This is a genomic window from Nocardioides pakistanensis, assembly GCF_054781215.1.
In genome coordinates, this window is the sequence record NZ_BAAGUV010000024.1 from 1 (window position 1) to 56,670 (window position 56,670).

51 protein-coding genes (1 of these 51 only partly in view) are annotated in these 56,670 nt (G+C 71.8%); 19 read left to right on the forward strand and 32 right to left on the reverse strand.

Annotation, left to right across the window (positions count from 1 at the left end; translation table 11 throughout):
* Positions 1-27: 27 nt before the first annotated feature.
* From ACYVIH_RS10875 to ACYVIH_RS10890, 4 genes are all read right to left on the reverse strand, one after another.
* Positions 28-729 (reverse strand): hypothetical protein, encoded by a 702-nt coding sequence (locus tag ACYVIH_RS10875; protein WP_460869171.1) that lies wholly within the window; start codon positions 727-729, stop codon positions 28-30.
* Positions 730-941: 212 nt separating this feature from the next.
* A complete protein-coding gene (locus ACYVIH_RS10880) occupies positions 942-1,361 on the reverse strand; it encodes a DUF3151 domain-containing protein (RefSeq protein WP_460869173.1) in 420 nt (139 codons plus the stop codon).
* A gap of 138 nt (positions 1,362-1,499) precedes the next feature.
* Positions 1,500-2,534 carry a class II fructose-bisphosphate aldolase gene (gene fbaA / locus ACYVIH_RS10885; RefSeq protein WP_460869175.1) on the reverse strand — a complete coding sequence of 345 codons (1,035 nt, stop codon included), beginning with the start codon at positions 2,532-2,534 and terminating at the stop codon, positions 1,500-1,502.
* Between the two features lie 127 nt (positions 2,535-2,661).
* A complete protein-coding gene (locus tag ACYVIH_RS10890; RefSeq protein ID WP_460869177.1) occupies positions 2,662-3,960 on the reverse strand; it encodes a PTS transporter subunit EIIC in 1,299 nt (432 codons plus the stop codon).
* Between the two features lie 120 nt (positions 3,961-4,080).
* Between ACYVIH_RS10890 and ACYVIH_RS10895 the strand changes: the two genes are divergently transcribed.
* Together ACYVIH_RS10895 and ACYVIH_RS10900 are read left to right on the forward strand one after the other, a co-directional pair.
* Positions 4,081-4,311 (forward strand): glucose PTS transporter subunit EIIB, encoded by a 231-nt coding sequence (locus tag ACYVIH_RS10895; RefSeq protein ID WP_460869179.1) that lies wholly within the window; start codon positions 4,081-4,083, stop codon positions 4,309-4,311.
* On the forward strand, positions 4,308-4,778 hold the full coding sequence (locus ACYVIH_RS10900) for a PTS sugar transporter subunit IIA (protein WP_460869182.1): 471 nt from the start codon (positions 4,308-4,310) through the stop codon (positions 4,776-4,778). The genes ACYVIH_RS10895 and ACYVIH_RS10900 overlap by 4 nt, the downstream gene beginning before the upstream one ends.
* A gap of 84 nt (positions 4,779-4,862) precedes the next feature.
* Here the strand turns inward: ACYVIH_RS10900 and ACYVIH_RS10905 are convergent, their stop codons facing one another.
* Genes ACYVIH_RS10905 through ACYVIH_RS10925 form a run of 5 tightly spaced genes read right to left on the reverse strand, consistent with a single transcriptional unit; the run spans position 4,863 to position 8,495 of the window.
* Positions 4,863-5,501, reverse strand: coding sequence for a TrmH family RNA methyltransferase (locus ACYVIH_RS10905; protein ID WP_460869336.1), 639 nt, complete (start codon positions 5,499-5,501; stop codon positions 4,863-4,865).
* Between the two features lie 46 nt (positions 5,502-5,547).
* Positions 5,548-6,558, reverse strand: coding sequence for a DUF368 domain-containing protein (locus ACYVIH_RS10910; protein ID WP_460869185.1), 1,011 nt, complete (start codon positions 6,556-6,558; stop codon positions 5,548-5,550).
* Complete coding sequence (locus tag ACYVIH_RS10915; protein WP_460869187.1) at positions 6,555-7,190, reverse strand: DedA family protein; 636 nt, start codon at positions 7,188-7,190, stop codon at positions 6,555-6,557. The genes ACYVIH_RS10910 and ACYVIH_RS10915 overlap by 4 nt, the downstream gene beginning before the upstream one ends.
* On the reverse strand, positions 7,187-7,729 hold the full coding sequence (gene pyrE / locus ACYVIH_RS10920; protein ID WP_460869189.1) for an orotate phosphoribosyltransferase: 543 nt from the start codon (positions 7,727-7,729) through the stop codon (positions 7,187-7,189). Before pyrE ends, ACYVIH_RS10915 begins: the two co-directional genes overlap by 4 nt.
* A gap of 10 nt (positions 7,730-7,739) precedes the next feature.
* The gene (locus tag ACYVIH_RS10925) at positions 7,740-8,495 is read right to left on the reverse strand and encodes a class E sortase (RefSeq protein WP_460869191.1); all 756 of its coding nucleotides are present in this window, start codon (positions 8,493-8,495) and stop codon (positions 7,740-7,742) included.
* A 41-nt stretch (positions 8,496-8,536) separates the two neighbouring features.
* Between ACYVIH_RS10925 and ACYVIH_RS10930 the strand changes: the two genes are divergently transcribed.
* The 3 genes from ACYVIH_RS10930 (at position 8,537) to ACYVIH_RS10940 (ending at position 10,073) form a co-directional block, all read left to right on the forward strand.
* Entirely contained in the window at positions 8,537-8,914 is a 378-nt protein-coding gene (locus ACYVIH_RS10930; protein WP_460869193.1) for an aminotransferase class I/II-fold pyridoxal phosphate-dependent enzyme, read from the forward strand.
* Positions 8,915-8,916: 2 nt separating this feature from the next.
* A complete protein-coding gene (locus ACYVIH_RS10935) occupies positions 8,917-9,735 on the forward strand; it encodes an aminotransferase class I/II-fold pyridoxal phosphate-dependent enzyme (protein WP_460869195.1) in 819 nt (272 codons plus the stop codon).
* Positions 9,736-9,833: 98 nt separating this feature from the next.
* Complete coding sequence (locus tag ACYVIH_RS10940; RefSeq protein ID WP_460869197.1) at positions 9,834-10,073, forward strand: hexameric tyrosine-coordinated heme protein; 240 nt, start codon at positions 9,834-9,836, stop codon at positions 10,071-10,073.
* A 48-nt stretch (positions 10,074-10,121) separates the two neighbouring features.
* Here the strand turns inward: ACYVIH_RS10940 and fdxA are convergent, their stop codons facing one another.
* Positions 10,122-10,466: a ferredoxin gene (fdxA, locus tag ACYVIH_RS10945; protein WP_460869199.1), complete on the reverse strand. Its 345-nt coding sequence runs from the start codon at positions 10,464-10,466 to the stop codon at positions 10,122-10,124.
* A gap of 90 nt (positions 10,467-10,556) precedes the next feature.
* Between fdxA and ACYVIH_RS10950 the strand changes: the two genes are divergently transcribed.
* The 3 genes from ACYVIH_RS10950 to ACYVIH_RS10960 are packed head-to-tail and all read left to right on the forward strand — an operon-like array spanning position 10,557 to position 12,194.
* On the forward strand, positions 10,557-10,787 hold the full coding sequence (locus tag ACYVIH_RS10950; protein WP_460869201.1) for a DUF2249 domain-containing protein: 231 nt from the start codon (positions 10,557-10,559) through the stop codon (positions 10,785-10,787).
* Positions 10,784-11,479, forward strand: coding sequence for a DsbA family oxidoreductase (locus ACYVIH_RS10955; protein WP_460869203.1), 696 nt, complete (start codon positions 10,784-10,786; stop codon positions 11,477-11,479). Before ACYVIH_RS10950 ends, ACYVIH_RS10955 begins: the two co-directional genes overlap by 4 nt.
* A gap of 37 nt (positions 11,480-11,516) precedes the next feature.
* A complete protein-coding gene (locus ACYVIH_RS10960; protein ID WP_460869205.1) occupies positions 11,517-12,194 on the forward strand; it encodes a helix-turn-helix transcriptional regulator in 678 nt (225 codons plus the stop codon).
* Positions 12,195-12,210: 16 nt separating this feature from the next.
* On the opposite strand, the gene ACYVIH_RS10965 is transcribed toward ACYVIH_RS10960, so the two are convergent.
* From ACYVIH_RS10965 to ACYVIH_RS11010, 10 genes are all read right to left on the reverse strand, one after another.
* Positions 12,211-13,809, reverse strand: a complete 1,599-nt coding sequence (locus ACYVIH_RS10965; RefSeq protein ID WP_460869207.1) for a hypothetical protein — start codon at positions 13,807-13,809, stop codon at positions 12,211-12,213.
* A complete protein-coding gene (clpB, locus tag ACYVIH_RS10970; RefSeq protein ID WP_460869209.1) occupies positions 13,806-16,418 on the reverse strand; it encodes an ATP-dependent chaperone ClpB in 2,613 nt (870 codons plus the stop codon). The genes ACYVIH_RS10965 and clpB overlap by 4 nt, the downstream gene beginning before the upstream one ends.
* 44 nt (positions 16,419-16,462) lie before the next feature.
* Positions 16,463-16,927 (reverse strand): heat shock protein transcriptional repressor HspR, encoded by a 465-nt coding sequence (locus tag ACYVIH_RS10975; protein WP_460869211.1) that lies wholly within the window; start codon positions 16,925-16,927, stop codon positions 16,463-16,465.
* Positions 16,924-18,090, reverse strand: coding sequence for a molecular chaperone DnaJ (dnaJ, locus tag ACYVIH_RS10980; RefSeq protein WP_460869213.1), 1,167 nt, complete (start codon positions 18,088-18,090; stop codon positions 16,924-16,926). Before dnaJ ends, ACYVIH_RS10975 begins: the two co-directional genes overlap by 4 nt.
* Before the next feature lie 33 nt (positions 18,091-18,123).
* A complete protein-coding gene (grpE, locus tag ACYVIH_RS10985; RefSeq protein WP_460869215.1) occupies positions 18,124-18,759 on the reverse strand; it encodes a nucleotide exchange factor GrpE in 636 nt (211 codons plus the stop codon).
* Positions 18,756-20,603: a molecular chaperone DnaK gene (gene dnaK, locus ACYVIH_RS10990; RefSeq protein WP_460869217.1), complete on the reverse strand. Its 1,848-nt coding sequence runs from the start codon at positions 20,601-20,603 to the stop codon at positions 18,756-18,758. The genes grpE and dnaK overlap by 4 nt, the downstream gene beginning before the upstream one ends.
* 219 nt (positions 20,604-20,822) lie before the next feature.
* Positions 20,823-21,467 carry a YczE/YyaS/YitT family protein gene (locus ACYVIH_RS10995; RefSeq protein WP_460869219.1) on the reverse strand — a complete coding sequence of 215 codons (645 nt, stop codon included), beginning with the start codon at positions 21,465-21,467 and terminating at the stop codon, positions 20,823-20,825.
* Positions 21,468-21,486: 19 nt separating this feature from the next.
* Positions 21,487-21,831 carry a DUF3817 domain-containing protein gene (locus ACYVIH_RS11000; protein WP_460869221.1) on the reverse strand — a complete coding sequence of 115 codons (345 nt, stop codon included), beginning with the start codon at positions 21,829-21,831 and terminating at the stop codon, positions 21,487-21,489.
* 19 nt (positions 21,832-21,850) lie between these two features.
* On the reverse strand, positions 21,851-22,456 hold the full coding sequence (locus ACYVIH_RS11005; RefSeq protein WP_460869223.1) for a hypothetical protein: 606 nt from the start codon (positions 22,454-22,456) through the stop codon (positions 21,851-21,853).
* Positions 22,457-22,510: 54 nt separating this feature from the next.
* Positions 22,511-22,942 (reverse strand): nuclear transport factor 2 family protein, encoded by a 432-nt coding sequence (locus ACYVIH_RS11010; RefSeq protein WP_460869226.1) that lies wholly within the window; start codon positions 22,940-22,942, stop codon positions 22,511-22,513.
* Positions 22,943-23,018: 76 nt separating this feature from the next.
* Between ACYVIH_RS11010 and ACYVIH_RS11015 the strand changes: the two genes are divergently transcribed.
* The 5 genes from ACYVIH_RS11015 to ACYVIH_RS11035 all read left to right on the forward strand — a co-directional run bounded on the left by ACYVIH_RS11015 (position 23,019) and on the right by ACYVIH_RS11035 (position 28,200).
* Positions 23,019-23,897, forward strand: coding sequence for a TIGR03619 family F420-dependent LLM class oxidoreductase (locus tag ACYVIH_RS11015; protein ID WP_460869228.1), 879 nt, complete (start codon positions 23,019-23,021; stop codon positions 23,895-23,897).
* Entirely contained in the window at positions 23,894-25,111 is a 1,218-nt protein-coding gene (locus tag ACYVIH_RS11020) for a hypothetical protein (protein ID WP_460869230.1), read from the forward strand. Before ACYVIH_RS11015 ends, ACYVIH_RS11020 begins: the two co-directional genes overlap by 4 nt.
* Positions 25,111-25,890, forward strand: a complete 780-nt coding sequence (locus ACYVIH_RS11025) for an SDR family oxidoreductase (protein ID WP_460869232.1) — start codon at positions 25,111-25,113, stop codon at positions 25,888-25,890. The genes ACYVIH_RS11020 and ACYVIH_RS11025 overlap by 1 nt, the downstream gene beginning before the upstream one ends.
* Before the next feature lie 8 nt (positions 25,891-25,898).
* Positions 25,899-27,029 carry a sulfotransferase family protein gene (locus ACYVIH_RS11030; RefSeq protein ID WP_460869234.1) on the forward strand — a complete coding sequence of 377 codons (1,131 nt, stop codon included), beginning with the start codon at positions 25,899-25,901 and terminating at the stop codon, positions 27,027-27,029.
* 202 nt (positions 27,030-27,231) lie between these two features.
* A complete protein-coding gene (locus tag ACYVIH_RS11035; protein WP_460869236.1) occupies positions 27,232-28,200 on the forward strand; it encodes a LysM peptidoglycan-binding domain-containing protein in 969 nt (322 codons plus the stop codon).
* A gap of 71 nt (positions 28,201-28,271) precedes the next feature.
* Here ACYVIH_RS11035 and ACYVIH_RS11040 read toward each other — a convergent pair whose 3' ends face one another.
* The 7 genes from ACYVIH_RS11040 to ACYVIH_RS11070 all read right to left on the reverse strand — a co-directional run bounded on the left by ACYVIH_RS11040 (position 28,272) and on the right by ACYVIH_RS11070 (position 38,408).
* The gene (locus ACYVIH_RS11040; RefSeq protein ID WP_460869239.1) at positions 28,272-29,633 is read right to left on the reverse strand and encodes a cytochrome P450; all 1,362 of its coding nucleotides are present in this window, start codon (positions 29,631-29,633) and stop codon (positions 28,272-28,274) included.
* 193 nt (positions 29,634-29,826) lie between these two features.
* On the reverse strand, positions 29,827-31,110 hold the full coding sequence (locus ACYVIH_RS11045; RefSeq protein ID WP_460869241.1) for an MFS transporter: 1,284 nt from the start codon (positions 31,108-31,110) through the stop codon (positions 29,827-29,829).
* 70 nt (positions 31,111-31,180) lie between these two features.
* Positions 31,181-34,174 carry a helix-turn-helix transcriptional regulator gene (locus ACYVIH_RS11050; RefSeq protein WP_460869243.1) on the reverse strand — a complete coding sequence of 998 codons (2,994 nt, stop codon included), beginning with the start codon at positions 34,172-34,174 and terminating at the stop codon, positions 31,181-31,183.
* A gap of 11 nt (positions 34,175-34,185) precedes the next feature.
* Positions 34,186-34,425 carry a hypothetical protein gene (locus ACYVIH_RS11055; RefSeq protein ID WP_460869245.1) on the reverse strand — a complete coding sequence of 80 codons (240 nt, stop codon included), beginning with the start codon at positions 34,423-34,425 and terminating at the stop codon, positions 34,186-34,188.
* A gap of 265 nt (positions 34,426-34,690) precedes the next feature.
* Positions 34,691-35,860: an imidazolonepropionase gene (gene hutI / locus ACYVIH_RS11060; RefSeq protein ID WP_460869247.1), complete on the reverse strand. Its 1,170-nt coding sequence runs from the start codon at positions 35,858-35,860 to the stop codon at positions 34,691-34,693.
* A complete protein-coding gene (locus ACYVIH_RS11065) occupies positions 35,857-37,191 on the reverse strand; it encodes a formimidoylglutamate deiminase (protein ID WP_460869249.1) in 1,335 nt (444 codons plus the stop codon). The genes hutI and ACYVIH_RS11065 overlap by 4 nt, the downstream gene beginning before the upstream one ends.
* Positions 37,188-38,408, reverse strand: coding sequence for an allantoate amidohydrolase (locus ACYVIH_RS11070; RefSeq protein ID WP_460869251.1), 1,221 nt, complete (start codon positions 38,406-38,408; stop codon positions 37,188-37,190). The genes ACYVIH_RS11065 and ACYVIH_RS11070 overlap by 4 nt, the downstream gene beginning before the upstream one ends.
* Positions 38,409-38,418: 10 nt before the next feature.
* Between ACYVIH_RS11070 and ACYVIH_RS11075 the strand changes: the two genes are divergently transcribed.
* Both ACYVIH_RS11075 and ACYVIH_RS11080 read left to right on the forward strand, forming a co-directional pair.
* Positions 38,419-39,024 (forward strand): nitroreductase family protein, encoded by a 606-nt coding sequence (locus tag ACYVIH_RS11075; protein ID WP_460869253.1) that lies wholly within the window; start codon positions 38,419-38,421, stop codon positions 39,022-39,024.
* Between the two features lie 63 nt (positions 39,025-39,087).
* Entirely contained in the window at positions 39,088-39,744 is a 657-nt protein-coding gene (locus ACYVIH_RS11080) for a DnaJ family domain-containing protein (RefSeq protein ID WP_460869256.1), read from the forward strand.
* Between the two features lie 4 nt (positions 39,745-39,748).
* Here ACYVIH_RS11080 and hutU read toward each other — a convergent pair whose 3' ends face one another.
* The 4 genes from hutU to ACYVIH_RS11100 form a co-directional block, all read right to left on the reverse strand.
* Entirely contained in the window at positions 39,749-41,482 is a 1,734-nt protein-coding gene (gene hutU, locus ACYVIH_RS11085) for a urocanate hydratase (RefSeq protein ID WP_460869338.1), read from the reverse strand.
* A 158-nt stretch (positions 41,483-41,640) separates the two neighbouring features.
* Positions 41,641-43,179 carry a histidine ammonia-lyase gene (gene hutH / locus ACYVIH_RS11090; protein WP_460869258.1) on the reverse strand — a complete coding sequence of 513 codons (1,539 nt, stop codon included), beginning with the start codon at positions 43,177-43,179 and terminating at the stop codon, positions 41,641-41,643.
* A gap of 80 nt (positions 43,180-43,259) precedes the next feature.
* Complete coding sequence (locus ACYVIH_RS11095; protein WP_460869260.1) at positions 43,260-43,973, reverse strand: hypothetical protein; 714 nt, start codon at positions 43,971-43,973, stop codon at positions 43,260-43,262.
* Positions 43,970-46,186 (reverse strand): hypothetical protein, encoded by a 2,217-nt coding sequence (locus ACYVIH_RS11100; protein ID WP_460869262.1) that lies wholly within the window; start codon positions 46,184-46,186, stop codon positions 43,970-43,972. Before ACYVIH_RS11100 ends, ACYVIH_RS11095 begins: the two co-directional genes overlap by 4 nt.
* A gap of 226 nt (positions 46,187-46,412) precedes the next feature.
* On the opposite strand from ACYVIH_RS11100, the gene ACYVIH_RS11105 reads away from it, so the two are divergent.
* The 3 genes from ACYVIH_RS11105 (at position 46,413) to ACYVIH_RS11115 (ending at position 51,444) form a co-directional block, all read left to right on the forward strand.
* On the forward strand, positions 46,413-47,189 hold the full coding sequence (locus ACYVIH_RS11105) for an IclR family transcriptional regulator (RefSeq protein ID WP_460869264.1): 777 nt from the start codon (positions 46,413-46,415) through the stop codon (positions 47,187-47,189).
* Positions 47,190-47,252: 63 nt separating this feature from the next.
* Positions 47,253-48,695, forward strand: a complete 1,443-nt coding sequence (locus tag ACYVIH_RS11110; RefSeq protein ID WP_460869267.1) for an LVIVD repeat-containing protein — start codon at positions 47,253-47,255, stop codon at positions 48,693-48,695.
* Positions 48,696-48,783: 88 nt separating this feature from the next.
* Entirely contained in the window at positions 48,784-51,444 is a 2,661-nt protein-coding gene (locus ACYVIH_RS11115; protein ID WP_460869269.1) for a hypothetical protein, read from the forward strand.
* Between the two features lie 98 nt (positions 51,445-51,542).
* On the opposite strand, the gene sppA is transcribed toward ACYVIH_RS11115, so the two are convergent.
* A complete protein-coding gene (gene sppA, locus ACYVIH_RS11120) occupies positions 51,543-53,216 on the reverse strand; it encodes a signal peptide peptidase SppA (RefSeq protein ID WP_460869271.1) in 1,674 nt (557 codons plus the stop codon).
* A 174-nt stretch (positions 53,217-53,390) separates the two neighbouring features.
* Between sppA and ACYVIH_RS11125 the strand changes: the two genes are divergently transcribed.
* Positions 53,391-56,670: the 5' portion of a (Fe-S)-binding protein gene (locus tag ACYVIH_RS11125; RefSeq protein WP_460869273.1), read on the forward strand. 23 nt of this gene lie beyond the right edge of the window; only the first 3,280 of its 3,303 coding nucleotides appear in the window; its start codon is at positions 53,391-53,393; its stop codon lies beyond the right edge, outside the window.

Consider the following 56,670-nt stretch of genomic DNA (forward strand, 5'->3'; position numbering starts at 1 on the left):
TCTTGTCTCGCTTCCATGCTCAGAGGATCAACTAACTCCTCTGCCACGAAGTCTGACGCGCGACACGGGGACCCCCATCCCCAGCTCGATCACCATGAGTCTCAACAGCGTCTCTGCCACGTTCTCTGCTCCGCCGTCCGCAACCTGCACCGCGGCCCTGGCAGCCGTCACCCCGGGCCAGTGCGTCATGAGCTCCAGCCCCCGGGCGAGCTCCTCGCGCGCCGCGCCCATCCGCAGTGCCGCGTCAGCCGCCACGACGCCGTCCTCGAACCCGTGCTCGCGGGCGATGTCGAGCGCCGTGCGCGCCAGGCTCGTCACCCTCAAGCCGGAGACGTCGACCAGGTCGTCGGGCAGGAACGACCCGAGATGATGCTTGACCCCGTTCTCCGTGCGCGAGCCGCGGACATCCGGCCGCGTCACATGGGCCAGAGCTCGCCACCGGGGCCGGAGCGGCATCCCGAGCGCCGCAGCCGCCGAGCAGTGGCTCACCACGGGATCACGCGCGGCAGTCAGGTGGACGGCCCAGACACCGAGCAGGTACCGCCCGTCCTCGTCGAGGGAGTCCCACAGCGGGCGCTCGGCGTAGCACCCGCGCCGCACGACGACCCAGTCGCCGTTGTGCCCGGTCAGGGTCTTCAGCTCACGTTCGGTGTAGCCGCAGGCGGCCGCGTCGCGGCGGGTGATCACCCCGCCCTGGCGGGTCGCTCGGCCTCGAAGCTCAGGTCGCATGCGGCGAGCATGGCCACCCCTTGGCCAGGCGGGGCCGTCCCACCGCAAACCTGTGGACGACCCCGGCGCGGCGCCCGACGTGGACGACGGGCGGCCAACCCACCACGTCGCGTGGACGCTTCGCACGCGTCCTGTCGCGTGTGCAGCGTCCATAACCCCGCGTTACACCGGGGTGGGCCGGCGGCGGGCCGGGGCGAATCCGGGAATGGCTGTCAGGCGCCGAGGAGCTCGTCGTACGCCGTGGGACTGGAGTCGCGCAGGAACTCGCGGCAGCGCTCGGCCTCGGGGAGCTCCTCGATCCGCCCGGCGGCCTTGGCGAGCGCAGCCAGTGCACGCAGGAACCCCCGGTTCGGCTCGTGCTCCCACGGCACCGGCCCGTGCCCCTTCCAGCCGTTGCGGCGGAGCAGGTCGAGGCTGCGGTGGTAGCCGACCCGGGCGTAGGCGTAGGCGGTGACGTCGTCGGCCGAGCCGTCCTCGAGGGCGGTCTCGGCGAGCACCGCCCAGGCCAGCGGCGACTCGGGGTGGCTCCGGACCACGGTCGCGGCCGGGATGCCGGCGCCGAGCTCGGCGGCGGCAGGGTCCTCGGGCAGGTGGGTGGGGGGCGGACCGGCCATCAGGTCTTCGAAAGGCATTGGCCCATTGTGCAGCCGGGTGGCCACCGCTGCTGCGGCGGCCACCCGGGCGACGTACTTCCTCAGGGCTGTGGACGGTTCACCCGCGTCATGCCGCGTGTGGAGCGTCCATAACCCCGCGTTACTTGGGGAGGGGGATCAGGCGGAGACGGAGGTCCCGGCGCTGCGGAGGTTCTCGCAGGCCTCGACGACGCGCGCGGCCATCCCGGCCTCGGCGGCCTTGCCCCAGGCGCGGGGGTCGTACGTCTTCTTGTTGCCGATCTCGCCGTCGATCTTCAGCATGCCGTCGTAGTTCTTGAACACGTGGTCGGCAACCTGGCGGGAGAACGCGTACTGCGTGTCGGTGTCGACGTTCATCTTCACCACGCCGTAGTCGCAGGCGGCCGCGATCTCCTCGGCAGTCGAGCCGGAGCCACCGTGGAAGACCAGGTTGAACGGCTTCGAGCCGGCCTCGAGCCCGAGCTTCTCGACGACCGCGTCCTGCGCGTGCTTGAGGATCTCCGGGCGTAGCTTCACGTAGCCGGGCTTGTAGGAGCCGTGCACGTTGCCGAAGGTCAGCGCGGTCATGTAAAGGCCCTTCTCACCGGTGCCGAGCGCCTCGACGGTGGCGAGCGCGTCCTCGGGGGTGGTGTAGAGCTTCTCGTTGATCTCGCCGACGATCCCGTCCTCCTCGCCGCCGACGACGCCGACCTCGATCTCGAGGATCACCTTCGCGGCCGCGGCCTTCTCGAGGAGCTCCTGGGCGATCTGCAGGTTCTCGTCGAGAGGTACGGCGGAGCCGTCCCACATGTGCGACTGGAACAGCGGGTCCTCGCCGCCCTTCACCCGCTCCGCGGAGATCTCGAGCAGCGGTCGGACGAACTTGTCGAGCTTGTCCTTCGGGCAGTGGTCGGTGTGCAGCGCGACGTTGACCGGGTACTTCTTCGCGACCTCACGGGCGTAGGCGGCGAACGCCAGCGACCCGGTCACCATGTCCTTGATGGACGGACCGGAGAGGTACTCCGCGCCACCGGTGGAGATCTGGATGATCCCGTCGCTGCCGGCGTCGGCGAAGCCCTTGAGGGCAGCGTTGAGGGTCTGCGAGGACGTCACGTTGATCGCCGGGTAGGCGAAGGACGACTGCTTCGCCTTCTGGATCATCTCGGCGTAGACCTCGGGGGTCGCGATAGGCATCGGGCTGTCTCCTGTGTCGGACGATGGCGGGTCAGGGTCCGCGGGCGGACCGCTCCCCACTCTAGAAGGCCCGGGGTCACCCGGCGACCCAGGTCACCGGGCCGACGGTCCTGAATCCGAAGGGTCCCTAGTCCCGGCCGGTCGCGGGGTCCTCGGCATCCCGGCCGGGCGCCGGGTCCTCGGACTCACGGCCCGGGGTGGTCAGGTCGAAGCGACGGATCGCGAACCGGAACAGCACGTAGTACACCGCGGCGTAGCCGAGCCCGATCGGGACCAGCCAGAGCGGGTCCTCGGCGGTGGTGAAGTTCAGCGCGTAGTCGATGAACCCGGCCGAGAAGCCGAACCCGTCCTTGATGCCGAGCGCGTTCACCAGTGCCAGCGACGTGCCGGTCAGCACGGCGTGGATCAGGAACAGCGGCCAGGCCACGAACATGAACGCGAACTCCAGCGGCTCGGTGACCCCGGTCAGGAACGAGGTCAACGCGCCGGAGAGCATCAGCCCGCCGACGATCTTGCGCCGCTCCGGCCGGGCCTCGTGGTAGATCGCCAGCGCCGCGGCCGGCAGCGCGAACATCATGATCGGGAAGAACCCGGTCATGAACGAGCCGGCCGTCGGGTCGTCGGCGAGGAACCGTGCGATGTCGCCGTGCACCACGTGGCCGGTCTCGGTCTCGAACTCCCCGACCACGAACCACGGGACGGAGTTGAGGATGTGGTGCAGGCCGAAGGGGATCAGCAGCCGGTTGGCGAACCCGTAGACCCCCGCACCCGCGATGTGGTTCTGCACCAGCCACTCACCGAGCGCGGTCAGGCCGCGGTCGAAGGCGGGGTACAGGAAGGACAGCACGACCCCGAGCAGGAGCGTGGCCAGCGCGGTCACGATCGGCACGAAGCGGCGGCCGCCGAAGAAGGCCAGGTACGGCGGCAGCTTGACCTTGTAGAACCGCTGCCACAGCAGCGCGGTCGTGAGCCCGACGAGGATCCCGCCGAACACGCCGTACTCCACGACCCCGCCGTCGGTGACGTCGGCGGCCGGCAGCACGTGCGGGGACATCGCGTCGGTCACCGCGTCGAAGACGAGGTAGCCGATCACCGCGGCCAGCCCGGTCGCCCCGTCGGACCTCCTCGCGAACCCGACCGCGACGCCGACGGCGAACAGCAGGCCGAGGTTGGTGAAGATCGTGCCCCCCGCCGCCGCGAGTACGGCGGCCACCGGCTCCAGCCAGGACCAGCGGGTGGCCAGCGCCAGACCGGTCTCCCCCGCACCGAGCATGTCGGGCTGGCCGAGCCGGAACAGCAGCGCGGCAACGGGCAGGGCCGCGATGGGCAGCATCAGGCTCCGGCCGAGGCGCTGCAACACCCCGAGACCCTTCTGCCGAGCGTCCGACCTGGCCGGCCGGTCCCCCGTAGGCTCTGCAGCGCTCATCGGCCTCCTCGTCGCTTCGCCTGCCCCGACGGTGCTCAACCGGGACGCACGTGTCAAGAACGGGCAGCGGCTGACCAGACGTGTCCGGATCTCGGTGGACCCGGGTGGTTGAATGCGGTTATGAGCCAAGCAGAGCAGATCGTCCGGGGGCTCGGCGGCAGATCGAACATCGTCGAGGTCGAGGCCTGCATCACCCGCCTGCGCACCGAGGTCGCAGACAGCACGCTCATCGACGAACAGGCGCTCAAGAACGCCGGGGTCCACGGGGTCATGCGGGCCGGCTCGGTGATCCAGGTGGTCGTCGGGCCCGCCGCCGACACCCTGGCCAGCGACATCGAAGAGATGCTTTGACCCTTCGGGTGTTCTCACCGGTCGCGGGTCACGTGCTCGCGGTCAGCGACATCCCCGACCCGGTCTTCGCCAAGGGCCTGGTCGGTCCCGGGCGTGCCATCGCACCGCTGCCCGGCCGGCAGGTCGCCGTGGCCCCGATGGCCGGGACGCTCGTGAAGCTCCATCCGCACGCGTTCGTGGTGCACGACAGGGCTCTCGGCAAGGCGGTCCTGGTCCACCTCGGCGTCGACACCGTCCACATGCAGGGCGAGGGCTTCGAGCTGCTCGTCGGGGAGGGCGTCCACGTCGAGCCCGGCGACGCGATCGTGTCGTGGGACCCGGCGGTGGTCGAGGCCGCCGGCCACTCGCCGATCTGCGCGGTGGTCGTGCTGGACTGCGATCCCGACACCGTCCTCAAGCACCGGGTCGACCTCGACGTCGCCAAGGAGGACCTCCTCCTCGAGGTCGTCGACCAGCCTGCGGGCTAGGCCGTCCGCCCGGCTCGCCGGCCCCCTCAGACGCCGTGCGCCGGCGAGCTCAGCCGGCCCCCCAGACGCCGTGCGCCGGCGAGCTCAGCCGCGCCAGGCGTCGGCGCCGGAGAGGTCGGCGTGCTGCCGGATCCAGGTGTGCATCGCGATCGCGGCCGCGGCGGAGGCGTTGATGGAACGGGTGGAGCCGAACTGCGCGATCGAGAAGGTCCCGTCGCACGCCTCCCGCGCGCCCGAGGAGAGACCAGGCCCCTCCTGGCCGAACAGCAGGCAGCACCGCCTGGGCAGCTCGAGCGTCTCGATCGGCCGGGAGCCCGGGAGGTTGTCGATGCCGAGCAGTACGACCCCCTGCTCGTGGAGGTACGCCGCGAGGTCGGCGGCGGTCGCGTGGTGCCGGATGTGCTGGTAGCGGTCGGTCACCATCGCCCCGCGACGGTTCCACCGCCGGTTGCCGACGATGTGCACCTCCTTGGCCAGGAAGGCGTTGGCGGTGCGCACGATCGTGCCGATGTTGAAGTCGTGCTGCCAGTTCTCGATCGCGACGTGGAAGTCGTGGCGGCGCGTGTCGAGGTCGGCGACGATCGCCTCCATCGTCCAGTACCGATAGCGGTCCACGACGTTGCGCCGGTCCCCCTCGGCGAGCAGGTGCTCGTCGTACTGCTCCCCCTCGGGCCACTCGCCCTGCCAGGGGCCGACCCCCACCTCCGCGGGACCGTGCGGCATCGGGTCGTACGGCGCGCGCCGCTCCTCGGGCTGCTCGGGGACGCCGTCAGCCACCGGCCGCCTCGATGACCGCCTCGGTGTCGCGGCGCGCCCACAGCCGGCGCTCGACGAGGACAAGCACGAGCACCGCGGCGACGCCCACGACCGCGAGCAGCGTCGGCCCCAGCCACGGGTCGTACGGCGCGAGCAGCTCCCCGGCCCCCTTGATCTCGCCCTCCACCCGCGAGCCGTCGCCCTGCCACGGCCACAGCGCGCGCAACGAGCCCACCATCAGGCCGGCCATCACCAGCAGCGTGATCCGGCGCTTGTGCCGCAGCAGGTAGTGCAGCACCTGCACGAAGGACGCGAGCCCGACGGCCGCACCGGCGGCGAAGACGAGCATGTACTCCAGCTGGCGCTCGTGCACCGCGTCCATCGTCGGCTGGTACAGCCCCACCGCGAGGAGGAAGAACGACCCGGAGACCCCGGGGATCACGAGCGCGCAGATCGCGACCGCGGCGGCGAGGAAGACCATCGGGTACGGCGGTGAGCTCGATGTGCTCCCGCTGGACAGCCCGGTGAGCCAGAACGCGAGCACCGCCGCCCCGCCGAGGGCGACGCCGTCGCGCAGCCGGTGCCGGTGGGTCGTGATCAGCCGGGGCGGCAGCATGCTGATCGGCACCACGACGCTCGCCGCGACCAGACCGAGGAACAGCCCGCGCGCGTGCTCGGGGTGGTCCTCGACGAAGGAGCCCATCACGCCGGCCATGGTGAGCACCGCGGCCGCCATGCCGATCAGGACCGGCGCGACGAGCAGCCAGTTCGTGCGCCGCAGCTCGGCCGCCGCTCCGGCGAGGCGGTGCGGACCGACGACGAGGTTCTTGAGGGCGGACAGGACGTGGGTGGCGGAGTCGATCAGCGCGTCGTACACGCCGGTGACCAGCGCGACCGTGCCCCCGGAGACGCCCGGGACCAGCTCGGCCATGCCGATCAGGAACCCGCGGACGGCGTTGGTCACCGTCGCCAGCCAGTGGCGCGCACCGGCCGGCCGCGCGGGGCGGGCGTCGTCGGCGGTCACAGCGGTCGCTTCCTCGCGTCGCGGATGTCCCGGCGCAGGCGGGTCACCACGAACCAGACCGCGACCGCTCCCGCAGCCACCAGCACCAGGCCCTGGAACCGGTTCGCGTAGCCCTCGACACGGTGCCACTGCTCGCCGAGCTGGTAGCCGGCGAGCACGAACACGGTGTTCCAGATCGCGCTGCCGGCCAGGGTGAGGACGACGAACTGCAGCAGCGGCATCCGGGTGAGTCCGGCCGGGACCGAGATCAGGCTGCGGAACAGCGGGATCATCCGGCCGAGGAAGACCGCCTTGCGGCCGTGCCGCCCGAACCACTGCTCGGTCCGCTCCAGGTCGTCCAGGCTCACCAGCGGCAGCCGGTCCCAGATCCGGTACATCCGGTCACGGCCGAGCGCCGCCCCGAGGTAGTACATGACCAGGGCGCCGACGACCGAGCCCAGCGTGGTCCACAGCAGGGCGCTGACCAGGGAGAAGTCGCCCTGGCTCGCGGTGAAGCCGGCGAGCGGGAGGATCACCTCGCTCGGCATCGGCGGGAAGAGGTTCTCCAGGGCGATCGCCAGGCCGGCTCCGGGGCCGCCGAGCCGCTCCATGAGGTCGACGGCCCAGCCGGCCACGCCGTCGAGCTGGCTCACGACAGTCCGAGGTCGTCGAGCCCGTAGGCGTAGACGTAGTCGCAGCCCTCGGCCTCGACCCGCTCCTTGGCGCCGGTGGCCCGGTCGACGATCACCGCGACGCCGACGACCTCGGCCCCGGCCTCGCGGAGCGCCTCGACCGCGGTGAGCACGGAGCCGCCCGTGGTGGAGGTGTCCTCGACGGCGAGCACGCGGCGCCCGGCGACGTCGGGACCCTCGATCCGGCGCTGCATGCCGTGGGTCTTCTCCGCCTTGCGGACGACGAACGCGTCGAGCTGACGGCCCTGCGCGGCGGCGGCGTGGAGCATCGACATCGCGACCGGGTCGGCGCCGAGGGTGAGGCCGCCGACGGCGTCGTACTCCCAGTCCGCGGTGAGCTCGAGCATCACCCTCCCGACGAGCGGGGCGGCCTGCGCGTCGAGCGTGACCCGGCGCAGGTCGACGTAGTAGTCGGCCTCCTTGCCCGAGGAGAGGGTGACCTTGCCGTGCACGACGGCCTTGCGCTTGACCTGGTCGAGGAGTGCGTCGCGGTCGCTCATGTCCCGGACTCTAGCCAGCGGTCCCAGCGGCCTTGGGCTCGGTGTCGACGAGCCTGCCGAAGGAGATCATCCGGTTGTCGGTGTGGAACAGCTCCGAGCAGGTGGTCAGCGTGATCAGCTTCTGCCCGCGCTCCTGGGGAGGCTGGACGCCCCCGCGCGGGTTGCGCGGCAGCGGGTCGACCACCCACACGTCCTCGAAGGTGACCACGAGGTCGTTGGGGTCGGTGAGCAGCTCGTAGGTGTACACCGCGTCGCGGGTCTCGACGATCACCTCGTCGCCGGGCTGGAGCTTCGGCATGTCGCGCAGCGGCTCGCCGTGGGTGATCCGGTGCGCGGCGAGGGCGAAGTTGCCCCTCTCGCCCGGCATCGCCGACTCGGGGAAGTGGCCGTAGCCGGAGGAGAGCTCGTCGTCGCCGATGCCGTGCAGGACCGGCACCACGTAGTCGTCGCCGAAGGCGGGGATCCGGATCAGGGCGATGCCCTCGCCGAGGGGGACCTCGGGCTCGGCCTGCTCGAGCGTCGAGCCGGGAGCCACCGACCACTCCTCGTCCAGCTCCTCGACCAGCCGCTGCTGGGTCTGCTTGGAGACCAGCGTGGTGCCCCACATCTCCCAGGCGACGTAGCCGAGCATGCCCAGTCCGCTGAGCACCAGCAGGATGCCGACCCAGAACGTGACGCCCCTCCGCCGCGGGGGCCGCGCCGGCTCGTCGCCGGACGGCTCGCTGTCCGTGGCGGGGGCGCTGGGTGCTCCGGTGTCGGTACTCACGGCCCCCATGATGACTGACGCCGCCGGTTACAGTCGCGGGTATGGCAGCAACCGACCCGAACACCGCACCTTCGACCGAGCGGGTGGCCGAGCGGCTGCGCGGCATCCGGGGCACGATCTTCTCGGAGATGTCGGCGCTGGCCGTCAGCACCGGGGCGCTGAACCTCGGGCAGGGCTTCCCCGACCGCGACGGGCCGGCGTCGGTGGTGGAGGCCGCCGTGGAGGCGCTGCGCAGCGGCCGCCACAACCAGTACGCGCCCGGCGTCGGGGTCCCGTCGCTGCGCCGCGCGGTCGCCGCGCACCAGGCCCGTCACTACGGCCTCGACCTCGACCCGGACCGCGAGGTCGTGATTACCACCGGCGCGACCGAGGGGATCGCCTCGACCCGCTCGGTCTGGTCAACCCCGGCGACGAGGTGATCGTGCTCGAGCCGTTCTACGACTCCTACACCGCGATGATCCAGATGGCCGGCGCGGTGCGCCGCCCCGTCACGCTCCGCGCCCCGCACTTCCGCCTCGACGTGGACGCGCTGCGCGCAGCGGTCACCGACCGTACGACGCTCATCCTGCTCAACTCCCCGCACAACCCCACCGGCACCGTGCTGACCCGCGACGAGCTGGCCGCCGTGGCACGGGTGGCCAGTGAGCACGACCTGGTCGTGGTCACCGACGAGGTCTACGAGCACCTGGTGTACGAGGAGCACGAGCACGTCCCGCTGGCCACCCTGCCGGGGATGTTCGAGCGCACGGTGACGCTGTCGAGCGCGGGCAAGACGTTCTCGTTCACTGGCTGGAAGGTCGGCTGGGCCACCGGGCCGGAGCCGCGGGTGCGGGCGGTGGAGGCGGCCAAGCAGTGGCTGACCTTCACCTCCGGCTCGCCGCTGCAGCCCGCGATCGCGCACGCCCTGGACCAGGAGGGTGACTACTACCGCGGGCTGGCCCGTGAGCTGCAGGTCAAGCGCGACCAGCTGTGCGAGGGGCTGCGCAAGCTCGACATGGACGTCTACGTGCCCGAGGGGACCTACTTCGTCACCACCGACGTGAGCCGGTACGGCTACGCCGACGGGCTGGAGTTCTGCCGGGCGCTGCCGGAGAAGGCGGGCGTCGTCGCGATCCCGTCCCAGGCGTTCTACGACGACCTCGACGAGGGCCGGCACAAGGTGCGCTGGGCCTTCTGCAAGGAGGCCGACGTGCTCGAGGAGGGCGTCCGGCGGCTGGTCAGCTCCGACCTGCACGCCTGAGGACGCGCTTCCGGCAACGATCCCGCCGTGCCAGGATGCGACCAGAGCCCGGCACCCTCGCCGGACATGTCGCAGCGCCGACAGAGAGGTCTCGACCGATGGAGCTCGTTCCCGGAAACACGCTGATCACCGCCACGCCCCAGGAGGGCCGCGAGCTGGCGATCGCGATGGCGCGCAAGACGATCGGTGCCATCCAACCGGACGCCGAGGTGCGGAAGTCTCTGCGGCCCGACTACGCGTCGAACGCGGAGTCGCTCACGATGGCCGGCCACGTCGTGGCCATCGAGTTCGCCACGATCGCGGCAGCCAACGACTACTGGCGGGACCGCGACTCCTGACTCCACGGCGCTGACCGGTCGCCACCGGCCATCCGTGCGACAGGTGGTCTACGCCTCCCGCGGGGGATGACCGGCGACCAGCTCGGTGTCCACGCCGATCGCCCCGAGCTTGGCCGCGCCGCCCGGTGAACCGATCGGCTCGCTGCGCCCGGGCAGCACGTCGGTGAAGAACCGCGCGTTGTCCTCGTGGTACGCCTCGAGGTCCTCCGGCAGGTCGTCCTCGTAGAAGATCGCCTCGACCGGGCACACCGGCTCGCACGCGCCGCAGTCGACGCATTCGTCTGGCTGGATGTAGAGGGACCGCTCCCCTTCGTAGATGCAGTCCACCGGGCACTCGTCGACACACGCCCGGTCCTTCACGTCAATGCACGGCTCGCCGATCACGTAGGTCACGCGGGTCCCTCCTCACTCCCCCGTTGCAATATTGACGAACAACTTGTAAAAACGAATGTACATCGACATCCGTTCCGTGAGGAGACCTCCATGACCCACGAGCTCGACGTCCGCCAGGAGCCCCCGGCCCGCCGCCACCAGCTGATTTTCGAGACCTACGGCGCGCTCGCGGCCGGCGAGGCGTTCGAGCTGGTCAACGACCACGACCCGAAGCCGCTGTACTACCAGTTCGCCGCCGAGCACCAGGGCGAGTTCGCGTGGTATCCGTTGGAAGAGGGCCCGGAGGTGTGGCGGATCCGCATCGCGCGGACGACACCGTGAGCGTCGACCGGATCGTCGTCTACGGCGACTTCAACTGCCCGTGGAGCTACCTGGCTTCACGTCGGGTCGCCGCGCTCGCGGAGGGCGGGGTCGATGTGGAGTGGCGCGCGGTCGAGCACGCGCCGTGGCGGCCGAGCCGGTTCGCCGACAGCTCGCTGCGTTTCACCGCGCTCCGTGCGGAGATGGACCACGTCGTGAGTCACCTGCTCCCCGGGGAACGCCTGCCCTACTCGCTGGCCGGCTTCGTCCCGTACACCGCGGCGGCCGTGTCCGGATACGCCGAGGCACACGTCGCCGGCGTCGCCGCCGAGGTGAGGGACCTGCTGTTCGAGGCGTTCTGGATGCACTCCCTCGACCTCGGCGACCACAGGGTCGTCCGCACCCTCCTGGTCGACGCGATCCGCAGCGGTTCGACTCCCAGCGCCCGGCTTCGACGCTGGGGCTACGCGGTGAACGCGACAGGGAGTCCGGTCACCAACTCCGCCTGGCGCCTGGTCGGCGCGTGGGACGAGGCCTGGCGGCGCGACGGCAGCAACACCGTGCCGGTCGTCGCGACCGGCGCCGGCGACCCGAGGACGGGCACGGCCGCGGTGGAGTGGCTGGGGACGCAGCTCCTCGCCCGTGGGCTCGACCCCGGCTCGACCGGCGGACCGGTCACCACCCCGCACGCCGCCGCCGAGATCGCCGGGTGACCGAACGAGCGTGCGCGGACATGGAAACATGGACGTGATGGGGACAACGGAGCGAGGAAGCGACGACGTCGCACGCGGGCTGGGGCCGACCCGGGCGCGTGTGCTGGCGCTGCTCCAGGACGCCGCCGAACCGATGACCGCGGCCGCAGCGGGCGCCCGGCTCGGCCTCCACGTGAACTCCGTGCGCTTCCATCTCGACGCTCTGACCGAGGACGGTCTGGTGACCCGGCGGCGCGAGGAGCGCAGCACGCCCGGGCGCCCGAAGGTGCTGTACGCCGCCGCCACGACAGCGCCCCCGGTGGCCCACCGCAGCTACCGCCTGCTCGCTGAGATCCTTACCAGCTTCCTCGCCGACAGGCTTCCCGACCCAGGCGGCTCCGCGGAGCAGGCCGGCGAGGCGTGGGGCCGCTACCTCACGCCGGCGCCCGAGCCGTTTCGGCGACCACGGGAGCCGGAAGCACTCGACTCGCTCGTCCAGGCGCTGGACCGGATGGGGTTCGACTCGCACGTGGTCGACGAACCAGGCTCCCTGCGGCTGGAGATCAGTCACTGCCCCTTCCTCGAGGTCGCTGCGGAGCACAACGAGGTGGTCTGCTCGATCCACCTGGGGCTGATGCGCGGTGTGCTCGAGCAGATCGGCGCGCCTGCGACCGTCGACACACTCGAACCGCTCGTCGAGCCGAGCCGCTGCGTGGCCCATCTCTCGCGCGGCTAGGCCGCGATCCGTCGCATCACCAGACGTTGGACGGCGGCTCGTCCTTGCCGCGTCGGGAGGCGTCGTCGCCCTCCCCGTGCTGGCCGGCCTGGTCGCCGTACTGCTGCTGGCCGCCCTGGCCGCCGTACTGCTGCGTCCCCGGCTGGCCCGGCTGCTGGCCGAAGGTGGAGCCCGGCTGGCCGTAGCCGGGGAAGCCGCCGACGTACGGCGCCTGCTGGGCGCCACGGCGGGCGTACCACTCGTTGGCGCCGCCCATGAACAGCAGCGCGATGACCGCGCCGGCGCCGAGGGTGTGGATCAACCCGACCGGGAACGTCAGCAGGCTGCCCAGTGCGGCGACCGCCGCGGAGACGACGAGGGTGATCCGCGCCCAGTTCTGACGGCGGTAGGCGAACCAGGCGAGCACCATCGCCGCGAGGCTCCAGAAGATCGTGATCGCGAGCACCACCCACACGGCGGCGATCACGTCGTCCATCGGCACGTTGAGGTCGCGGAACTCCGGCGTGGACTCGATCTGGTCGACCATCTCGTCGCGGGAGACCGACATCGCCAGCGCCGCGAGCAGGAACAGTCCCAGGGTCAGTGCGGAGAGCACCCAGGTGATCCAGGCGGCGGCGGTGACGGTGCCCGGCCGTGCGTCCGGGTCGCTGGCGCGCGTCATACCCTGCGGTGCGTACGGGTACGCCGGCTGGCCGTAGCCCGGCTGCTGGCCGTAGCCGGGGTACTGGGGCTGACCGTACGGCGGCTGGCCCTGCTGCCCGTACTGGGGCTGACCGTACGGCGGCTGGCCCTGCTGCCCGTACTGGGGCTGCCCGTACTGGGGCTGGCCGTACTGGGGCTGGCCGTACTGCGGCCGTCCGTAGCCGGGCTGCTGTCCCGGGGGCGGCGGGTAGCCACCCTGGGGATACGGCTGGCCCTGCTGCCCACCGGGACCGGACGGCTGCCCGCCCGGCTGGCCGCCCGGCTGGCCGAAGCCCTGCGTCGGCGGCGGCAGCGGCCGGCCGGAGGCGTCCTCCGGCATCCGCGGCCACGGCGCAGTCTCGTCCGGGCCCTGCCCGCTCTCGGACCCGGGCCCGTCGGGCTGCGGAGGGTGGTTCTCAGAGGACACGATGTTGCCTTCCACTCGGGAGCGGGCGTGCCGCCCGGCGTACGGAACGGCGCGGGAGGCGGCCGGCACGCCGGCGAACCACTCCCGCGCCGGCCTGGTCCACAGCCAGGTGGCGGCGACCGCGATCAGGATCGGCAGGAAGCTGTTCAGCGCCGGCATGGTGAACACGGTGATCAGCATCAACAGCCCGGCCGCGACCGTGAACCCGACCCGCGCTCCGTTGTGGCGCTGGAGCACGTAGATCGCGAGGATGCCGGCCGCCGCTGCTGCCGCCCCGGAGAGCAGCAGCAGCCAGCGGACCACCTCGACCACGCCGTCGACACCCACGCCCAGACCGCTGCCGGGCGGGGTGGACAGGAACTCCTCGACGGAGTCGCGGAACTCGACCGACTGCAGGTTCGCCACGGAGTCGAACAGGGAGAGCACGAGCAGCCCCGCGGCGATCGCCGCCATCCAGCCCGCCATGGTGACCTGGCTGGGCCGGGCGGTCTTGGTCTGCTCGGTCATGACGCCATTGCATCATGGGCGGCCGACCGCAGGGTCAGACCCTCGCCCGCCTCGTCGACGTCCACGACGACCTTGCTGCCGTCGAGGACCTCGCCGGAGAGCAGCAGCCGGGCGAGCGGGTCGCCGATCGCGGTCTGCACCAGCCGGCGCAGCGGACGGGCGCCGTACGCCGGGTCGTAGCCGGTGCGGCTGAGCCACTCGTGGGCGGCTTCGGTGACCTCGAGGTCGATCCGCCGGACGGCGAGCCGCCGGTTGAGCTCGGCGACCTGCAGGTCGACGATGTGCGAGAGCTGCGCCTCGGTGAGCGCGTCGAACATCACGATCTCGTCGAGCCGGTTCAGGAACTCCGGCTTGAACGACTGCCGGACGACGGTCATCACCGACTCGCGCTTCTCCTCCGGGTCGCGCAGCGGGTCGACCAGGAAGTGCGACCCGAGGTTCGAGGTCAGGATCAGCAGCGTGTTGCGGAAGTCGACCGTGCGGCCCTGGCCGTCGGTGAGCCGGCCGTCGTCGAGCACCTGCAGCAGGATGTCGAAGACCTCGGGGTGGGCCTTCTCGACCTCGTCGAGCAGCACGACGGAGTACGGCCGGCGGCGGACCGCCTCGGTGAGCTGGCCGCCCTCCTCGTAGCCGACGTAGCCGGGGGGAGCACCGACCAGCCGGGCGACGCTGTGCTTCTCGGAGTACTCGCTCATGTCGATCCGCACGATCGCCCGCTCGTCGTCGAACAGGAAGTCCGCGAGCGACTTGGCCAGCTCCGTCTTGCCTACGCCGGTGGGGCCGAGGAAGAGGAACGAGCCGGTCGGCCGGTTGGGGTCGGAGATCCCGGCCCGCGAGCGTCGTACCGCGTCGGAGACGGCGGCGACCGCGGACTCCTGGCCGATCAGGCGCTTGCCGATGACCTCCTCCATGTGGAGCAGCTTGGCGGTCTCGCCCTCGAGCAGCCGGCCGGTGGGGATCCCGGTCCAGGCCTCGACGACCTCGGCGATCTCCTCGGGACCGACGGCCTCGCGGACCATCGGCTCCTCCCCGGCGTGCGCGCTCTCGGCGGCCTCGGCCTCGGCGATCTGCTTCTCCAGCTCGGGGATCCGGCCGTAGAGGATCTCGCTGGCCTTCGCGAGATCGCCCTCGCGCTGGAACCGGTCGGCCTCGCTGCGCAGCGCGTCGATGGTCTTGCGCAGCTCGCCGGAGCCCTCGAGGGAGGCCTTCTCGCGCTCCCAGCGGGCCTCGAGGCCACGCAGCTCCTCCTCGCGGTCGGCGAGGTCGGCGCGCAGCTTCTCGAGCCGGTCCTTGGAGGCCTCGTCGGTCTCCCGCTCGAGCGCGAGCTCCTCCATCTTCAGCCGGTCGACGGCGCGGCGCAGCTGGTCGATCTCCTCGGGGGAGGACTCGATCTCCATCCGCAGCCGGGAGGCGGCCTCGTCGACGAGGTCGATCGCCTTGTCGGGCAGCTGACGGCCGGTGATGTAGCGGTCCGACAGCATCGCCGCGGCCACGAGCGCCTGGTCGGTGATCTTCACGCCGTGGTGGGCTTCGTACTTCTCCTGCAGGCCGCGCAGGATCGCGACGGTGTCCTCCACCGACGGCTCGCCGACGAAGACCTGCTGGAACCGGCGCTCGAGGGCGGGGTCCTTCTCGATCCGCTCGCGGTACTCGTCGAGGGTGGTCGCGCCGATCATCCGCAGCTCGCCGCGGGCCAGCATCGGCTTGAGCATGTTGCCGGCGTCCATCGCGGAGTCGCCGCCCGCGCCGGCGCCGACGACGGTGTGCAGCTCGTCGATGAACGTGATGACCTGGCCCTCGGAGGACTTGATCTCCTCCAGGACGGCCTTGAGCCGCTCCTCGAACTCGCCGCGGTACTTCGCGCCGGCCACCATCGCGGCCAGGTCGAGGCTCAGCACCCGGCGGCCCTTGAGGGAGTCGGGCACGTCGCCGTCGACGACGCGCTGGGCGAGGCCCTCGACGACGGCGGTCTTGCCGACGCCGGGCTCGCCGATCAGCACCGGGTTGTTCTTGGTGCGCCGCGAGAGGACCTGGACGACGCGGCGGATCTCGGCGTCGCGGCCGATCACCGGGTCGAGCTTGCCCTCGGCGGCACGCGCGGTCAGGTCGACGGCGTACTTCTCCAGCGCCTGGTAGGTGGCCTCCGGGTCCTGGGTGGTGACCCGGCGGTTGCCGCGGACGCTGGTCAGCGCGGCGCGCAGCGCGTCGGCGGTGGCGCCGGCGTCGGTGAGCACCTTCTGCACCGGCGACTCGACGGTCGCGGCGGCGATCAGCAGGTGCTCGGTGGAGACGTAGTCGTCCTTCATCTCGGCGGCGATGTCGCCGGCCTTGCTGAGGATCGACAGCGCTGCACGGGAGTACGACGGCGCGCTGACCGTCGTACCGGAAGCGGCCGGGAGCTTCTTGAGCTCCGTCTCGACCCCGGCGATCACCGACTGCGGCTGCACGCCGGCGGCCTCGAACAACGGGCGGGCGATACCGTCGGCCTGCGCGAGCAGCGCGGCGAGCAGGTGCACGGCCTCGACCTGGGCGTGGCCGGAGGAGGCAGCCGTGGAGATCGCGGTGTTGATCGCCTCCTGGCTGCGCGTGGTGAACTTCGATGCGTCCATGGGTGCGTCCTTTGCGTGCGACGGGTGGTGCTGGGGGGGGGCGCTCAGACCCGGCCGCGCCGCCAGATGGTGACGGCGTGGCTCGACGGGCGGAGCGCGGGAAGGTTCTGGCTGCTCTGTGCCTTGGCCTCGGCGAGCGTCTGCTGGAGCGCGTAGCGGGTCGCGGTCAGCTCGTCCTCGAGCTCGGAGACCCGGTGCCGCAGGGCGTCGACCTGGTGCTCGAGCTGGAGGATCCGCTTGACCCCCTCCAGGCCGATCCCGGAGGCGGTCAGCTCGGCGACCTCGCGCAGCATCTCGATGTCGCGCCAGGAGTAGCGGCGCCCACCGCCACCGGTGCGGCCGGGGCGGACCAGGCCCATCCGGTCGTAGGCGCGCAGCGTCTGCGGGTGCAGGCCGGTCAGCTCGGCGGCCACCGAGATCACGTAGACCGGGACATCGGGTCCGGGCGCCTCGGCGCGAGCGCGTCGGCCCGCGCCGCCCTGACGCACCGGCCGCTGGGGCGTGGTCATCGGGCACCTCCGGCGAACAGGTTGGCGCGCAGGTCGCTGCCCGCCATCGCCTCCCGGTAGGCCGCGACGGCCTCCTTGGCCTTGTCGTTGAGTACGGCGGGCACGTGCACCTCGACGGTGACGAGCAGGTCGCCCCGATGTCCGTCCTTTCGGTGCACGCCCTTGCCGCGGACCCGGAAGGTCCTGCCGTTGGGCGTGCCCGGCGGGATCTTCACCGTCACCGGCGCACCGGTCAGCGTGGGCACCTTGATCTCGGCGCCGAGCGCGGCCTCGTCGAAGCTCACCGGCACGGTCACGGTCAGGCTGTCGTCCTTGCGGCCGAAGACCGGGTGCGGGGTCACCTTGACGTTCACGAAGAGGTCACCGGCCGGGCCACCGCGTTCGCCGCTGGCCCCCTTGCCGCGCAGCCGGATCCGCTGGCCGTCCTTGACTCCGGCGGGGATCCGGGCCTGGATCGTCCGCGAGGACAGCCCGCGGCCCGAGCCGTGACAGGTCGGGCACGGGTCGTCGACGACCAGGCCACGACCGCGGCAGGCCGGGCAGGTCTCGGTCATCGTGAACGCACCGCCCACGGACGCGGCGTGCATCCCGGTGCCCTCGCACTCCGGGCAGACCCGCGGGACCGTGCCCGAGCGGGCGCCGGTGCCGTTGCAGTCGCCACAGGGTGCGTCGGAGCTGAGCCGCAGCGACACGGTCACGCCCTCGACCGAGTCGACGAAGCTGATCGTGGCGTCGGTCTCGATGTCGGCCCCTCGGCGCGGCGCCTGCTGGCGGGTGCGTCCGCCCCCGCCGAACATCGTGCCGAAGATGTCGCTGAACCCGCCCCCGCCGCCGCCGTGCTGGCCGCCGAGGAAGTCGCCCATGTCGAAGGTCTGGCTGCCACCGCGGCCGCCGCCGGTGCGGGTCCCCGTGAAGGGCCCGAACCCGCCGCCGTAGGTGCGCAGCTCGTCGTACTTCTTGCGCTTCTCGGCATCGCCGACCACGTCGTAGGCCTCGGCGACGGCCTTGAAGCGCTCCTCGGCGGCCTTGTCGCCGGGGTTGGAGTCGGGGTGGTTGGCGCGCGCAAGCTTGCGGTACGCCTTCTTGATCTCCTCGGCCGATGCGTCCTTGGAGACCCCGAGCACCTTGTAGAAGTCCTTGGTCGCCCAGTCAGCGGTGGTCATGCGCGCACCTCCCCTCCGGTGGTTCGTCGTCGGTTACTGCTGTGCGTCGGCCGAGCCCTCGGACTCGGGACCGACCACGGTCACTCGTGCCGGCCGCACGACCCGGTCACCGATCCGGTAACCGGCGTGCACGATGTTCTGGCACACGGTCGTCGACACCTCCGGAGAGGTGGCGTGCATGAGCGCCTCGTGCAGGTTCGGGTCGAACTCGTCACCGGGTGCCCCGAACTTCTCCAGGCCCAGCCCGGTCACGATCCGCTCGAGCGAGTCCGCGACGGCCTTGAAGCCGCCCTCGACCTCGCCGTGCTCCCGGGCCCGGTCGATGTCGTCGAGCACCGGGAGCATCGCCGACAGCGCGGCGAAGGTGGCGTTCTGCTTGACCAGCTCCCGGTCGCGGTCGACCCGACGCTTGTAGTTGACGTACTCGGCCTGCAGCCGCTGCAGGTCGCCGGTCAGCGTGGCCACGTCCTCCTGCGCCTTGGCCAGGTCGGCGACCAGCTCGGTCGGGGTGTCCCCGGCCATGCCCTCGCCGTTGCCCTCGGCGACGCCCTCCCGGGGGCCGGGGCCCGCAGTGTCCTGCGGGGCCCCGGCGCCGGTGACGTCCTGGCCGGGCGCGGTCCCGGCCTGCTCGGCTGCGGTGCTCTCGTGCTGGTGGTCAGCAGAGGTCACTTGTTCTCACCCTCGTTGTCCTCGTCGACGATCTCGGCGTCCACGACGTCCTCGTCGGAGTCCCCGGTGCCCGTCGTACCGCCGGCAGCGGCGGCCTCGGACTCACCGGCGGCGTACATCGCCGCACCCATCTTCTGGCTGGACTCACCGAGCTTCGAGGTCGCCGCGGCGAGCTCGTCCTTGTCGGCGTTCTCGTCCTCGAGCAGCTTCTTGAGCGCCTCGACGTCGGCCTCGACCTCGGTCTTGACGTCACCGGGGATCTTCTCGGCGTTCTCGGAGAGGAACTTCTCGGTCGTGTAGACGAGGCTGTCGGCCTGGTTGCGGGCCTCGACCGCCTCACGACGCTTGCGGTCCTCCTCGGCGTACTGCTCGGCGTCCTTGATCATCTTGTCGATGTCTTCCTTCGACAGCGCCGAGCCGCCGGTGATCGTCATCGACTGCTCGCGGCCGGTGCCCCGGTCCTTCGCCGAGACGTGCACGATGCCGTTGGCGTCGATGTCGAAGGTGACCTCGATCTGCGGCACGCCGCGCGGAGCCGGCGGCAGGCCGGTCAGCTCGAAGTTGCCGAGCGGCTGGTTCTGCGCCGCCATCTGACGCTCGCCCTGGTAGACCTGGATCTGCACCGAGGGCTGGTTGTCGTCGGCGGTGGTGAACACCTCGGACCGCTTGGTCGGGATCGTGGTGTTGCGCTCGATCAGCTTGGTCATCACGCCACCCTTGGTCTCGATGCCCAGCGACAGCGGGGTGACGTCGAGCAGCAGGACGTCCTTGACCTCGCCCTTGAGCACGCCGGCCTGCAGCGCGGCACCGACCGCGACGACCTCGTCGGGGTTGACGCCCTTGTTGGGCTCCTTGCCGCCGAGCAGCTGCTTGACCTGCTCGGTGACCGCGGGCATCCGGGTCGAGCCGCCGACCATGATCACGTGGTCGATCTTGGAGATGTCCTGGCCGGCGTCCTTGAGCACCTGCTCGACCGGCTTCTTGGTGCGCTCGAGCAGGTCGGCGGTGATCTTCTGGAACTCCGAGCGGGTCAGCTTCTCCTCGAAGTGGAGCGGGCCGGACTCGCCGTGGGTGATGTAGGGCAGGTGGATCGTGGTCTCGCTCGAGGCGGACAGCTCGATCTTCGCCTTCTCGGCGGCCTCCTGCAGACGCTGGCGGGCGATCTTGTCCGCGCCGAGGTCGACGTTGTTGGAGTCCTTGAACTTCTTGACCATCCACTCGACGATCCGGTTGTCCCAGTCGTCACCACCGAGGTGGTTGTCACCGGAGGTCGCCTTCACCTCCACCACGCCGTCGCCGATCTCGAGCAGGGACACGTCGAACGTGCCGCCGCCGAGGTCGAAGACCAGGATGGTCTGGTCGCTCTCCTTGTCGAGCCCGTAGGCCAACGCGGCCGCGGTCGGCTCGTTGACGATGCGGGAGACGTTGAGGCCCGCGATCTCACCGGCCTCCTTGGTGGCCTGGCGCTGGGCGTCGGAGAAGTACGCCGGGACGGTGATCACGGCGTCGGTGACGGTCTCACCGAGGTACGCCTCGGCGTCGCGCTTGAGCTTCTGCAGCACGAAGGCCGAGATCTGCTGCGCCGTGAAGTCCTTGTCGTCGATCTTGGTCTTCCAGTCGGTGCCCATGTGGCGCTTGACCGAGCGGATGGTGCGGTCGACGTTGGTGACCGCCTGACGCTTGGCCACCTCGCCGACGAGCACCTCGCCGTTCTTGGCGAAGGCCACCACGGACGGGGTGGTCCGGGCACCCTCTGCGTTTGCGATGACGGTGGGTTCGCCACCCTCGAGTACGGCGACGCAGGAGTTCGTCGTACCCAGGTCGATGCCGACCGCGCGTGCCATGTGTCTACCTCCACGGATCTCCCCCGCCACGGTGGCGAGGTGTTGCTTCTTGGTCTGCTTCAGGGGCGGTTGCTCGTGACTCCCGCCAACAAGAGACTGTCAAACAACTTGAGTGGGTTCAACTCAACTCTTGTCACTGGGGACAACGCAGCACACGCACCCCTTGTTCCCGGGGGTTCCGGACCGGATCTGTGATCCGGGCCACCCGGCCGGCCCGGGTCAGGCGCGGGGTCGAGGGCCCCGCTCGAGGCGCGGGAAGGTGCGCCGGAACAGGTCGACGAGCGGGCCGAGCAGCAGGAACACCAGCACGGTGGCGGGGCCGACCGCCGCGCCGAGCAGCCAGCCGGCGGCCGCACCGCCGAACTGCACGAGGTTGTAGCTCCACCGGAACGGCAGCGGCGGGTCCCACGCGAGCGCCATCGCCTCGGCCGGGCCGGCGCCGGTCGCGCTGGCCAGGTAGGCAGCCACCCCGACGGCGATCAGCGCCAGGGCCGGGACCAGCAGCCCCGCCCTGACCGCCAGCGAGGTCGGTTCGGGCACCACCGCCATCACCGCCGAGATCACGATCCCGACCAGGAACCACTGCACCAGAGTGCCCGGCCCGGGGCGGGTCCCGCGCACCCAGGCGAGGCCGATGAACGCGGCCCCGACGAGGATGTTCATCAGCCAGAACGGCACCCCGGTGGCCAGGGTCAGGCCGCTGACGAGGGTGGAGTACCCGTCCGAGCCCATCGAGGCCTCGAGCAGCAGTGCCACACCGACCCCGAGGACGGTGCAGGCCAGCACGAGCTGGAGGTACTGCACGACCCGGGCCGGGCCGCCGGCCTCCGCGACGCCCGCCCCCGGCAGGTCCGCCCCACCCATCGGCGCTCTCCCGTCCGGCTCAGCCGACCGGTTGCGGTTCGCGCTCGGCGTCGGCGGCCGGCAGGGTCAACCGGCCGGTGCGCGAGGCCCACACCTCGAAGATCACGGTGGCGAACGGCGGGACCGAGCAGGCGAGCGCGGTCAGCGCCACCCTCGGCGACCAGCGCAGTCGCCACGCGAGCAGGAGCGCGAGGGCGACGTAGGCGACGAAGATCCCTCCGTGCAGCGCACCGAAGACCTGCACCCCGCGCTCGGTGGTGCCGGCGACGTGCTTGAGGTACATACCGACGAGCAGGCCCGCCCACGAAAGCGCCTCGGCGACTGCGACGGCCTTGAACAGGGTGATCTGGGTGCGCAACGGCATGCCGGCGATCGTACGGCGGTCAGCGGACCCGGATGGTGACCGGGTTGGAGGCCTTGCCGCTGGCCGTGTCGACGACCCGGAACTTGTTGGGTCCCGACCGGCCGGTCATCACGTAGCTGGAGAACGTGCCGCCGCTGACCGACGCCGAGGCGTCGAAGTTCTGCCAGCCGCCCTCGAACCGCTGCACCTGCAGCGAAGCGCCCTCACCACCCGGGTAGGTGCCGGTGAGGTAGATCCGCTCCATCGGCGCGACCTCGACCGGGCTCGCCGACAGGCTGATCACCGACTTGGGCGGCTTGCGCTTCTTCTTCTTCTTCTTCGGCTCGGCCGACGGGGAGGCCGACTCGGACGGGGACTCCGACTCGGTGGGGTCGACGCCGCCGTTGAGGTCCTCGAGGGTCAGTCCCTGGTCGTCGTCCTCGGTGCGCTGGCCGGGTGTGCGGTCGGGGATGTGCAGGCTGGGCTCCTCCTCGACGGTCGCGCGTTCCTCGCCGACGCCGGCGACGTTGACCACGCCGAGCGCGACCACGCCGATCAGCCCGCCGACGAGCACGGCGACGCCGAGCAGCGCGCCGAGCCCCACCAGGAGGGGTCGGTACCACGGCTTCTCGTCGTCCTCGACCATCGGCGCCAGCCTAGTCGGGTCGCCAAGTGGCGCCCAGTGACCGCCGTACCGTGGTCAGACCCCGCGCTTCCAGACCAGCTCCTCCACGAGCCGCGCCGAGCGCCAGCCCGCGGCGGTGCGCACCAGCCGGTGCCGGTAGTAGCCGCCGAACTCCCACAGCAGCTCGCTGCCGTCGGGCTGCGGGAGCACCATCGGGTTGAGGAAGTAGGCGAGCACGGTCGCCTCGTCGCCGGTCACCTCGACCTCGGACTGGGCGATCACGTGGTGGCGGCGCGGGAACATCGGCAGCATCTCGGCCAGCCAGGCCTTGACCTTCGGGAACTCCCCCTCGATGCCACCGGTCGCGGTGTAGTCGATGGTCGCGTCGGGAGTGAACACCTCGTCGAGGCGGTCCCACTCGCCGGTGTCGATCGCGCGGGTGTAGCGGGTGAGCAGGTCCGCGATCTCGAGCCGGTCCGAGATCAGCTGTACGTCGAGCACGGGCACCGTCCGGGGTCTGGTCGAAAACTGAAACAGGTTCTAGCATGAGGCCGACTCGTCCCCAACGCCAGGGAGCCACCCGATGCGATTCACCTACGCCGAGGCCATGACCCGGGCGGAGTACTACCTGCCGTTGGCACAGGCGGCCGACGCGGCCGGCTACGACTCGATGACCGTCGCGGACTCGCTGATCTACCCGCGCGAGTCCGACGCGACCTACCCCTACACCGACGACGGCGACCGGGAGTTCCTCGAGGACAAGGAGTTCATCGAGACCTTCACGCTGATCGCGGCGATGGGCGCGGTCACCGAGCGGATCCGGTTCACCCCGTTCGTGCTCAAGCTGCCGGTGCGACCGCCGGTGCTGGTCGCCAAGCAGGCCGGCTCGATCGCCTACCTCACCGGCAACCGGCTCGGCCTGGGCGTGGGACTGAGCCCCTGGCCGGAGGACTTCACCGCGATGGGCGTGCCGTGGAAGGGCCGCGGCAAGCGGATGGACGAGGCGATCGACATCGTCCGCGGCCTCACCGCCGGCGGCTGGTTCGAGTACCACGGCGAGGTGTTCGACGTACCGGCGATGAAGATGACGCCCGCCCCCACCGAGCCGATCCCGATCCTCGTCGGCGGCCACAGCGACGCCGCGCTGCGCCGGGCGGTCACCCGCGGCGACGGCTGGATGCACGCCGGCGGTGACGCCGAGGAGCTCAACGTGCTGCTGGACAAGCTCGCCAAGCTCCGCGCCGCGGAGGGCGTGAGCGACAAGCCGTTCGAGATCCACGTGATCTCGATGGACGCCTACTCCCCCGACGGGATCAAGCGGCTGGAGGACAAGGGCGTGACCGACGTGATCGTCGGCTTCCGGGTGCCCTACGTGAAGGGGCCCGACACCGAGCCGCTGGAGAAGAAGGTCGAGCACCTCGAGCGGTTCGCCGAGTCCGTGGTCGCGAAGGTGAAGGCATGACGAGCGCCCAGGGGCCCCACCTGCTCGAGAGCGTCGCGGGCAGGGAGCTGACCCGTCCGTTCAGCGACGCGGTCGCGGAGGCGGAGCGGCTGATCGAGGGCGCGTCGTTCATCCGCACCGAGCAGGACCTCGCGGAGGGCTACGAGTACCTCGCCGGCGGCATCCGGGCCTCGCTGCAGGCGGCGTTCGGCTACGACCTCGCGCACCCGGTGTTCATCAACTCCACGCACCAGTACTCCAAGCAGGGCCTGGACAACCCCGACGCGATCTACTTCCACGCCTACATCGAGGACACCGCGGAGTACGTCGTTACCGGCCGCCGCGGGACGTGCGCGGACCTTTCCTTCCAGGTGATGAACGGCAACTACTCACCGGCCGAGGCCCCCGACAGCGTGGCGGCGTTCGACGACCGCGCGATCGAGGTCGCCGCGGACGGGAGCTTCGAGATCCGGTTCGGCCCCAAACGCGAGGACCCGCCGGCCAGCTACTTCACGTTGGCGCCGGGCAGCTCGATCCTGATCGTGCGGGAGGTGTTCAGCGACTGGTCCGCCGAGGAGCGCGGCGACCTGCGTATCCACCGCGTGGACACCTTGGGCACGGTCCCGCCCTCCCCTTCGGTGGAGCAGATGGCCAAGCGCTACGCCGTCGCGGCGAAGATGCTGGTCGGCCGGATCAACACCTGGTTCGCCTTCCCCGAGTGGTTCACCTACAAGGAGCCGGTCAACACGCTCACCGTCCCGCAGGTGACGCCGGGCGGGCTGTCGAGCCAGTTCTCCTCGATCGGCCACTACGAGCTCGCCGACGACGAGGCGCTGGTGGTCACCGTGCCGAAGGCCGAGTGCGCCTACCAGGCGATCCAGATCGGCTCGGCGTGGTACATCTCCACCGACTACGTCAACCACCAGACCTCGCTCACCGCGGCCCAGTCGCACACCGACCCCGACGGGATGCTGCGCTACGTGGTCAGCGCCCAGGACCCCGGCATCGCGAACTGGCTGGAGACCACCGGCCACACCCGCGGTGTGATGATGCTGCGCTGGCAGCGGCTCTCCCGCGAGCTGACCGCCGACGACGGCCCGCAGGCCGAGGTGGTGCGGTTCGAGGACCTGGCCGAGAAGGTGCCGTACTTCGACGAGCAGCGGGTCAGCCCCGAGCAGTACGCCGCGCGGATCGCCGAGCGGCAGGTCGGTGTCGCGCGCAGGATGATCAGCTGATGGGCCTGCTCGACGACCGGGTCGTGGTCGTGTCCGGCATCGGGCCCGGCCTCGGTGCGGCGATCGCCCTGCAGTCGGCGCGGGCCGGGGCGAGCGTCGTACTCGCTGCGCGGACGGAGAAGCGCCTCGAGAAGGTGGCCGCGGCCGTGCAGGAGGTCGGCGGCACGGCACTCGTCGTCCCGACCGACATCACCGACGACAGCTCGGCGCAGGCGCTGCTCGACCGCACCCTCGAGGAGCTCGGGCGGGTCGACGCGCTGGTCAACAACGCGTTCGTGATGCCGCCGATCGAGCCGGTGAGCGAGGCCGACTTCGACGCGGTCCGCGCCGGGTTCGAGACCAACGTGCTCGGGTCGCTGCGGATGTCGAAGGTGTTCGTCCCGGCGCTGGAGCAGACCCAGGGGTCGATCGTGATGATCAACTCCGCGGTGCTGCGCCACAGCAGCCCGGAGTACGGCGCCTACAAGATGGGCAAGGCCGCGCTGCTCGCGATGGCGCAGACGCTCGCCTCGGAGGTCGGCCCCCGCGGTGTGCGGGTCAACTCCGTCGCACCGGGCTACATCTACGCCGACTCGCTGAAGTGGTACTTCGACTACCTCGCCGGCGAGCGCGGCGTGACCCACCAGCAGGTGTACGACGAGACCGCCGCGGCGTGCGACCTGCGCCGGCTGCCGGTGCCCGAGGAGATCGCCGACGCCGTGGTCTTCCTCGCCTCCGACCTGGCGCGCGGGATCACCGGCCAGTGCCTCGACGTCAACTGCGGCGAGTACCACCACTAGGAGCAGCCATGCGTGAGAGAGACAGCGTCGGGACGTTCGAGGACCTCCACGAGGCGGCGTCGCGGGCGACCGGGCTCGACGACTTCGGCGGCGACGAGTACCACGAGGGCCTGCGGATCCTGCTCGACGACTACGCCACCGAGGCCGGGCTGACCGGCGCCGGCAACTACATGCAGCGCTCGTTCGTCCGCGGCGCGCTGATCGCCCGGCTGCTCAGCCAGGCCGGGTTCAAGCAGCACCCGGAGTACGCCGAGGTGCCGATCGAACGGCCGGTCTTCGTGACCGGGCTGCCACGCACGGGCACCACCGCCTTGCACCGGCTGCTCACCGCCGACCCCCGGCACCAGGGTGTCGAGCTGTGGCTCACCGAGTTCCCCCAGCCGCGGCCACCCCGCGAGACCTGGGAGGCCGACCCGGTGTTCACCGGGATCCAGGCGGCGTACGCCGAGCACCACGTCGAGAACCCCGAGTTCATGGGGATCCACTACATGGACGCCACCTCCGTGGAGGAGTGCTGGCGGCTGCTGCGCCAGTCGGGCAAGTCGATCGGCTACGAGTCGCTGGCCTACATCCCCAACTACTCGGCGTGGCTGTCCAAGCAGGACTGGACCGACGCCTACGAACGGCACAAGGCCAACCTCCAGCTGATCGGCCTCAACGACCAGGACAAGCGGTGGGTGCTGAAGAACCCCTCCCACCTCGTCGGGCTCGACGCGATCATGGCCGTCTACCCCGACGCGCTCGTCGTGCAGACCCACCGCGACCCGCGGGTGGCGATCGCGTCGGCGTGCTCGCTGAGCGCCGAGGCGACCAAGGGCTGGTCGACGGTGTTCGAGGGTGGGGTGATCGGGCGGACCCAGCTCGACATGCTCGCCGGGGCGTCCGCCAGGTTCGCCGAGGAGCGGTCGAAGTACGACCCGGCGCAGTTCCTCGACGTGCAGTACGACGACTTCGTCGCCGACCCGCCCGGGACCGTCCGCCGGATCTACGATGCGTTCGACCTGCCGTGGACCGACGACGTCGCCGACCGGGTGAACGCGATCGACGCCGAGTCGCGCCAGGGCCCCAAGCGACCGTCGCACCGGTACTCGCTGGCCGACTACGGGCTCACCGAGGAGGACGTGCTCGCCCGCTTCTGACCCCCACCGCGAAGTAACGCGGGGTTATGGACGCTGGACACGCCGCACACCGCGTGCGAACCGTCCACACCGCGTGGGAAGTCGACGTGGAATCCCTCAAGAGCGGTCCCTGGCCTGCCGAAAGTAAAGGCGACAGCTGCGCGTCCCACGGTGGGGAAGCCGGACGGGCTCGCGGACCGATCTACCTCTTGGGGAAACACCGGTGTCCTCGCACGTCCCGGTGTCGCTGCTGCGACGCCTGCTCATCACTGCACTGTCCGGCCTGCTCGCGGTATCCGTCGCCGCGCCGGCGGACGCCCTCAAGGCCGTCGAGCCGTACGGCAGCTACCAGCCGCAGGTCTCCTGCGACCCGGTGGCCAAGCCGGGCGTCCTCGCCTTCCGCGGCCTGATCAACCGCCAGTTCGGCGGCGGCGACCTCGGCATCACCCGCTCCTGCTCGGTCGGTGGCACCTCCGAGCACAAGGAAGGCCGCGCCTGGGACTACGCCCTGAACTGGCACAACCCCCGCGACCGGGCCAAGGCCAAGCGCGTCATCGAGTGGCTCACCGAGCCCGTGGCCCGCGACCCCGCCCGCCGCGCCAAGCGCCTCGGCGTGATGTACATGATCTGGAACCGGCGGATCTGGTCGTCGGGCGGCTGGCGGCCCTACACCGGCACCTCGCCGCACCGCGACCACATCCACTTCTCGTTCACCTGGAACGGCGCCATGCGGCGCACCTCCTGGTACACCGGCCGGGTGATGGCCCACGACTACGGCCCGTGCCAGAAGTGGGTGGGCGAGTACGCCCCGCGTTGGCGGTCGCCGCGACTGGCACCGTGCCCGGAGCCGATCCGGCGTCCGAGGGCGAACAAGAACGGCATCTACCGCGCCCAGTCCGGCGAGACGCTGCGCCGCGTGGCCCGGTTCTTCCACATCTCGGTCCGCCAGGTGCGGGTCTGGAACGGCTTCCCGCGTCGCGGGCCGGTCGAGCTGTACGTCGGTCAGCGGATCCGGGTGAAGAAGCCGACCGTGATCCCGCCGGTGGACCAGCCGGCCGAGCCGACCCCGGAGACGCCGGTCCCGGCTCCGGAGCCGCCGACCCCGGGTGACTGGCCCGACGAGTGGAACGGGGAGTGGCCCGACGGCTGGCCGGACCCGAACGACCTGCCCGACGGCTGGCAGAACGGCTGATCGTCCGGACCCCGGTCGAGGGCGACACCAGGCTCGCCCTGGTCGCGCCGGCCGGCGTCCGTACAGGCAGCTCAGCGCGGGCGGACGAAGATGCGCGCCCCATAGCGCGGGACGCTCGTGATGTTGCGGACCTTGGGCTTGTCGCGGGAACCCGCGGGCACGTGCACGTCGTACCTGGTCAGCACCTCGCGCAGCACCGCGACGCCCTCCATCAGCGAGAAGCCCGCCCCGATGCAGCGGCGCACCCCGCCGCCGAACGGGATCCAGGTGTTCGGCTCGACATGGCCCTCGGTGAACCGCTCGGGCCGGAACACCTCGGGGTCGGGGAAGTTCTCCGACCGGGAGTGGGCAAGGATGATCGACGGCCCGATGTTCGTGCCGCGCGGCAGCTCCCAGCCGCCGATGGTCGCCGGAGCCATCAGGTGGCGCACCACCATCGGGATCACCGGGTGCAGCCGCATGGCCTCCTTCATCACGGCCTCGAGGTAGTCGTCGTCGCCCTCGTCGGCGGCCCGTCGGGCCTTGGCCAGCTGGCCCTCGTCGCGGCCCAGCTCGTACAGCGACCAGGACAGCGCCGTCGCGGTGGTCTCGTGGCCGGCGAGCAGCAGCGTCACCAGCTGGTCACGCAGCTCGGCGTCGGAGAGCTTATCGTCGCCGTCGCCGACACGCAGCAGCTGGGAGAGCACGTCGGTGCGGTCGGCCAGGTCCCCGGCAGCACGGCGTTCGGCGATCTCGGCGTACATCACCTTGTCGAGCTCGCGCTGGTTGTCGACCGTGGCCTTCCACGGCCCGAACTTCTGCAGGAACGGGTAGCCCCAGCCGAGCAGGATGATCGGGTGGATGTCGACGGTCTTGTTGACCAGCGGCCGCAGCTGGGCCAGACGGGCCTCGTCGGTGACCCCGAAGACCACCTGGAGGATCACCTCGAGGGTGAGGGCGTTCATCCGCTCCAGCGCGCGGAACGGCCGGCCCGGCGTCCAGCGCGCGACCTCGTCCTTGGCGATCGTGGTGACCAGCGACTGGTACCCTCGCAGCGCGGCGCCGTTGAACGCCGGCATCAGGAGCTTGCGAGCGCGTCGGTGCTCGGTGGAGTCCTGCAGCAGCAGCGAGTGCTCGCCCATGATCGGGCCGAGGATCGCGTTGCCCTTGCCGGCGTGGAACACCTCCGGGTCGCCGGCGAAGATCTCCTTGGCGTGCTCGGGGCGGGTGAACAGCACCAGCGGTGACCCGCCCGGGACCAGGCGGATGGTGAACACGTCGCCGTAGCGGCGGTGCATCGCCGGGATGAACTGGTGGCGGAACCGCATCAGGAGCATGCTCTGCACGAGCGCCGGCCACTGCGGCCCCGGCGGCAGCTGGCTGGCCGGGATCTTGCGCGCGAACCCGGCGTTGTACGGCTTCATCTTGGTGAAGCGATCGTCGGTGACCGTCATGACCACTCCCGGTGCTAGAACAGGTTTCGCATACTACGGGTATGTCCCGCTGGGCAAAACCCCCTGCGCCCGGCGGCGCCTGTCCCTGCCGGATTCTCACGTTAACGTGAGAATCCGCCACTCGGCACGGGCCGCAACCCGTGCAGAGCGGCAGTTCGTCGTGCCCAGTTCGTCGTGCAGTACGGCGGTCAGCTCAGCCCTGCTCGGCGCGCAGCTGCCGCTCCCGGCTGGCGTGCTCGTCGGTGCGCTCGTCGTACGCCCAGAAGTCGCGCAGCCACACCGCGACACCGACCACCCCGACGACGCACAGCACGCCCCCGCTGGTGATCGAGCCGCGCACCGACCACGCGTCGGCGACGAGACCGGCGCGGGCCTGGCCGCCGAGGGGACCGATGGAGTAGGACAGCATCTCGATGCCGGCGAGGCGACCGCGCATGTGGTCGGGGATGGTCTGGTTCCACACCGTGGAGCGGAAGATCCCGCTGATCATGTCCGCGGCACCGGCGAGGACCAGGAAGACCAGCAGCAGCCAGATGCTCGGCATCAGCCCGGCCACGGCGACCGCGGCTCCCCAGACTGCGGCGGCGACCACCACCGCCCGGCCGTGGTGGTGCACCCGCTTGGTCCACCCCGACGAGACCGTGGCGAGCAGGCTGCCGACCGTGCCGGCGCTGTAGAGCAGGCCCAGCATGCCCGGCCGCTCGAACACGTCGGAGGCCAGCGCCGGGAACAGCACCGTCGGCATCGCCATCAGCATCGCCACGATGTCCACGACGTAGGTGCCGAGCAGGTCACGCCGGCGCAGCGCGTAGGTCAGTCCCTCGTGGATGCCGCGCAGCGAGGGCGGGTTGCTCCGGTCGGTGACCGGGTAGGGCCGCAGCGCCGCGAACAGCGCGGTCGCGATCACCAGCGCCACCACGTCGACCGTGAAGCACCAGGCCACCCCGACCGTCGCCAGCAGCACACCACCGACGGCGGGGCCGGCGAGCAGCCCGACCTGCACCCCGAGCGAGGACAGCGCGCTGGCGGCCATGATCTGGTCGTGCTTGACCGTCCGCGGCTCCAGCGCCTCCTTCGAGGGTCGCTGCATCGACTGGGCAGCCGCGAGCATCGCGCCGAGCACGTAGATCGGCCACACCTTCGGGTCCGGGAGCACGGCGTTGACCGCCAGCAGCGCGGTCAGCACGGCCTGCGCCGAGCCCATGGCGACGAGCATCCGGCGCCGGTCGACGTGGTCGGCGAGCGCTCCGCCGTACAGACCGAACACCACCAGCGGCACCAGCTCGACGATGCCGAGCGCGCCGACAGCAAGGTTGGAGCCGGTGAGCTGGTACAGCTGGTAGGGCAGGGCGACGTAGGAGATCATCCCGCCGAGGTAGAACACCGCCCCGGCCCAGAACAGCAGCCGGAAGTCGCGCGAGTCGCGCAGCGGGGTGGTGTCGACGCGCAGCGCGCCGAGGCGTTCTCTCCAGGTCACCGGCGCATGCTGCCAGCGGCGCACCACTGCCGCCACGGGATTTCGGCAGGAGTGACCGACGCCACCGGCCTCAGATGAGCAAACCGCGGCTGCGGGCGAGCGCGGCGGCTTCGGTGCGGCTGGCGGCGCCGAGCTTGGCCAGGATGTTCGACACGTGCACGCTGACGGTCTTGTCGCTGATGAACAGCTGCCGCGCGATCTCGCCGTTGCTGCGCCCCTGAGCGACCAGGTCGAGGATCTCCCGCTCCCGCGGGGTCAGCTGTCCCGGGTCCGCGTCGACGCGCCGGGATGCTGCCGGCGCCGACCCCGCCGCCCGGAGCTCCGCGAGCAGCGGCGCTGCGCCGAGCCGGTGCGCGGCCTCACGGGCGGCGTCGGCATGCTCGCGGGCCTCCGCCGCGTCGCCCACCGAGCGGAGTACGGCGGCCAGCCGAGCGCGCGAGCGGGCCACCTCGAAGACGTGCCCGAACTCGCCGAACCAGCGCACCGCCTCACGCCACGGCGCGATCAGCTCCGACTCGGCCGGCACCTCGACCCCGGCGAGCCAGCGCAGACGCAGGTGCTCGGCCTCGGCCCGCGCCCGCCAGGCCTGACCCTCCGGGCCGATCCGGCGACCCCGGCCCTCGGCCCGGCTCATCGCGTCCCGAGCGGCCTCGAGGAGCACGTCACCACGACGAAGAAGCTCCCCACGCTCGGCCGCCGGCCTAGCCGGCGCCTGCCTTGCGAGGTGCCCCAGGACGAGCGCGCCGAGCCGCACCTGCGCCAGGAACGACTTGACCTGCCACAGGCCGGTGATGATCTCGACGACGTCGTCGTGAACGCGCAGCACGGCGTCGAGGTCGCCGGCCTCGCCGTGCAGGTCGATCGCGGCGGCGGCCCCGAGGATCGCGATGAACCCGTCGCGGTCCCACCAGCCCCGGTGGGGCGCCAACCGGGAGAGCGCGTCGATCTGGCCTCGACCCGCCGCGACCGCGAGCGCCACCATCCCGAGCGCCGCCTCCGCCATCGGCGGCGGGGACTCACCGGTCAGCTCGGCGATCCGCGTCGCGTCGTCCCACCGTCCGCCGACGTAGGCGGTGATCGCAGCCATCAGCCGGGCGTCGAAGCCATAGGGCGCCCACGGCCGGCCGACCTCGCCTGCCCGGCGGGACGCGGTCTCGTAGGCCTCCGCGGCCGCGTCGAGCTCGCCGTGCTCGTAGTGGAGCGCGCCGAGCAGGTGCAGGCCGCGGAACTCGGCGGTGACGTCACCGTCGGCGCGGGCCAGGGCGACGATGCTCTCGAAGGTCCGTCGCGACGACTCCGGGTCCTGGTCGCGCTCCTCGAGTCGGGCCAGGGTGGTGGTGGCGTCGAGGGCGACTCGCGGCAGGTCGAGCTCCTCGGCCAGCTGGAGCGCCTCGCCGGCCCACCGGACCGCCTCGTCGACGCGCTGACGCAGCGCGTTGGCCTGGGCGTGCACCCCGGCCAGGCGGGCGCGCAGCTGCGTCGCCTCCGGACCCACCAGCCCCAGCGCCTCGGTGGTCAGCTCCAGCGCGTCGATGTCGCTGTCGGCCATCAAGGCGGCGTGCGCGAGGGTCAGCATCAGTCGGGCACGGTCGACGTCCGGCGCGTCGACGCGGAGCTGCGCGAGGTGGTCGGCGACCAGCTCGATCGCCCGGTGGGCGTCGCCGGCGGCGAGCCAGGCGTCGCTTGCCCGGCTGGTCAGCGAGACCATGTCGACCTCGGCCGGCCGCTCGTCGGCGTGGGCCGGCTTGCCGAGCAGCTCGAGGGCCACCTCGTAGTGCCGGGCGGCGTCGTCGGGCCCACCGACGGCCATCGCGTCGTCGCCGGCCTCGATGCTGGCCCGGACCGCGGTGGCGACGTCGTGGGCAACCCGGGCGTGCCGCGCGAGCTCCGCAGCGGTGCCCTGCGCGACGTTGCGGCAGAGGGCGTCGACGAACGCGGCGTGCCGGCGCACCCGCTCACCGGGCAGCAGGTCGTCGTAGACCGCCTCGCCGAGCAGCGCGTGCCGGAACGCGTAGCCCGCGCCGCTGGGCACCAGCACGAAGCTGTCGACGGCGTTGCGCAGCGCCCGGTCGAGGGCAGCCGGGTCGAGCGGCACGACGGCGGCGAGCAGCTCGTGGGACACCTGTCGCCCGGCACAGGACGCGGCCCGGACCACCTCGCGGGCGTCCTCGTCGAGCTGGTCGACGCGCACGAGCAGCAGGCTGGCGAGGTCGTCGGGCAGGGTGCCGGCGGTGATCGCGTTGGCGACGACGAGCTCCTCGGCGAAGAACGCGTTGCCCTCCGCGCGGGTCACGATCGCCTGCATCTCGGCCTCGGAGAGCTGCCCGTGGTGAAGCGACGCGGCGAGCGCGCGGACGAAGCTGTCGCCGAGCGGGCCGAGCTGGAGACGGTGCACGCCGGGGATCCGGCTCCACTGGGCCACCGTGGCGCGGAGCGGGTGTCGCCGGTGCAGGTCGTCGCTGCGGTAGGACGCCACCACCGTGACCGGTCCGGCGAACCGGCGCTGGAACAGGAACCCAAGCAGGTCGCGGGTCGACTGGTCGGCCCAGTGCAGGTCCTCGAGGATCACCAGCAGCGGCGCCTGCGCAGCGAGCAGCTCCAGCACGGCGTGGACGGTCTCGAACAGCTCGGCCCGCTCGACGTCGTGGCCCTGACTGCCGGGGCCGAACATCAGCCGCTGGCCGGGCAGCAGCTGCCGGACCGCGGGGTGGGCCTCGCTCACCGTGGCGACCAGCTGCGGGTCGTCGTGCGCGAGGCGGCCGAGGATCTCGGTGAACGGGAGGTAGGGAAGGGCGCTGTCACCGAAGTCGAGGCAGTGCCCGGTCACCGTGCGCCACCCCACCTGCTCGGCGCGGGCGCGCAGCTCGGTCAGCACCCGGGTCTTGCCGACCCCCGCGTCGCCGGAGAGCAGCACCACGCCGGCCGTGGCCCCGGGGGCCAGGCCGGCGAGCCGCTCGAGGTCGGCCAGCTCGTGGACGCGCCCCATGAGCGGGGTGGAGAGCAGGTGGGCGGGCACGTCCTCCATCTTCGTGCCCACCACCGACAATTTCAGCCGGGTTTCCATCCGGATCAGGCTCAGGCGGCCCGGTCCCACCGCCGTCGGTCGGCCGCCGGAAGGGCCGGGGCCGACGCTGCCGGCGACGAGGTGGCAGGGTCGGCGGCCGCGCCGTCGCGGTCGGGCTCCGGGCCGCGACGCTGACGGGGCACCCGTACGTGCCGTTCGCGACGACGACGACGCTTGGGCCGCACGGCCATCATCCGTTCGCGTCGGTAGTCGATCTCTGCGGCGAACATCATCTCGTGTGCCGGGAACATCGTGGTTCTCCTCAGGTCGGTCTCATCGGGATGTGACGAGACTGCGCGTCTGAGGTAGCCGCGCACATCGGGAGAACTCCTTATCTCGCCGGCGTCGCGCGCCTTAGCGTCCTACGCGAGGGGGCACAGCTCTCCCCCGGAGCCGAGCGCCCAGGCGCCCCCGGATGCGTCGGTCTGCCCGCCCGTCCACGCGACGCGGGACCGGGAGCGCACATCGGGACCGCCGTACGACGCGCACGCCGCCGTGCGACGCAGCGCGAGAGGGTCAGCCCTGCGCGCCGGCCCGGAACACCTCACGCACGAGCGGCACCCCGGGCCGGTAGGCCAGGTGGACGTAGGACGGCGCGTCGAGGACGGCGAGGTCGGCCGACGCGCCGACCGACAGCCGGCCGACGTCGGAACGGCCCAGGGCGGCGGCGGCGCCCGCGGTCGCGGCGTGCAGCGCCTCGGCCGGGGTCATCCCCATCTCCCGGACCGCGAGCGCGACGCACAGCGGCATGGACGAGGTGTAGCTCGAGCCCGGGTTGCAGTCGGTGGCGACGGCGACGGTGACCCCGGCGTCGAGCAGCCGGCGGGCGTCGGGGTAGGGCGAGCGGGTCGAGAACTCCACCCCGGGCAGCAGCGTGGCGACCGTCCCCGACGACGCCAGCGCATCGATGTCGGCGGCGGAGAGGTAGGTGCAGTGGTCCACCGCGGTCAGGCCCAGCTCGCAGGCCAGCTGCACCCCGGGACCGGGCCCGAGCTGGTTGGCGTGCAGCCGCCCGCGCAGCCCCGCCGCCGCCCCGGCCGACAGCACCGCGCGCGCCTGGTCGACCGAGAACGCCCCGGTCTCGCAGAACACGTCGATCCACTTGGCGTGCGGCGCGCACGCCTCGAGCATCGGCCCGGTCACCAGGTCGACGTAGCCGTCGGGGTCCGACGCGTACTCCGGCGGCACGACGTGCGCGCCGAGGAAGGTGGTCTCCTCGGTCACCTGCGCGGCCAGCGCCAGCGCGCGGGCCTCGTCGCGGACGGTCAGCCCGTAGCCGCTCTTGACCTCGACGGTGGTCGTGCCCTGCCTCCGCATCTCGCCGACGTGGCGGGCCAGGTTCGCCGCGAGCTGTTCGTCGGTGGCGGCGCGGGTGGCGGCGACCGTCGTACGGATCCCGCCGGCGGAGTACGGCGTCCCGCTCATCCGGGCGGCGAACTCCTCGGACCGGTCTCCGGCGAAGACCAGGTGCGAGTGGGAGTCGACGAACCCCGGGATGACCGCGCGCCCGCCGACGTCGTACGCCGTGTCGGCGGCCGGCGCCCCGGCCGCGGGACCGACCCAGGCGACCCGGCCGCCGTCGACCACGACCGCCGCAGCGGAGAGGACCCCCAGCGCAGAGCCGTCGCCGAGCCCCGGGTCGTTGGTGACCAGCTGGCCGACCCCGGTGACGAGCAGGCTGCTCATGCTCCCTCCCAGAGCCCGGAGACGACCGACTCGAGCGTGTGCCCGATCTCGTGGCGGTCGTGGTTCTCGACGACGACCTGCCCGTCGCGGACCACCTGCACCACGTCGGCCGCGGTGGCGGCGAAGACCGCGGTCTCGGCGGTGGCACCGGTCCCGGCCGTGCGCGGCGAGTGCAGGTCGAGGGTGACCAGGTCGGCGTGCGCGCCGACCTCGATCCGGCCCACGTCGTGGAAGCCGAGCGAGCGGTGCCCGGCCGAGGTGGCGGCCCCGAGCAGCTCGGTCGCCGACCAGTGGCCCCGCTCCTGCCGAGCCAGCCGCTCGTCGAGCTCCACGGCGCGAAGCTCCTCGAACGGGTCGACCACGGCGTGGCTGTCGGAACCGATCGTCAGCGTGGCCCCCGACCGGTGCAGCGCCCGCGACGGACCGATGCCGTCGCCGAGGTCGCGTTCGGTGGTCGGGCAGAAGCAGGCGTAGCCGCCGAGCCGGCCGATCGCCTCGACGTCGGCGTCGGTCAGGTGGGTGGCGTGCACGACGGTGGTCCGGTCGCCGAGGACGCCGGCGTCCTCCAGCACCCGGGTGGGCGTCCGCCCGTAGGCGGCCCGGCAGGCGTCGTTCTCGGCGACCTGCTCGGACAGGTGCACGTGCAGGGGCACCCGGTCCACGCTCGCCCAGGCGGCGACGGTGCTCATCGCCTCGGGCGGCACGGCCCGCACCGAGTGGATCGCGGCCCCCACCACGACGTCGTCGCCGGCGGCGTACTCCAGCCGCTCCAGCCGTGCCGCCCACGCCTGCGCGGTGCCGTCGCTGAACCTGCGCTGGACGCCCTCGGGCGGCGTGCCGATCCCGGAGGCGAGGTAGCAGGTGTCGAGCAGGGCGATCCGGATCCCGGCGTCGCGGGCGGCCTCGATCACCGCGAGCCCCATCGCGTTGGCGTTGTCGTACGGCGTCCCGTCGGGCTGGTGGTGCAGGTAGTGGAACTCGCCCACGCTCGTGAACCCGGCGAGCAGCATCTCCCTGTACGTCGCCCGGGCCAGCTCGTAGTAGGAGTCCGGGTCGAGCCGGCCGGCGAGCGCGTACATCTGCTCGCGCCAGGTCCAGAAGCTCCCCCGACCACGCTGGGTCCGCCCCCGCAGCGCGCGGTGGAAGGCGTGACTGTGGCAGTTCGCCATCCCCGGCACGGTCAGCCCGCGCAGCCGGCGTGCCGACTCCGGGGGGTGCGCGACGCCGGTCTGCACGCTGGAGAACCGCTCGTCGGCGATCGTCACGACCACGCCGTCGACGACCTCGCCATCACCGAGCCAGGCGTGCTCGAGCCAGAAGGTCGCGATCATGCCGCCAGCCTCTGCAACGTGTCGGCCAGCGCCTCGACGCCGGCCAGGCAGTCGACCATCTCGGCGTGCTCCTCCGGCGAGTGCGAGATGCCGGTCGGGTTGCGCACGAACAGCATCGCCGTGGGGATGCCGGCGGTGGACAGGATGCCGGCGTCGTGGCCGGCCATCGTCGGGATGACCGGCCACCCCGACGGCTCGGCGATCCGGCGCGCCAGGGCGGCGTCGAAGACCACCTCCGGCGACACCGACTCGGGCGTCGCGGCGGCGGTCGTGCCGTCCCGGCCGGCGCGGTCCACCGCCATCCGCTCCACGGCGGCGACCAGCTTCGCCAGGTGCTCCTCGGAGTCGGCGCGGGCGTCCAGCCAGGCGGTCACTCGCGACGGCACCGCGTTGGTGCCGTTGGGGTGTACGTCGACCCGCCCGAACGTCGCGCGCTGACCGGAGAGCCGGGCCTGCTTGTTCGCCGCCAGAGCGGTCATCGCGTAGGTCAGCATCGGGTCGTGCCGGTCCTCCATCCGCGTCGTGCCGGCGTGGTTGGCCTGGCCGGTGAAGTCGAAGCGGTACCTGCCGTGCGGCCAGATCGAGCTCGCGACACCGACCGGGGCGTCCAGGTCGACCAGGTGGCGGCCCTGCTCGACATGGAGCTCGACGAAGCAGGCCACGCGCTCCCGCAGGTGCGCCCACGCCACCTCGGTGACGTCGGGGTCCACGTGGACGCCGGCGTCGGCCATCGCGTCGAGGAGGAACACCCCGTCGCGGTCGCGCAGCTCCTTGGCACGGTCGAGCGACAGCGCCCCCGCGGCCAGCCGGGAGCCCAGCGTGGCGACCCCGAACCGCGAGCCCTCCTCCTCCACGAACACCGAGATCCCGATCGGCCGGGACGGCGTGAAGCCGCGGTCGCGGAGCCGGTCGATCGCCGCGAGCGCGGACACGACGCCGAGCGGACCGTCGTACGCACCGCCGTCGAGGACGGAGTCGAGGTGCGACCCGGTCACCACGCCCGGGCCGGCCGCACCGGCGGGCCGCCACCAGGCGACCAGGTTGCCGACCTCGTCGCCCTCGACCGTCAGCCCGCGGGTGTGGCACTGCTCGACGAACCAGCTGGTCAGCTCGCGCTCGGGGGTGGTGAACGGCTGGCGGAAGTACCCGCCCGAGCGCGCCGAGCGGCCGAGCGGCGCCAGCTCGCGCCACATGGCGTCGAAGTCAGCGTGCGACATGATCTGCTCCATGGAGTTCCAAGAGGTGGTCCGCCGGCGTCGGATGGTGCGCAACTACTCGAACGCGCCGGTCGACACCACTGTGGTCGAACGCATCCTCGCCAACGCGCTGCACGCGCCGAGTGCGGGGTTCACTCAGGGCTGGGCGTTCCTGCTGCTGGACTCCCCGGCCGACGTGCAGCGGTTCTGGACCGCGTGCACACCGGCGGAGGCGAGCGGCGAACCCGACTCCTGGCTGCGCGGCATGCGCACCGCGCCGGTGGTGATCGTGCCGCTGTCGCACAAGGCGGCCTACGTCGGGCGCTACTCCGAGGCCGACAAGCAGCGCGACCGGGTCGAGGCGCGCTGGCCGGTGCCGTACTGGCACATGGACACCGCGATGGCGTCGCTGCTGATGCTGCTCACCGCGGTGGACGAAGGGCTGGGTGCCTGCTTCTTCGGCATCCCCGCCTCGCGGACCGACGCGTTCCGTGAGGCGTTCGGTGTGCCCGAGGACCACATGCCGATCGGCGCGATCACCCTCGGCCACCGCACCGACGACCTCGGCTCGCCTGGGTCCGCGGCCCGTCGCACCCGCAAGCCGGTCGAGGAGGTCGTGCACCGCGGCACCTGGTGACCCGTGCCCCGGCCACCGGCGGCTTTGTAGGCTGGAAGGGCCTGACATCCGGGGGTGATCCAGATGCGCGACCGTCGCCGAGACCGTGCCCGCAGCATGGAGCAGGAGATCGAGGAGGAGCGGCGCCTGCGCCGGGCCAAGGTCACCGCGCTGACCGGCCAGGTGCCCGAGGCTGACGAGGCCACCGCGGACTCCGCTGCCGAGGACGACGAGGACGAGGCGCCGGTCCACCGGATGGAGCAGCAGGCGCTCTGGGTTGACCTCCAGGTGCGCCGGGCGATGGAGCGCGGCGACTTCGATGACCTGCCCGGCGCGGGCAAGCCGATCAAGGGACTCGGCGGCACCCACGACCCCGACTGGTGGGTCAAGGGGCTCATCGAGCGCGAGCAGATCACCGGCGTGCTGCCGCCGGCGCTGGCGCTGCGCAAGGAGGACGTCGAGCTGGAGGGCGTGCTCGACCGGGAGACCACCGAGGAGGGCGTGCGCCGGGTCGTCGCCGACTTCAACCGCCGGATCGTCGAAGCCCGCCGGCAGCTGACCGGGGGCCCGCCGGTGATCACGCCGACCCGCGACGAGGATGCCGAGGTCGTGGCGTGGCGAGCTCGGCGGGCCGAGCGGCGCGAACGGCAGCGGCGTCAGCTGGAGAGCGCAGCCGGGCAGTCTGCCGTACCGAAGCCGCGGCCGCGGCCGGGCCAGCGCTGGTGGCGACGCAAGCACTGAGGCCTCAGCCTTCCCGCATCGGGATCCGTACGCCGCGCTCGGCGGCCACCTCCTCGGCCCGCTCGTAGCCGGCGTCCACGTGCCGGATCACGCCCATGCCCGGGTCGTTGGTGAGCACCCGCTCGATCTTCTGAGCCGCCAGGTCGGTGCCGTCGGCGACGCACACCTGGCCGGCGTGGATCGCCCGGCCCATGCCGACCCCGCCGCCGTGGTGGATCGACACCCAGCTGGCTCCCGACGCGGTGTTGACCAGGGCGTTGAGCAGCGGCCAGTCCGCGATCGCGTCGGAGCCGTCGGCCATCCCCTCGGTCTCCCGGTACGGCGAGGCCACCGACCCGGCGTCGAGGTGGTCACGGCCGATCACGATCGGCGCCTTGAGCTCTCCGCTGCGCACCATCTCGTTGAACTTCAGTCCGGCGAGGTGCCGCTCGCCGTACCCGAGCCAGCAGATCCGCGCCGGCAGGCCCTGGAAGGCGACCCGCTCGCCGGCCATCGTGATCCAGCGGCGCAGCCGCTCGTTGTCGGGGAACAGCTCGAGGATCGCCCGGTCGGTGGCCGCGATGTCGGCCGGGTCGCCGGACAGCGCCGCCCACCGGAACGGGCCCTTGCCCTCGCAGAACAGCGGCCTGATGTAGGCCGGCACGAAGCCGGGGAAGTCGAACGCGCGCGCGAAGCCGCCCTTGCGGGCCTCGTCGCGGATGGAGTTGCCGTAGTCGAACACCTCCGCGCCGGCGTCCAGGAACCCGACCATCGCCTCGACGTGGCGGGCCATCGACTCCCGCGCCCGCTCGGTGAGCCCGGCCGGGTCCTTCTCGCGCAGCTCCGCCCAGTCCTCGAACGCCACTCCGGAGGGCAGGTAGTACAGCGGGTCGTGCGCGGAGGTCTGGTCGGTGACGATGTCGATCGGCGCACCCTCCGCGAGCAGCGCGGGCACCATGTCCGCGGCGTTGCCGAGCACCCCGATCGACAGCGGCCTGCGCGCGTCGCGTGCCTCGACCGCAATCCGGAGCGCGTCGTCGAGGGAGTCGGCCTGGACGTCGAGGTACCGGTGCTCGATGCGCCGCTTGATCCGCGACTCGTCGCACTCGATGCAGATCGCGACGCCGTCGTTCATGGTCACCGCGAGCGGCTGTGCGCCGCCCATCCCGCCGAGCCCCGCGGTCAACGTGATCGTCCCGGCCAGCGACGCCTCCGCCCCGGTGGTTGAGGAGGGATCACCGGTGGTTGAGGAGGGCCGAGCCTGCGAGGCCCGTCTCGAAACCACCGCAGGATCGGCAGCCAGCTTGTCCGCCACCGCGGCGAACGTCTCGAAGGTGCCCTGGAGGATGCCCTGGGTGCCGATGTAGATCCACGACCCTGCGGTCATCTGCCCGTACATCGTCAGGCCCAGGTGCTCCAGGCGCCGGAACTCCTCCCAGTTCGCCCAGTCCCCGACCAGGTTGGAGTTGGCGATCAGCACCCGCGGCGCCCACTCGTGGGTGCGCATCACGCCGACCGGCTTGCCTGACTGGACGAGGAGCGTCTCGTCGTCGGCGAGCGTGGAGAGGGTGCGCACGATCGCGTCGTACGCCTCCCAGCTCCGCGCGGCCTTGCCGCTGCCGCCGTACACGACGAGGTCCTCCGGACGTTCCGCCACCTCGGGGTCGAGGTTGTTCATCAGCATCCGCATCGGGGCCTCGGTCTGCCAGCTGCGCGCGGTCAGCTCGGTCCCCCGCGGGGCCCGGATGGGACCGTGCATCTCCTCGGTGGTTGAGGAGCCGAGCTTGCGAGGCGTCTCCTCGGTGGTTGAGGAGCCGAGCTTGCGAGGCGTCTCCTCGGTGGTTGAGGAGCCGAGCTTGCGAGGCGTCTCCTCGGTGGTTGAGGAGCCGAGCTTGCGAGGCGTCTCGAAACCACTGTTCATGCGAGCTCTCCCATCGTGTCTTCCACAGCAGCGACGACCGCGCCACTGCGCACCAGCTCAACTGCGTGTTCGATCTCCGGCGCCAGGTGCCGGTCCGGGCCCGGGCCGGGGACGGTCTCCCGGAGCAGGCGCAGCACCGCAGCTGTCGCGGGGGCGGGCTCCAGCGGCGCCCGCAGGTCGAGCGCGCGGGCTGCGGTCAGCACCTCGACCGCGACCACGCGGGCGAGCCCGTCGACCGAGCGGCGCAGCTTGCGGGCCGCCGACCAGCCCATCGAGACGTGGTCCTCCTGCATCGCGCTCGACGGAATCGAGTCGACGCTGGCCGGGGCGGCCAGCCGCTTGAGCTCGGACACGATCGCGGCCTGGGTGTACTGCGCGATCATGTGGCCGGAGTCGACGCCCGGGTCGTCGGCGAGGAACGGCGGCAGCCCGTGGCTGCGCGCCTTGTCGAGGAACCGGTCAGTGCGCCGCTCGGAGATCGACGCGACGTCGGCGGCCGCGATCGCGAGGAAGTCGAGTACGTAGGCGACCGGGGCACCGTGGAAGTTGCCGTTGGACTCGACGCGCCCGTCGTCGAGGACGACCGGGTTGTCGATCGCGGAGTCGAGCTCCCGCTCGGCCACCCGGGCCGCGTGGTCGACGGTGTCGCGCGCCGCGCCGTGCACCTGCGGCGAGCAGCGCAGCGAGTAGGCGTCCTGGACCCGGTTGCAGTCCGGTCCGCGGTGGCTCGCGACGACACCGGAGTCGGCCAGGATCGCAGTGAGGTTGGCCGCCGAGGCCGCCTGCCCGGGGTGTGGCCGCAGGGCCTGAAGGTCGGCGGCGAAGACGCGGTCGGTGCCGAGCTGGGCCTCCACCGACATCGCGGCCGCCACGTCCGCCGTACGCAGCAGCAGCCGCAGGTCGTGGATCGCCAGCACCAGCATGCCGAGCATCCCGTCGGTGCCGTTGATCAGCGCCAGCCCCTCCTTCGCGGCCAGCTCGACGGGCGCCAGACCGGCCGCCCGCAGCGCGTCCGCCGCCGGGACCAGCGCGCCGGCGGCGTCGCGTACGTCGCCCTCCCCGGTCAGCGCCAGCGCGCAGTGCGCCAGCGGGGCGAGGTCGCCCGAGCAGCCCAGCGACCCGTACTCCCGCACCACGGGCGTGATCTGGTGCGTGAGCATCGCCGCCATCGTCTGCGCGGTCTCGACCCGCACGCCCGTGTGACCGGTCGCGAGAGTGGAGAGCCGCAGCAGCATCAGCGCCCGCGTGACCTCGCGCTCGACCTCGGGGCCGGATCCGGCGGCGTGCGAGCGGATCAGCGACCGCTGGAGCTGGGCTCGCCGCTCGGTGGGGATGTGCTTGGTCGCGAGTGCGCCGAAGCCGGTGGAGATCCCGTACGCCGGGGTGGGGGCCGCCGCCAGCTGCTCCACCGCCGCGCGGGCCTTGTCGATCGCGGCGACCGCCTCGTCGGTCAGCTGGACGGCGGCGCCGTGGCGGGCGACCGCCACGACGTCGGAGAACGAGACGGGGCCGACCCCGACGTGCACGACTGTCATGCAGCCATTCCACTGCCTGGCCCGTGCCACGGCCAGGACCCGCACGGGTCATCTGTCTCGGATCCGAGACAGCCTTCTCGTCAGTCGCAGCCGTGCGGGCCGGCGGGGCAGGAGGAGCCGACCGCCAGGTCGACCAGCGAGCCCCAGCGCATCGGGTCGGCGGTGAACTCACCGGTGCCGACCAGCACCACCACGACGCCCTCGGCCGACACCGCGGTCATCGTGCGAGGACCGTCGTCGGCGGCGACCGATGCGGTCCCGAGACGCGGGTCGGGCTGGGCGATCCAGCCGCAGCCGACGGCGGTGTCACCCAGTGCGGTCACCGCCGCGTCCGCGGTCTTGTCGTTCGGGTAGGTCGCGACGGTCTGCACGACCAGGCCGTCGACGGAGCCGCCGAAGGACATCGACCGCTGACCGAGCGCGCCCTCGGGCCGCAGGCACTCGTCGCCGTCTCCGGGGTGAGCCTGCCAGCTGCCGCCGAGCATCATCCCGACGGTCTCGGCGTCGAGCATCGCATCGGCCGGGACGTCCACCCTGGCAGGTGCCTCCTCCTCCGAGGGCTCGGGCTCGTCGAGGCCCGGTTCGGGCACCTCCGGCGCCTCGAGGCCAGGGTCTCCGGGCGGCAGCGACACCGGCGCCGAGGGCGACGGCGTGGCCGACGACTCGACCGAGGAGGCGCCCGTCGGTTCGCCCGAGGTCGCCACGGTCACGTCGTCACCGCACCCCGAGACGAGGGCCGCAGCGAGCGCGACGCCCACGGCCACCGCCACCTGAACCGATCGGCGGCGGCTCACCGGCCCTCCACCTCGACGTCGAGGACGCCCTTGTTGTCGGCGTAGTAGTCATCGGCCACGACGAACCACAGCGGGCCGTCGGTGCTCGTGGTCAGGTCGTAGACGTACTCGTGGCCTCTCACGTTGCACGCTCCTCGTCCCGAGGTCGGCTTCCACTCCACGATCTGCAGGTTCACCGCCAGGTCACCCAGCGGCGCGCGCCGGCCGTTGAAGTCACCGTCGTACCTCGTCGAACGCCAGTAGGGGTCCCTCTCGGTGACCGTGCACTCGGCGTCGGCGACGATCCAGTCCTCGTCGCTGTCGCGCATCAGGTACATACCCGAGACCGTCAGACGCAACCGGGTTCCGGCCGCGAACTCCTGCTCGGTGCGCACCGCCTTGTCGCTGCGCGAGTCCACCTCGAGCCACTCGTACTCGACCGCCTGGTCGGGCTGGGGCAGCGTCGGCGTGGGGGTGGGTGTCGGCCACGTGGGTGTGGGGCTGGGCTTGGGCGTCGGCGTCGGCGTCGGCCACGTGGGGGTCGGCGACGGCTTCGGCCAGGTCGGGGTCGGAGTGGGCTCCGGACGGCTCGGCGTCTCCGGCTCGGGCTCGGGGTCGAACCCGTCGTACGCCGCCACCTTCACGCTCAGCGCCCCCTTGTTGTCGGCATGGCCGTAGGGGTCGCTCACGCGGATGTTGAGCGGCGAGGTGCGCTCGGCCCGGTGCAGGTAGGTGTAGGTGTGCGAGGGGTCGCAGTCCTCACCGCCGCTGATCGGCATCGTCCGCACCCCCGACATGCGCGGGGAGAGGCTGTCGTAGCTCCAGTCGCCCGCGACCATGTCGAACGCGTCGTAGTCGCGGCGCCACCCGTCCCCGCCGGCCACCGTGCACTCCGCGTCGGCGGTCGCGCCGTTGCCGTCGGTCCAGGTCCCCGACACGGTGACCAGGTAGTCCCGCCCGGAGCGGAGCAGCCCGGGGCTGGTCGCGCCGGCCTTGCTGCGCGCCGGCACCGTCCAGGACATCGTGTCGCGGACGGTGCCCAGGTCCAGGATCCGCACGGACAGCTTGCCGCGGTTGTCCTTGTAGGACTTCGGGTCCCAGATCGCGAAGGGCACCCGCCCGGTCCGCTCGGCCTCGTACACCCAGCGGTAGGTGTGGCTGTCCACGTCGCAGCTCTGTCCGTCGTCGGCCTGCGCATAGAGGTCGTGCCCGTCGACGTACAGATCGAGGTGGTCGGCGTACCACTCCTCGTGCCGCAGCGAACGCTCGCGCTGCCACCACGAGGCGCCCTGCCGGGTGCTGCACTCGGCATCGGCGATCGCGCCCTTGCTCCTCGCGTAGCGGTAGGTGCCCTCGACCTCGATCAGGTAGCGACGGTCCTCGCGCAGCGCCTTGCGGGTGCGCGTGCCGGCGCGCGCTCTGGCCGAGACGCTGAGCTTCTCGACGACGAGCGGCTTGGACTGGGCGAGGCGGCGCGGTGCACGCGGCTCGGGGATCGCCCGGGTGCTGCGGTAGCGCTCGTCCGGGCGCGGGTCCGGCCAGTCGTAGCGGTCGGTGGGCCGGGTCGGCCGCGTCGGGCGGTCCGGCGACGGCTTGGTGGGACGCACCGGACCCGTCGGTGCGGCACCGGAGCCACGCGGGAAGTTGCGGGGGTTCCAGAACGACGACTTCTTCCGGGCGCCCGCCCAGCTGAGCGAGAAGTGCACGTGGTCGGTGTGCGGGCTGGAGCCGGTGTAGCGACGCCACCCGGAGCCAGCTGCGTACGAGCCCCAGATCCGCCGGTTCCAGATCATGTACTGGATGCCGAGACGGCGAGCCATCGCGAACCGGTTGCCGTACTTGTCGGTGGCCAGCAGCCACGTCATCAGCGAGTTCACCGACGCGCGGTCGCGGGCGCTGTAGGCGGAGACGCCCCAGTCGAAGGCGCGCCCCTCCTTGTGCTCGGACTTGCCACCCGAGCCGCAGGCCCGGGAGATGCCCAGGCTGCGGGAGTTCGGATAGGTGCGCAGCAGCATGCTCGCGAACGCGCTGGTCCCCGGCTTGGCCGCGGGCGAGCAGCTCGACTGACCGACGTAGTTGGCCAGCGGCTCGATCGCCGCGGTGTACTTCGCGGCCGCGCGCGGCACCTTGGCCGAGGCAGGGACCGCCGCGAGACCGACCAGGGCTGTGGCGACCAGCGCCCAGGCAAGGCCGGCCGAGACGGCATGGATCAGATGACGGCGAACGTCGAACACGCGGATTGCTCCCAAGGTGCGAGCACCGCGCCCCGAGGCTGCGGTGCAGTGCGGCCAGCACCTCCCTGCCGACCGCTCTTTACCTAACGTCGGTCGCAACCGCGGACAGTCTTAGGCATTTTGTAAAAAGCCTGAGGGCGGGACTTTAGTCAGGAGTCGGACAAACCGGGGCATTCCCGAGCGTTCGGTACGGCGCTCCCGCCTGTCGGCGGCTACCGTCTGAACCGTGGGACAGGTCCCGGCCGCAACCAGAGCACTCCGTGTGCTGCGCTTCCTGGCGACCCAGGCCGACCCGGTGACCCTCGCCGCGATCGCCACCGCCGTCGACCTCCCGCGCTCCACCGCCTACCACCTGCTCACGGTGATGGTCGAGGAGGGCTTCGTAGTCCACCTGGGGGACGAGCACCGCTACGGGCTCGGCGTGGCCGCGTTCGAGGTGGGCAGCGGGTACACCCGCCAGGCACCCCTCCAGCGGATCGCCCGCGTGCCGCTGGCAGCGCTGGTCGACGAGGTCGGCCACTCCGCGCACCTGGCGGTGCTCCACGGCCGGGACGTGCTCTACGTGCTCGAGGAGCGGGCGCCGGGCCGGCCACCGTTGGTCACCGACGTCGGCGTGCGACTTCCGGCGCACCTGACCGCGAGCGGCCGGGCGATCCTCGCGGCCCTGCCGGCCAGCCAGGTCCGGGCGCTGTTCCCGGACCGGTCGGCGTTCGTGGACCGGCACGGGAACGGCCCATCGTCCCCGGCGGCGCTGCGGGTCCTGCTCGCCGAGACCCGGCAGCGGGGCTACGCGCTGGAGGACGGTGAGGTCACCCCCGGCTTCGCCTCGGTCGCCGCCGTCGTCCGCGACCACACCGGGCATCCGGCTGCCGGGGTGGCCGTGACCTTCCCGAGCGAGGCAGCTCCCGACCTCCCCTCGACGATCGCCGCCGCCCGGCGTACCGCGGACCGGCTCACCGCCCGCATCGGCGGCACTGCCAGCTCGGCGACGACCGCCAGCTGACGTGACCCTCGTCACCCTCCGTCGTTGAAGCCGGTAGGCATCTCGGGACGAAGGGGACGGCACGTGCGCACCACGGCGGACAGCAGAAGAAGGTGGGTCGCGGTCGCGACCGCCGGCGCGGTCACCCTCGCGGGGGTGCTGACGGTCGCCGCCGGTGGGTCCAGCGCGGCCGAGGGCCAGCAGGCGCTCGATCCGGCGACGTGCGACCGCCAGTCACGCCCGGAGTCCGACATCCCCGGCCGGGTCCCGGCCGAGGCCTTCGAGTCCGGCCGGGCCGCGAAGGGCTACACCTGCAACGTGCGCCAGGTCGCGCACTACGGCGAGACCGGCGGCCTGAAGGTGCACCGCTTCGCCGACTCGTCGGGGCACGTCTGCGCCTTCTACGACTCGACGATCCTCTTCCCCACCGACGCGTTGACCAACGGGGTCACCGGCCTGGGCACCTACGTCATGGACATGACCGACGCCGCTCGGCCGGTCCGAACCGCGACGCTCACCAGCCCGGCGATGCTGTCCCCGCACGAGTCGCTGGTGCTCAGCGAGAAGCGCGGTCTCCTGGTCGCCGTACTCGGCAACGCACTGACCGCCCCCGGCCAGGTCGACGTGTACGACGTGAGCAGGGACTGCCGCACACCCCAGCTGCTGTCGAGCACCCCGGTCGGTGTGCTGGGGCACGAGAGCGGGCTCTCCCCCGACGGCAGGACGTTCTACGCGAGCTCGCTGGTCGGGCACGTGATGACCGCCGTCGACCTCACCGACCCGCGAGCACCCCGCCCGCTGTCGACCCTCGTGGGACACAACTTCCACGGCCTGCGGGTGAGCCGGGACGGCAACTACCTCTACGCCGCCGACCTCGGCCGGCCCGACGACCAGCGGCTGGTCAACGGCGGGCTCAAGGTGCTCGACGTCAGCGCGATCCAGGCACGCGAGCCGCTGGCACAGGCGAAGGTGGTCGCGCACCTGACCTGGCGGGACGCGGCGGTGCCGCAGGTGGCCGAGCCGATGCACATCGACGGGCACGACTACCTGCTGATGGTCGACGAGTTCCAGACCCTCCCCAACGACCCGACGTTCAGCTACCGCCCGGAGAACCACGCCGGCGTCGCCCGGATCATCAACGTCGACGACCCACACCGGCCCTACGAGGTCTCGCAGCTGCGGCTGGCGGTGCACACCGAGGCGAACCGCGCCGGGGAACAGCAGGACGACCCGGGCGCGAAGAACCCGGTCGGCGGGTACGCCGCGCACTACTGCTCAATCCCCCGGCGAGTGGACCCGGGCCTTGCCGCCTGCGCCTACATCGGATCGGGACTGCGGATCTTCGACATCTCCGACCCGGAGGCACCGCGCGAGGTGGGCTACTTCAACAAGCCGGCACCCACCGGCGGTTATGCGATGGCCCAGCCGGCGTGGGACGTCCCGCGCCGCCAGGTGTGGTTCACCGACGTGGACCAGGGGTTCTTCGCAGTCCGGCTGAGCGACCGGATCTGGCCCCGCGACCTCTGAGCGGCTCCATCCGCGCTCGCGGAGCGTGACCTATCTCGCAAGAACTCGTTGCACCCCGAAAGCAGCGGTTCTTCCCCCAGGAGTGTGCATGTCCGGCGACGTCGACCCGAAGTTCGAGCTGCCTCAACGGCACCGCAACGCACGTCGGCGGCTCGCCTGGTCGGTGGGCCTCGCGACCGGGGCCGTGCTGGCCGCGACGTTCGTGGTGCCGTCGTACGCCGGCGGGCTGACCGGGCAGAGCCGGACCGAGGACCGCCGCGGGGCGGATGCATTCAAGCAGGCCGCCGACGCGACCACAGCCGCCGCACTGGGCAAGAAGCACGACCACACCAAGCACGACCACGCCAAGCTCGCGGGCGGTGTCGACGACGGGCACGGTCACGACCACAGCGACCCGGCGACGAAGAACCTGCTGTCCCGCTCGGTGACCGACGCCGATGACCCGCTGACCAAGGACCCGACGACCAAGGCGCAGGCGGCCACGAACACGGCGACGGTGGCCGCCCGGCGCTACGACAACGAGCCACGGCTGCTCCCTGGCGAGGGCACCGCGCCACGGCGTACCGTCCCGGAGGACCGCTACGCGATGGCCGGCGGCTGCTACGCACTGGGCGCCGGCGGGCGCTGGGTGCAGCGGGCAGGTGAGGGCTTCGCGACGACCGCCGACCTCCGGGCGGCCGAGCCGCTCCACTTCCAGGCCACCGACCTGGGCAAGTACCTCCTCTACGGGACGGCGAAGGACTTCGTGGCCGCCGGCAGCGGCGACCCGCTCGGGCTGACCGGCGCCGCCGGCGTGGTGGCGGCCGACAAGCCGAGCACCTCGGCCGACTGGACGATCGTCAAGCAGGGCAAGGCTTTCCACCTCACCCTGCCCTCGGCGAAGAGGGCGCTCGGGGTCGACCAGGCAGGGCGCCTGGTGCTGGCCGAGAAGCCCGCCGCGTTCTCGATCCGGCGCACCTCCGGCTGCGCGGCCTGGCCGGAGGTCGAGACCAACGTGACCGGCCGGCCGCACCGCGGTGAGACCTCCTTCGCGGAGGTCCGCGGCTACACCGACGCGCACACCCACGGGATGGCCTTCGAGTTCCTCGGCGGCGAGGTGCACTGCGGCAAGCCGTGGGACCCCTACGGCGTCGAGTACGCCCTGGTCGACTGCGAGGACCACACGCTCACCGGCGGCAACGGCGCGGTGCTCGAGGGCTTCCTGTCCGGCCGGCCCAGCCACGACCCGGTCGGCTGGCCGACGTTCAAGGACTGGCCCGCTCCGGACTCGTTGACCCACGAGGGCACCTACTACAAGTGGATGGAGCGGTCCTGGCGCGGCGGCCTGCGGCTGTTCGTGAACCTGCTGACCGAGAACAACAAGCTCTGCGAGATCTACCCGTTCAAGCGCAACAGCTGTGACGACATGGACTCGATCCGCCTGCAGGCCAAGCGGATGAAGGAGTTCGAGCGCTACATCGACGCCCAGTCCGGTGGCCCCGGCGAGGGCTGGTACCGCATCGTCCGCTCGCCGTTCGAGGCCCGCAAGGTGATCAACCAGGGCAAGCTCGCGGTCGTCATGGGCATCGAGACCAGCGTCATCTTCGGTTGCACCATGAAGCTCGACATCCCGCAGTGCTCCGCGGAGGAGATCGAGCGACAGCTCGACGAGGTCCACAAGATGGGCGTGCGGCAGATGGAGCTGGTCAACAAGTTCGACAACGCGCTCTCGGGGGTGGCCGGCGACGAGGGCGCCACCGGCGTCGTGGTGAACTCCGCCAACTTCCTGGAGACCGGCTCGTTCTGGAAGATGCAGCGCTGCCCGCAGGGCTTCGGCGAGGGCGTCCACGACAAGGAGCAGCTCGCGCTCCCGAGTGCGGGCGAGGACCGCGACATGCTCTTCGGCGCGATCGCCGCTGAGTACGCGCCACCCCTTGCACTGCCGGTCTACCCCGCGGCTCCGCACTGCAACCAGCGCGGGCTGACCGACCTCGGCGAGCTGACCATCCGCGAGATGGCCAAGCGCAAGATGCTCTTCGACCCCGACCACATGAGCGTGCTCGGCCGCCGCGCCGCCCTCGACCTGGTCGAGAAGATGCGTTACCCCGGCATCCTGTCCAGCCACTCGTGGTCGACGCCGGACGCCTACCCGCGGATCTCCAAGCTGGGCGGCTACATCGCGCCGTACGCCGGCGACAGCACCGGCTTCGTGAAGAAGTGGCGGTACCACGCCAGCCGCGCCGACAAGCGCTACTACTTCGGCCTCGGCTTCGGCGCCGACATCAACGGCCTCGGCGCGCAGGGCGACCCGCGCGGCGCCGACGCCAAGAACCCGGTGACCTACCCGTTCACCGGACTGGGCGGCGTGAGGATCGGCAAGCAGGTCAGCGGCGAGCGCGTGTACGACATCAACGTCGACGGCGTCGCGCACTACGGCCTCTACCCAGACTGGGTGGAGGACCTGCGCAAGCTCGCCGGCGACGACATCGTCCAGGACCTGGCCAAGGGCGCCGAGGCGTACCTGCTGACCTGGGAGCGGGCGCTGGGCATCAAGGCCAACAGCTGCACCGCTGGTTCGGCAGTGCGCCCGGTCAAGGCGTTCCGCAGCCTGCCGCGCGGCGCGACGACCCGGCGGGTGCTGTTCGCCGCCGGCCAGCCCGACGCCCGGGTCGGCGACACGTTCACCTACTGCGCCCGCAAGCCCAACGGCGCGCGCACCAAGGTGCGGGTCGAGTTCGACACGAAGGGACGGCTGGTGCGCGTCATCTGACCATCCCCCGCAGGCCGGCGTCCCCCCACCGGCCCGCACGCTGTGCTGCGGGAGGCGTCGTCACCGCCCACCCAGACGCGCTTCTCGCAGCACAGCCCCTACTGCAGGCGCCAGGTCACCGGCAGCGAGAGCACGCCGTACGGCGCCACACCGGTCGTCGCGAGCAGCCGCTCGAACAACGGCGGCCCGCCACCGAGCAGGATGCCCGCCGCAGCCGGGGAGTCGCTGTTCTCCGCAGGCATGAACCGCTCGTAGAGCTTCGGCTTCGGCATCACCCGCAGCTCGACCTCCGCACGCGCGACACCGGCCCGTGAGCACGCCACCTCGACCGCCCGCTCCAGCCCGCCGAGCTCGTCGACGAGGCCGTGCGAGAGCGCGTCCGCGCCGGTCCACACCCGACCCCGGGCCACTGCGCGGAGGTCGTCGACGGCCATGCCGCGGTCCTCGGCCGCCTTGCTGGTGAAGTCGTCGTAGACGCGGTCCAGCCACTCCTCGAGCCGGGCCCATTCCTCGGCGTCGAAGGGGCGGTCGGTGGAGAACATCTCGGCGTACCGTCCCTCGGACACGCTCTCCCGCCGCACTCCGATCCGCGACAGCGTCTCGCGGATCACCTGCTTGCCGGCGAGCACACCGATCGAGCCGGTGATCGTGCCCGCGCCGGCGACCACCCGGTCGGCCGGCATCGCGATGTAGTAACCACCGGAGGCGGCGACGTTGGCCATCGAGGCGATCACCGGCCGTCCCGTCCGGCGCAGCGCCAGCACCTCACGCCGGATGGTGTCCGAGGCGACGTAGGAGCCACCGGGGCTGTCCACGCGGAGCACCACGGCCTTGACGGACTCGTCCGAGGCCGCCGCGCGCAACGCCGCGCCGACGGTGTCGGAGCCGATCGAGCGACCCGACATCGGGGTGGCGCTGCTCCGTCCGAGGTGGACCGGGCCCGAGGCGTGCACGAGCGCGACGACCGGCTTCTTGCGTCGTACGGCGGCGCCGGCCTGTGCGAGCGCGCCCTTGCCGTAGCGCTCGACGTACTTCAGCTCGACCTCGCCGAGCCGTCCGCGCAGGTCGGCGTACACCTCATCGCGGTAGCCGATCCGGTCGACGAGCCGACGTTCCAGCGCCTCCGCGGCCGACAGCGGCGCGACCTCCACCGCGGCCCGGACGTCGGCCTCGGTGAGCCCGCGTCCGGCCGCGACGTCGCGCACGATGGTGTCCATCGACGACTCGACCAGCCGGGTCACCATCTCCCGGTTCGCCTCGGTCATCTCCGAGCGCAGGAAGGTGTCGGCCGCGGTCTTGTACTCGTAGCGCTGGCCCATCTGGGTCTGCACGCCGAGCTTGTCCAGCGCGTCCTTGAGGAACACCGCCTCGGCGCTGATCCCGACCAGACCGACGTCGCCGCTGGGCTGCAGCCAGATCTCGTCGAAGGCGCTGGCGAGATGGACCGCGACGTTGCCCGGCACCATCTCGCCGAAGGTCTCCGCCCAGCAGACCGTGGGCTTGCCGGCCCGACGGAGCTCGGCGACCGCCGCTCGGATCTCCTCCGACTGCGCGAGCGTGCCGGGACGAGCCCCGACGTGCGCGACGAGCCCCGCGACGGCGTCGTCCTCGGCCGCCCGGCGCAGCGCCTCGACGACACCGCGCAGGCTCGGGACGTGCATCGAGCGGAACGCCTCGAGCGGTGACGCTGGTGGCGCTTCGAGCAGGCCGCGGGTGAGGTCGAGCTCGAGGAGGAGCCGAGCACCGTGCCGACGTACAGGGAAGCTCACCATGGTGCCAGCGTAGGAGCCCGGGCCAGCCAGTGGCGGGCACCACCTGGACAGACCCAAGTTACTGCTCGGTAGGATTTGTCTCACACCACCTGCCCGCTGACTCACCCCCGGGCTGAGCCGTAGGCTCAGCGCACCCCTGCACGTTTTGCGCGCAAGCCCCGACGAGGAGCACCCATGCAGATCTTCGCCATCGTGGTCTCACTGGCCATCACGGCGGTCGCTGTCGCCCTGTTCGCCCGGACGATCACGCACATGCTCCGGGTCATCCGGATCGGTCAGCCGGCGAACCGCACCGACCACGTCGGCCAGCGCCTCGGAGTCCTGGTCAAGGAGTCGCTGCTCCACACCCGCATGCTGCAGTGGACCAAGGTGGGCATCGGGCACTGGTTCATCTTCGTCGGCTTCGGGCTGCTCTTCTTCACGCTGGTCAACGCCTACGGCCAGCTCTTCGACCCGCACTTCGTGCTGCCGGTCATCGGCCACTTCCCGCCGTTCGAGTGGATCACCGAGGCGTTCACGTGGGTCATGCTCGTCGCGATCGTGGCGTTCATCGTCTACCGCGCGACGCGTCCGTCGGAGCGCACCCGCGGCGAGAAGGGCCGCTTCTACGGCTCCACCATGTGGCAGGGCTACTTCGTCGAGGCGATCATCCTGCTCGTCGGTCTGGCGATCATCACGCTCCGCGCGCTGGAGTACGCCATTGCGGAGGAGAAGTACCAGTCCCTGCTGCACTTCCCGCTCACCGCGTGGATGGGTCAGGCGTTCACCGGGCTGTCGACCGGCGCGCTGGAGAACCTGATCCTGCTGGTGGCGATGATCAAGATCGTCGTCTCGATGATCTGGATGATCACGATCTCGCTCACCCCGACCATGGGCGTGGCCTGGCACCGCTTCACGGTCTTCTTCAACATCTTCTTCAAGCGCAAGGCCGACGGCGGTACGGCGCTCGGCGCGCTGCCTCCGATGACGTCCGGCGGGAAGGTCATCGACTTCGAGGACCTCGAGGAGATGGACGAGGACACCACCCTCGGCGTCGGCAAGATCGAGGACTTCTCCTGGAAGGGCATCCTCGACTTCACCACCTGCACCGAGTGCGGCCGTTGCCAGAGCCAGTGCCCGGCGTGGAACACCGACAAGCCGCTCTCGCCGAAGCTGCTCATCACCAACCTGCGCAACCACGCCTACGCGAAGGCGCCGTACCTGCTGGCGTCCGAGGACGAGCGCGAGAAGCTCGACGGCGCCGTGCTCACCGAGGCCGAGCGGCCGCTCGTCGGTGAGACCGAGGGCGACTGGGCGTGGATGCCCGAGGGCGGCGCGGTGATCGACTCCGACGTGCTGTGGTCGTGCACCTCCTGCGGCGCCTGCGTGCAGCAGTGCCCCGTCGACATCGAGCACGTCGACCACATCGTCGACATGCGCCGCTACCAGGTGCTCGTCGAGTCCAACTTCCCCGCGGAGCTCAACGGCCTGTTCAAGGGCCTGGAGAACAAGGGCAACCCGTGGAACATGTCGCCCAACGCCCGACTCGAGTGGGCCCAGGGCCTGCCCTTCGACGTGAAGGTGGTCGGCGAGGACATCGAGTCCCTCGACGAGGTCGACTGGCTGTTCTGGGTCGGCTGCGCCGGCGCCTACGAGGACCGTGCGAAGAAGACCACGCGCGCCGTCGCCGAGCTGCTGGACATGGCCGGCGTCTCGTTCGGCGTACTCGGCAACGGTGAGACCTGCACCGGCGACCCGGCCCGCCGCGCCGGCAACGAGTTCGTCTTCCAGGGCCTGGCGTCGCAGAACGCCGAGACCTTCAAGGAGATGAAGGTCAAGAAGGCCGTCACGACCTGTGCGCACTGCTTCAACACGCTGAAGAACGAGTACGCCCAGTTCGGCGTCGAGCTCGAGGTGGTCCACCACACCCAGCTGCTCAACCGCCTCGTGCGCGAGGGCAAGCTGACGCCGGTGGCCACCAACGGCTCGTCCCCGAAGCGCTCCATCACCTACCACGACCCGTGCTACCTCGGTCGCCACAACCAGGTGTACTCCCCGCCGCGCGAGCTCCTCAACGTCATCCCCGACGCCCAGCTCACCGAGATGCCGCGCAACAGCGAGCGCTCCTTCTGCTGCGGCGCCGGCGGCGCGCGGATGTGGATGGAGGAGAAGATCGGCGAGCGCATCAACCTGAACCGCACCACGGAGGCGGTCGGGACCGGTGCCGAGCAGATCGCGACCGGCTGCCCGTTCTGCCGGGTGATGCTCTCCGACGGCCTCACCGCCATGCAGGCCGACGGCTCGGCCCGCGAGGAGGTCGAGGTCCTCGACGTCGCGCAGATGCTGCTCGCCTCGGTCAAGGGCGAGAGCCGCAAGCCGGTCGCCGCCGGCGCTACGGCCAAGGCCGCCGGCGCGGGTGCTGCCGCGGGTGCGGCCACGAAGGCCGAGCCGTCCGCGGGCGACGTCACCCAGACCGCGAACACCGTGACCGAGACCGAGGAGGTGGGCGCCAACGCGGCGGCCACCGAGGAGAAGAACCCCGAGGCCGAGACCAGCAAGGCGATCAGCTCCGGCTCGTTGTTCGACGCCGCCCCCGAGGCGGCCGACGCCAAGGACAAGCCGAGCGGTACGACGGGCACCTCGCTGTTCGACGCCGACTCCTCACCGGCCGCGGGCGGCCCCGCGAAGGCAGGCGGCGGATCGCTGTTCGACACTCCGGCACCTGCCGAGGAAGCCAAGGCCGAGCCGAAGCCCGCCGCCGAGTCCGCCAAGGAGTCGTCGCTCGGGTCGGGGTCGCTGTTCGACACTCCGGCACCTGCCGAGGAAGCCAAGGCGGAGCCTGCGCCCGAGCCGGCGGCTGAGACACCGGCAAGCGCGGCCCCGGCAAGCGCGGCCCCGGCCCCGGAGGCGAAGGCCGCCCAGACGAAGCCGGCCGAACCCTCGCTCGGCACCGGAGGGTCCCTGTTCGACGTGGCTCCCAGCGAGCCGGAGCCCGCCAAGGCCGAGGCTGCACCTGCGGCCGAGCCCGAAGCGAAGGCTGCGCCGACCGCCGAGCCAGAGGCGAAGGCTGCGCCGACCGCCGAGCCAGAGGCGAAGGCTGGGCCGACCGCCGAGCCTGAGGCGATGCAGCCCGCACCGGAGACACCGGACACCGCCGCGGAATCGGAGACGTCAGCAGCGCCCGCCGAGAGCAAGATCGACTCTGCAGGTTCGCTGTTCGACATCGCCCCGAGCGAGCCCGAGCCCGCACCGTCGGAGTCCGCACCGGCAGAGCCCGAGCCGGCACCCGAGCCCGCGAGCGCGGAGATGCCGGCGGAGCGCGCACCCGCGGAGCCGGCCGCTGAGCCGACCGCAGAGCCCGAGCCGCCGGCTGCGGCGGAGCCCAAGTCCGCGGACGAGACGCCCGCGAGCGCCCCGGCTGCTCCGGCGAGCTCGGGTGAGAAGCACGAGCCGAAGAAGGGTGGCATCGAGGAAG

What these genes read in the sequence shown, in the direction of transcription:
- ACYVIH_RS11030 (WP_460869234.1), top strand. Translation starts at nt 25,899, where the DNA reads ATGCGTGAGAGAGACAGCGTCGGGACGTTCGAGGACCTCCACGAGGCG.
- ACYVIH_RS11015 (WP_460869228.1), top strand. Translation starts at nt 23,019, where the DNA reads ATGCGATTCACCTACGCCGAGGCCATGACCCGGGCGGAGTACTACCTG.
- fbaA (WP_460869175.1), bottom strand. Translation starts at nt 2,534, where the DNA reads ATGCCTATCGCGACCCCCGAGGTCTACGCCGAGATGATCCAGAAGGCG.
- dnaJ (WP_460869213.1), bottom strand. Translation starts at nt 18,090, where the DNA reads ATGACCACCGCTGACTGGGCGACCAAGGACTTCTACAAGGTGCTCGGG.
- ACYVIH_RS11050 (WP_460869243.1), bottom strand. Translation starts at nt 34,174, where the DNA reads ATGGAAACCCGGCTGAAATTGTCGGTGGTGGGCACGAAGATGGAGGAC.
- pyrE (WP_460869189.1), bottom strand. Translation starts at nt 7,729, where the DNA reads ATGAGCGACCGCGACGCACTCCTCGACCAGGTCAAGCGCAAGGCCGTC.
- ACYVIH_RS11025 (WP_460869232.1), top strand. Translation starts at nt 25,111, where the DNA reads ATGGGCCTGCTCGACGACCGGGTCGTGGTCGTGTCCGGCATCGGGCCC.
- ACYVIH_RS10880 (WP_460869173.1), bottom strand. Translation starts at nt 1,361, where the DNA reads ATGCCTTTCGAAGACCTGATGGCCGGTCCGCCCCCCACCCACCTGCCC.
- ACYVIH_RS11000 (WP_460869221.1), bottom strand. Translation starts at nt 21,831, where the DNA reads ATGCCGTTGCGCACCCAGATCACCCTGTTCAAGGCCGTCGCAGTCGCC.
- ACYVIH_RS11005 (WP_460869223.1), bottom strand. Translation starts at nt 22,456, where the DNA reads ATGGTCGAGGACGACGAGAAGCCGTGGTACCGACCCCTCCTGGTGGGG.
- ACYVIH_RS10895 (WP_460869179.1), top strand. Translation starts at nt 4,081, where the DNA reads ATGAGCCAAGCAGAGCAGATCGTCCGGGGGCTCGGCGGCAGATCGAAC.
- ACYVIH_RS10940 (WP_460869197.1), top strand. Translation starts at nt 9,834, where the DNA reads ATGGAGCTCGTTCCCGGAAACACGCTGATCACCGCCACGCCCCAGGAG.
- hutH (WP_460869258.1), bottom strand. Translation starts at nt 43,179, where the DNA reads ATGACAGTCGTGCACGTCGGGGTCGGCCCCGTCTCGTTCTCCGACGTC.
- sppA (WP_460869271.1), bottom strand. Translation starts at nt 53,216, where the DNA reads ATGGTGAGCTTCCCTGTACGTCGGCACGGTGCTCGGCTCCTCCTCGAG.
- ACYVIH_RS11040 (WP_460869239.1), bottom strand. Translation starts at nt 29,633, where the DNA reads ATGACGGTCACCGACGATCGCTTCACCAAGATGAAGCCGTACAACGCC.
- ACYVIH_RS10960 (WP_460869205.1), top strand. Translation starts at nt 11,517, where the DNA reads ATGGGGACAACGGAGCGAGGAAGCGACGACGTCGCACGCGGGCTGGGG.
- clpB (WP_460869209.1), bottom strand. Translation starts at nt 16,418, where the DNA reads ATGGACGCATCGAAGTTCACCACGCGCAGCCAGGAGGCGATCAACACC.
- hutU (WP_460869338.1), bottom strand. Translation starts at nt 41,482, where the DNA reads ATGCACGGTCCCATCCGGGCCCCGCGGGGGACCGAGCTGACCGCGCGC.
- ACYVIH_RS11065 (WP_460869249.1), bottom strand. Translation starts at nt 37,191, where the DNA reads ATGATCGCGACCTTCTGGCTCGAGCACGCCTGGCTCGGTGATGGCGAG.
- ACYVIH_RS11115 (WP_460869269.1), top strand. Translation starts at nt 48,784, where the DNA reads ATGTCCGGCGACGTCGACCCGAAGTTCGAGCTGCCTCAACGGCACCGC.
- hutI (WP_460869247.1), bottom strand. Translation starts at nt 35,860, where the DNA reads ATGAGCAGCCTGCTCGTCACCGGGGTCGGCCAGCTGGTCACCAACGAC.
- ACYVIH_RS10890 (WP_460869177.1), bottom strand. Translation starts at nt 3,960, where the DNA reads ATGAGCGCTGCAGAGCCTACGGGGGACCGGCCGGCCAGGTCGGACGCT.
- ACYVIH_RS10965 (WP_460869207.1), bottom strand. Translation starts at nt 13,809, where the DNA reads ATGACCGAGCAGACCAAGACCGCCCGGCCCAGCCAGGTCACCATGGCG.
- ACYVIH_RS11070 (WP_460869251.1), bottom strand. Translation starts at nt 38,408, where the DNA reads ATGTCGCACGCTGACTTCGACGCCATGTGGCGCGAGCTGGCGCCGCTC.
- ACYVIH_RS10875 (WP_460869171.1), bottom strand. Translation starts at nt 729, where the DNA reads ATGCGACCTGAGCTTCGAGGCCGAGCGACCCGCCAGGGCGGGGTGATC.
- ACYVIH_RS10905 (WP_460869336.1), bottom strand. Translation starts at nt 5,501, where the DNA reads ATGCCGCACGGTCCCGCGGAGGTGGGGGTCGGCCCCTGGCAGGGCGAG.
- ACYVIH_RS10995 (WP_460869219.1), bottom strand. Translation starts at nt 21,467, where the DNA reads ATGGGTGGGGCGGACCTGCCGGGGGCGGGCGTCGCGGAGGCCGGCGGC.
- ACYVIH_RS10950 (WP_460869201.1), top strand. Translation starts at nt 10,557, where the DNA reads ATGACCCACGAGCTCGACGTCCGCCAGGAGCCCCCGGCCCGCCGCCAC.
- ACYVIH_RS10930 (WP_460869193.1), top strand. Translation starts at nt 8,537, where the DNA reads ATGGCAGCAACCGACCCGAACACCGCACCTTCGACCGAGCGGGTGGCC.
- ACYVIH_RS11080 (WP_460869256.1), top strand. Translation starts at nt 39,088, where the DNA reads ATGCGCGACCGTCGCCGAGACCGTGCCCGCAGCATGGAGCAGGAGATC.
- dnaK (WP_460869217.1), bottom strand. Translation starts at nt 20,603, where the DNA reads ATGGCACGCGCGGTCGGCATCGACCTGGGTACGACGAACTCCTGCGTC.
- ACYVIH_RS11020 (WP_460869230.1), top strand. Translation starts at nt 23,894, where the DNA reads ATGACGAGCGCCCAGGGGCCCCACCTGCTCGAGAGCGTCGCGGGCAGG.
- ACYVIH_RS10975 (WP_460869211.1), bottom strand. Translation starts at nt 16,927, where the DNA reads ATGACCACGCCCCAGCGGCCGGTGCGTCAGGGCGGCGCGGGCCGACGC.
- ACYVIH_RS11055 (WP_460869245.1), bottom strand. Translation starts at nt 34,425, where the DNA reads ATGTTCCCGGCACACGAGATGATGTTCGCCGCAGAGATCGACTACCGA.
- ACYVIH_RS11075 (WP_460869253.1), top strand. Translation starts at nt 38,419, where the DNA reads ATGGAGTTCCAAGAGGTGGTCCGCCGGCGTCGGATGGTGCGCAACTAC.